The sequence below is a fragment of the Paracoccus limosus genome, assembly GCF_009711185.1.
In the GTDB taxonomy this organism is placed as follows: domain Bacteria; phylum Pseudomonadota; class Alphaproteobacteria; order Rhodobacterales; family Rhodobacteraceae; genus Paracoccus; species Paracoccus limosus.
Genome location: NZ_WMIF01000029.1, coordinates 1 through 44,973 on the forward strand (window position 1 = coordinate 1; position 44,973 = coordinate 44,973).

General features: G+C 67.2%; 39 protein-coding genes, 1 tRNA gene and 1 pseudogene. 26 read left to right on the forward strand and 15 right to left on the reverse strand.

Going from position 1 to position 44,973, the window contains the following annotated elements:
• Nucleotides 1-374 (reverse strand): annotated as a pseudogene (locus GL279_RS16060) (IS5 family transposase); the annotation flags it as partial.
• 743 nt (nt 375-1,117) lie between these two features.
• Here GL279_RS16060 and GL279_RS16065 point away from each other — a divergent pair.
• From GL279_RS16065 to GL279_RS16080, 4 genes are all read left to right on the forward strand, one after another.
• Complete coding sequence (locus tag GL279_RS16065) at nt 1,118-2,518, forward strand: sucrose-specific PTS transporter subunit IIBC (RefSeq protein ID WP_343039834.1); 1,401 nt, start codon at nt 1,118-1,120, stop codon at nt 2,516-2,518.
• Nucleotides 2,519-2,615: 97 nt separating this feature from the next.
• Nucleotides 2,616-4,064 (forward strand): glycoside hydrolase family 32 protein, encoded by a 1,449-nt coding sequence (locus GL279_RS16070; protein WP_155065629.1) that lies wholly within the window; start codon nt 2,616-2,618, stop codon nt 4,062-4,064.
• Nucleotides 4,061-6,670, forward strand: coding sequence for a phosphoenolpyruvate--protein phosphotransferase (ptsP, locus tag GL279_RS16075; RefSeq protein ID WP_211371344.1), 2,610 nt, complete (start codon nt 4,061-4,063; stop codon nt 6,668-6,670). The genes GL279_RS16070 and ptsP overlap by 4 nt, the downstream gene beginning before the upstream one ends.
• Before the next feature lie 52 nt (nt 6,671-6,722).
• Nucleotides 6,723-7,742: a LacI family DNA-binding transcriptional regulator gene (locus GL279_RS16080; RefSeq protein WP_155065630.1), complete on the forward strand. Its 1,020-nt coding sequence runs from the start codon at nt 6,723-6,725 to the stop codon at nt 7,740-7,742.
• A gap of 28 nt (nt 7,743-7,770) precedes the next feature.
• Here the strand turns inward: GL279_RS16080 and argE are convergent, their stop codons facing one another.
• A complete protein-coding gene (gene argE, locus GL279_RS16085) occupies nt 7,771-8,904 on the reverse strand; it encodes an acetylornithine deacetylase (RefSeq protein ID WP_155065631.1) in 1,134 nt (377 codons plus the stop codon).
• 222 nt (nt 8,905-9,126) lie between these two features.
• Here argE and GL279_RS16090 point away from each other — a divergent pair, with 222 nt between their 5' ends.
• From GL279_RS16090 to GL279_RS16100, 3 genes are read left to right on the forward strand one after another with little or no spacing between them, the layout of a single operon-like run.
• A complete protein-coding gene (locus GL279_RS16090) occupies nt 9,127-10,590 on the forward strand; it encodes an aldehyde dehydrogenase family protein (protein ID WP_155065632.1) in 1,464 nt (487 codons plus the stop codon).
• Between the two features lie 7 nt (nt 10,591-10,597).
• The gene (locus GL279_RS16095) at nt 10,598-11,632 is read left to right on the forward strand and encodes a tartrate dehydrogenase (RefSeq protein WP_155065633.1); all 1,035 of its coding nucleotides are present in this window, start codon (nt 10,598-10,600) and stop codon (nt 11,630-11,632) included.
• Nucleotides 11,633-11,642: 10 nt separating this feature from the next.
• The gene (locus GL279_RS16100; RefSeq protein WP_155065665.1) at nt 11,643-13,103 is read left to right on the forward strand and encodes an NAD-dependent succinate-semialdehyde dehydrogenase; all 1,461 of its coding nucleotides are present in this window, start codon (nt 11,643-11,645) and stop codon (nt 13,101-13,103) included.
• A gap of 99 nt (nt 13,104-13,202) precedes the next feature.
• Here the strand turns inward: GL279_RS16100 and GL279_RS16105 are convergent, their stop codons facing one another.
• Genes GL279_RS16105 through GL279_RS16115 form a run of 3 tightly spaced genes read right to left on the reverse strand, consistent with a single transcriptional unit; the run spans nt 13,203 to nt 15,507 of the window.
• Entirely contained in the window at nt 13,203-13,559 is a 357-nt protein-coding gene (locus GL279_RS16105) for a cupin domain-containing protein (RefSeq protein ID WP_155065634.1), read from the reverse strand.
• Nucleotides 13,556-14,833 carry an NAD(P)/FAD-dependent oxidoreductase gene (locus GL279_RS16110; protein ID WP_155065635.1) on the reverse strand — a complete coding sequence of 426 codons (1,278 nt, stop codon included), beginning with the start codon at nt 14,831-14,833 and terminating at the stop codon, nt 13,556-13,558. The genes GL279_RS16105 and GL279_RS16110 overlap by 4 nt, the downstream gene beginning before the upstream one ends.
• 5 nt (nt 14,834-14,838) lie before the next feature.
• Complete coding sequence (locus GL279_RS16115) at nt 14,839-15,507, reverse strand: haloacid dehalogenase type II (protein WP_155065636.1); 669 nt, start codon at nt 15,505-15,507, stop codon at nt 14,839-14,841.
• A 292-nt stretch (nt 15,508-15,799) separates the two neighbouring features.
• Here GL279_RS16115 and GL279_RS16120 point away from each other — a divergent pair, with 292 nt between their 5' ends.
• The 9 genes from GL279_RS16120 (at nt 15,800) to GL279_RS16160 (ending at nt 27,235) form a co-directional block, all read left to right on the forward strand.
• Nucleotides 15,800-16,627 carry a GNAT family N-acetyltransferase gene (locus tag GL279_RS16120; RefSeq protein WP_155065637.1) on the forward strand — a complete coding sequence of 276 codons (828 nt, stop codon included), beginning with the start codon at nt 15,800-15,802 and terminating at the stop codon, nt 16,625-16,627.
• Nucleotides 16,628-16,642: 15 nt separating this feature from the next.
• Nucleotides 16,643-18,016: an aspartate aminotransferase family protein gene (locus GL279_RS16125; RefSeq protein ID WP_155065638.1), complete on the forward strand. Its 1,374-nt coding sequence runs from the start codon at nt 16,643-16,645 to the stop codon at nt 18,014-18,016.
• On the forward strand, nt 18,016-18,930 hold the full coding sequence (locus GL279_RS16130; protein WP_155065639.1) for a 2-hydroxyacid dehydrogenase: 915 nt from the start codon (nt 18,016-18,018) through the stop codon (nt 18,928-18,930). Before GL279_RS16125 ends, GL279_RS16130 begins: the two co-directional genes overlap by 1 nt.
• Nucleotides 18,931-19,260: 330 nt before the next feature.
• Nucleotides 19,261-20,871, forward strand: coding sequence for an ABC transporter substrate-binding protein (locus GL279_RS16135; protein WP_155065640.1), 1,611 nt, complete (start codon nt 19,261-19,263; stop codon nt 20,869-20,871).
• 56 nt (nt 20,872-20,927) lie between these two features.
• A complete protein-coding gene (locus tag GL279_RS16140) occupies nt 20,928-21,881 on the forward strand; it encodes an ABC transporter permease (RefSeq protein WP_155065641.1) in 954 nt (317 codons plus the stop codon).
• Entirely contained in the window at nt 21,881-22,723 is an 843-nt protein-coding gene (locus GL279_RS16145; RefSeq protein WP_155065642.1) for an ABC transporter permease, read from the forward strand. Before GL279_RS16140 ends, GL279_RS16145 begins: the two co-directional genes overlap by 1 nt.
• Entirely contained in the window at nt 22,723-24,360 is a 1,638-nt protein-coding gene (locus GL279_RS16150; RefSeq protein ID WP_155065643.1) for an ABC transporter ATP-binding protein, read from the forward strand. Before GL279_RS16145 ends, GL279_RS16150 begins: the two co-directional genes overlap by 1 nt.
• 294 nt (nt 24,361-24,654) lie before the next feature.
• Complete coding sequence (locus GL279_RS16155) at nt 24,655-25,674, forward strand: LLM class flavin-dependent oxidoreductase (protein ID WP_155065644.1); 1,020 nt, start codon at nt 24,655-24,657, stop codon at nt 25,672-25,674.
• A 241-nt stretch (nt 25,675-25,915) separates the two neighbouring features.
• Nucleotides 25,916-27,235 (forward strand): NAD(P)/FAD-dependent oxidoreductase, encoded by a 1,320-nt coding sequence (locus GL279_RS16160; protein ID WP_155065645.1) that lies wholly within the window; start codon nt 25,916-25,918, stop codon nt 27,233-27,235.
• Between the two features lie 9 nt (nt 27,236-27,244).
• Here GL279_RS16160 and GL279_RS16165 read toward each other — a convergent pair whose 3' ends face one another.
• The 3 genes from GL279_RS16165 to GL279_RS16175 form a co-directional block, all read right to left on the reverse strand.
• Nucleotides 27,245-28,111, reverse strand: a complete 867-nt coding sequence (locus GL279_RS16165; protein WP_155065646.1) for a GNAT family N-acetyltransferase — start codon at nt 28,109-28,111, stop codon at nt 27,245-27,247.
• A gap of 155 nt (nt 28,112-28,266) precedes the next feature.
• On the reverse strand, nt 28,267-28,647 hold the full coding sequence (locus GL279_RS16170; protein WP_155065647.1) for a DUF6180 family protein: 381 nt from the start codon (nt 28,645-28,647) through the stop codon (nt 28,267-28,269).
• A gap of 122 nt (nt 28,648-28,769) precedes the next feature.
• Nucleotides 28,770-29,795 (reverse strand): LacI family DNA-binding transcriptional regulator, encoded by a 1,026-nt coding sequence (locus GL279_RS16175; RefSeq protein ID WP_211371345.1) that lies wholly within the window; start codon nt 29,793-29,795, stop codon nt 28,770-28,772.
• A gap of 169 nt (nt 29,796-29,964) precedes the next feature.
• Here GL279_RS16175 and GL279_RS16180 point away from each other — a divergent pair, with 169 nt between their 5' ends.
• From GL279_RS16180 to bioD, 8 genes are all read left to right on the forward strand, one after another.
• The gene (locus GL279_RS16180; RefSeq protein WP_155065649.1) at nt 29,965-30,537 is read left to right on the forward strand and encodes a TRAP transporter small permease; all 573 of its coding nucleotides are present in this window, start codon (nt 29,965-29,967) and stop codon (nt 30,535-30,537) included.
• A complete protein-coding gene (locus GL279_RS16185; protein WP_155065650.1) occupies nt 30,534-31,814 on the forward strand; it encodes a TRAP transporter large permease subunit in 1,281 nt (426 codons plus the stop codon). Before GL279_RS16180 ends, GL279_RS16185 begins: the two co-directional genes overlap by 4 nt.
• 44 nt (nt 31,815-31,858) lie before the next feature.
• Nucleotides 31,859-32,866, forward strand: coding sequence for a TRAP transporter substrate-binding protein (locus GL279_RS16190; RefSeq protein WP_211371346.1), 1,008 nt, complete (start codon nt 31,859-31,861; stop codon nt 32,864-32,866).
• A gap of 66 nt (nt 32,867-32,932) precedes the next feature.
• Nucleotides 32,933-33,733, forward strand: coding sequence for an HpcH/HpaI aldolase family protein (locus GL279_RS16195; RefSeq protein ID WP_155065652.1), 801 nt, complete (start codon nt 32,933-32,935; stop codon nt 33,731-33,733).
• Nucleotides 33,734-33,835: 102 nt separating this feature from the next.
• Nucleotides 33,836-34,504 carry a GntR family transcriptional regulator gene (locus GL279_RS16200; RefSeq protein ID WP_155065653.1) on the forward strand — a complete coding sequence of 223 codons (669 nt, stop codon included), beginning with the start codon at nt 33,836-33,838 and terminating at the stop codon, nt 34,502-34,504.
• Nucleotides 34,505-34,592: 88 nt separating this feature from the next.
• Nucleotides 34,593-35,159 (forward strand): biotin transporter BioY, encoded by a 567-nt coding sequence (locus GL279_RS16205; protein WP_155065654.1) that lies wholly within the window; start codon nt 34,593-34,595, stop codon nt 35,157-35,159.
• A complete protein-coding gene (gene bioB / locus GL279_RS16210) occupies nt 35,156-36,160 on the forward strand; it encodes a biotin synthase BioB (protein WP_155065655.1) in 1,005 nt (334 codons plus the stop codon). Before GL279_RS16205 ends, bioB begins: the two co-directional genes overlap by 4 nt.
• Nucleotides 36,157-36,807, forward strand: a complete 651-nt coding sequence (gene bioD, locus GL279_RS16215) for a dethiobiotin synthase (protein WP_155065656.1) — start codon at nt 36,157-36,159, stop codon at nt 36,805-36,807. The genes bioB and bioD overlap by 4 nt, the downstream gene beginning before the upstream one ends.
• Before the next feature lie 108 nt (nt 36,808-36,915).
• Here the strand turns inward: bioD and GL279_RS16220 are convergent, their stop codons facing one another.
• The 6 genes from GL279_RS16220 to rpmH form a co-directional block, all read right to left on the reverse strand.
• Complete coding sequence (locus GL279_RS16220) at nt 36,916-38,229, reverse strand: MFS transporter (protein ID WP_211371347.1); 1,314 nt, start codon at nt 38,227-38,229, stop codon at nt 36,916-36,918.
• 736 nt (nt 38,230-38,965) lie between these two features.
• Nucleotides 38,966-40,228: an EAL domain-containing protein gene (locus GL279_RS16225; RefSeq protein ID WP_246175353.1), complete on the reverse strand. Its 1,263-nt coding sequence runs from the start codon at nt 40,226-40,228 to the stop codon at nt 38,966-38,968.
• A 94-nt stretch (nt 40,229-40,322) separates the two neighbouring features.
• Nucleotides 40,323-41,216 (reverse strand): tRNA 2-thiocytidine(32) synthetase TtcA, encoded by an 894-nt coding sequence (gene ttcA / locus GL279_RS16230; protein ID WP_155065658.1) that lies wholly within the window; start codon nt 41,214-41,216, stop codon nt 40,323-40,325.
• Nucleotides 41,217-41,263: 47 nt separating this feature from the next.
• Nucleotides 41,264-41,494, reverse strand: coding sequence for a membrane protein insertion efficiency factor YidD (gene yidD, locus GL279_RS16235; protein WP_155065659.1), 231 nt, complete (start codon nt 41,492-41,494; stop codon nt 41,264-41,266).
• Nucleotides 41,491-41,946 carry a ribonuclease P protein component gene (rnpA, locus tag GL279_RS16240; protein WP_155065660.1) on the reverse strand — a complete coding sequence of 152 codons (456 nt, stop codon included), beginning with the start codon at nt 41,944-41,946 and terminating at the stop codon, nt 41,491-41,493. The genes yidD and rnpA overlap by 4 nt, the downstream gene beginning before the upstream one ends.
• Before the next feature lie 35 nt (nt 41,947-41,981).
• A complete protein-coding gene (gene rpmH, locus GL279_RS16245; protein ID WP_017998233.1) occupies nt 41,982-42,119 on the reverse strand; it encodes a 50S ribosomal protein L34 in 138 nt (45 codons plus the stop codon).
• 264 nt (nt 42,120-42,383) lie between these two features.
• Between rpmH and GL279_RS16250 the strand changes: the two genes are divergently transcribed.
• Entirely contained in the window at nt 42,384-43,814 is a 1,431-nt protein-coding gene (locus tag GL279_RS16250; RefSeq protein ID WP_155065661.1) for a sensor histidine kinase, read from the forward strand.
• Between the two features lie 102 nt (nt 43,815-43,916).
• Nucleotides 43,917-43,993, forward strand: a tRNA-Arg gene (locus GL279_RS16255).
• Between the two features lie 26 nt (nt 43,994-44,019).
• Here GL279_RS16255 and GL279_RS16260 read toward each other — a convergent pair.
• Nucleotides 44,020-44,853, reverse strand: a complete 834-nt coding sequence (locus GL279_RS16260; RefSeq protein ID WP_155065662.1) for a tyrosine-type recombinase/integrase — start codon at nt 44,851-44,853, stop codon at nt 44,020-44,022.
• Nucleotides 44,854-44,973 lie beyond the last annotated feature (120 nt).

Here is a 44,973-nt window from a genome sequence, read left to right on the forward strand (position 1 = left end):
TGTTCATGCCGCCTTTGGTTCGCCCGATCTGGCGCGCACGCCCCCTTTTTGACCCGCAGGCTCGACGCCGTGCGGTGTGCCTTGAGGTAGGTTGCGTCGATCATGATGGTCTTGTGTTCGGCGTGCTCGGCGGCCAGGCCCACCATGATCCTGGCGAAGACCCCGTTATCGCTCCAGCGCTTCCACCGGTTGTAGAAGGTCTTCGGCGGGCCGTATTCTTTCGGCGCATCACACCAGCGCAAGCCATTGCGATTGATGAAGATTATACCGCTCAGGACGCGGCGGTCATCGACGCAGGGCTTGCCATGGCTCGTCGGAAAGAAAGGCTTGAGGCGCTCCATCTGGGCCTCGGAAAGCCAGTAAAGATTGCTCATCGGTCAGTCTCCTTGCAGAGCCTGAATCACGCCAAAAACCTGAAATCAATGGGTCTGGAACCTAGGCGACGTTACGGTGGCGCGGCGTCGTTGCCTATCGGCTGACCGTCACACCGCAGCGGTGGGCGGCAATGCCTTGAGTCCCGTCATTCCGGGCAAACGTGGGGGCAGGACTCGCAACGCAGATTATCGCAGACCAACCCCTGCGATGAAATTCCGCCGCCAAGCCCGAAGTATGGGTCACAGATGCGACACGCCGTCCTCTGCTGCCAACACCTCCCTGCAGCATAGCGGCCAGATCCTGCTGCCGGACCTGAGCCAGTTGGGCAACCGTCCCGCTCAACCCGTCATCAGCGGTAAGCCGCCCAGCCGGGACCAGAGGTCCACCTCGCCCCAGTGCCCTTTGCGCTTGTCGGCAAGGGCGTCGCTTTGCCCGCAACCGCTTCCCTCCCAGCCCCAAGTCCGGTGCAGCCCTGCGCATCGCGATTCGCTGCTCGGGCCGGACGCGTGCCGCCCCTCGCCCCGACCATCGCAGCACGCCACATCCCGCCGAACAACAACACGCTGCAAAATATGAAACCGTTACCATTACTTGCTCAGAAACTCACACACCCACACGCCAACCCAACCGCTCTGCGCATGGCTGCTTTGCAAATTACGCTTGAAAACTCACCCACCTTCAGGTTATCTGCCGACATGAAACCGATACCACATCGGCCATCTTCAAGCTCTGGGAGGAGCACGTGAGCACCGACAATACCGCCCAACGGATTCTGCCCCTGCTTGGGAGCGCCGGAAACATCACCAGCGCCGCGCATTGCGCCACCCGGCTGCGCCTTGTGATCAAGGACATGACCAAGGTCGACAAGCCGGCTCTGGACGCGCTTGAGGCGGTGAAGGGCACCTTCCAGAGCGGCGGCCAGTTCCAGATCGTCATCGGCCAGGGCGCGGTCAATCGCGTCCACGCCGACCTGATCGCGCTGGGGGTCAATGCCGTTTCGACCGAGCAGGCCAAGGCCGACGCCAGCACCAACCTGAACCCGCTGCAACGCTTTGCCCGGTTGCTGTCCAACATCTTCGTGCCGATCATCCCGGTGATCGTCGCCTGCGGCCTGCTGATGGGGCTACTGGGCACGGCGCGCACGCTGAACTGGCTGCCTGCCGACAGCGCGCTGTTGCAGATGCTGGACATGATCTCGAACACGGCCTTCGTGTTCCTGCCGATCCTCGTTGCGTTCTCGGCAGCGCGCGAATTCAAGGTCAACCCGTTCATGGCGGCAGCACTTGGCGGCATCATGATCCACCCGGCGCTGCAAAACGCCTGGACCGTGGGTCAGGGCATCCAGGAATACTGGGATCTCTTTGGCATCCCGGTCGCCAAGCTGGGCTATCAGGGCACCGTGCTGCCGATCCTGATCGCCGTCTGGGTGATGAGCCATATCGAGCGGCTGATGAAGCGCATCGTGCCCGATATGCTGGACATCGTGCTGACGCCCTTCCTGACGCTGCTGATCTCGGCCTTCTTCACGCTGGTGGTGCTAGGTCCGGCGGGCCGCGCGCTGGGCGATGGCATCTCGATGGGGCTGCAATGGCTTTATGCCTTTGGCGGGCCGGTTGCGGGTCTGGTCTTTGGCGGGCTCTATTCGGCCATCGTCATCACCGGCGTGCACCACAGCTTTCACGCGATCGAGGCCGGCCTGCTGGCCAATCCGGCCATCGGCGTGAACTTCCTGCTGCCGATCTGGGCCATGGCGAACGTGGCGCAGGGCGGCGCGGCGCTGGCGGTGTTCTTTCGCACCGATGACCAGAAACTGCGCCAGATCGCGCTGCCGGCGGCGCTGTCCTGCCTGCTGGGCATCACCGAGGCGGCGCTGTTCGGCGTCAACCTGCGGCTGGTGCGGCCCTTCTTTGCGGCGGCGCTTGGCGGGGCGGTCGGCGGTGCATGGGTGGTGGCGACCAAGGTCGGCATGACCGCCGTCGGCGTGACCGGCCTGCCCGGCCTTGCGATCGTGGTGCCGGCGACGATGGTGAATTACATCATCGGCATGGCGCTGGCCTTTGGCGTGGCCTTCGTCGGCGCATGGCTGTTTGGCCTGGGCGGCAAGCAAGGCCGCGAGACTGCGACGCAAGCCCTCCGCGCCTGATCGCGACGGGGCGGCGCCCGGCCGCCCCGCCTTTGCCCCCCTTTGTGCACCCGGCCACAAGGCCGCTGACCGCGCGCGCCCGAACAGGACATCAGCCATGACCGCCCCCCGTCCCGACGCCGATCCCTGGCGCCTTGCGTTCCACATCTCGGCCCCGCGCGGGCTGGTGAACGATCCCAATGGTTTGATCCACTGGCGCGGGCGCACGCATGTGTTCTTTCAGCTGAACCCGCAGGGCTGCACCCATGCCAACAAGGCCTGGGGCCATGTCGCCAGCGCCGATCTGGCGCATTGGCAGCGCCTGCCGGTGGCGATCTCGCCCACCGACTGGTTCGACCGCAACGGCTGCTATTCCGGCTCGGCCGTCGAGGACGAGAACGGCGACATGCTGCTGGTCTATACCGGTAATGTCCGCAATGCCGCCGGCGAACGCGAGACCTATCAATGTCTTGCCCGCTCACAGGACGGGGTGCATTTCGACAAGCTGGGCCCGGTCATCGACTGCCCCCTGCCCGGCCATACCGCGCATTTCCGCGATCCCAAGGTCTGGCGTCAGGACGGCGCGTGGTGGATGGTGCTGGGCGCACAGACCAAGGCGCTGCTGGGCACGGTATTGCTGCTGCGCTCGGGCGACCTGCGCGACTGGCAGCTGGTGGCGCCGATCCTGGGCGCCGGCGCGCATGGCTATATGTGCGAATGCCCCGACCTATTCCAGCTGGACGGCCAGAGCGTGCTGTTGTTCAGCGAACAGCGCGCGGCACAGGACGGGCGGCCGGCCAGCAATACCGCAGGCTGGGTCGCGGGCCAGATCGATCTGAACACCGGCGACTATAGCCACGGCCCGTTCCAGCGGCTGGACCATGGCCGCGACTTCTATGCGCCGCAGACCTTCCAGCACCCGGACGGGCGGCGCATCATGCTGGGCTGGATGGGCCTGCCCGAACAGGACAGCGCCCCCAGCGTGGCGCATGGCTGGTTCCATTGCCTGACCGTCCCGCGCGAGCTGCGGCTGATCAACGGCCAGCTTTGCCAGCAGCCGGTGGACGAGCTGTCCGCCCTGCGCGGGGCCGAGACCCGGCTGGAGTCCCTGCAGATCGAGGGCCGGATGCCCACCGATCTGCAGGGCGATTGCCACGAGCTGGAGTTGAGCGGTATTTCCGGCGCCCTGACGGTCGAGCTGCGCGCCGATGCCGAAAGCCGCGTCGCCCTGATGCTGGAACCCGGCCAGATACGGCTGGTCGCGCATGAGGCCACCGGCCGCGAGACCCTGCTGGGCGCCGCCGCCCTGCCCCCCGGCGCGGGCCGGGTGCTGCGCATCCTGACCGACCGCAGCAGCATCGAGGTCTTTGTCGATCAGGGCGAAATCACGCTGGGCGCGCGGATCTATCCGGCGGCGCAGGCGCGGGGCATTGCCCTGACATCCAAGGCCGGCGCAAGAATCGCCGCGCTGTCCTTCTGGCCCATGCGCGCGGCCTGGGACGATCAAGACGACAGCATTGCAACGGGAGGCCCGGCCGAGGCCAGGATCGAGGAGGTAACGAAATGAAACTGTTTTCCAGGCTGCGCGGCAAATCCCCCGCCGAGACCACCGCACCGGCCGATCCGGCACCGGCGGTCGATCTGACCCCGCTTGCCGGCCCGGTCGCCCTGATGGCGCCGAGCTCGGGCCGGCTGGTTGATCTGGCCGAGGTGCCCGACCCGGTCTTTGCCGAGCGCATCCTTGGCGACGGTTTTGCCATTGACCCGGCCGAGGGGCTGCTGTGCGCGCCCTTCGATGGCCGCGTGATCGGGCTGCACGATTCCGGCCATGCCGTCACCCTGCGCGCCCGCAACGGCGCCGAGGTCTTGATGCATGTCGGCATCGACACCGTCGGCCTGAACGGGCAGGGCTTTCAACCGCAGGTCCGCGACGGCGATGCCGTGCGTCAGGGGCAGGTGCTGATCCGCTTTGACCGGGCGCGGATTGCGGCTCAGGTGCCCTCGATGATGATCCCGGTGATCCTGACCAATGGCGATGATTTCACCCTGACCGGCCGCGCCGCCCCCGGCACGGTGCAGACGGGCGATGCGGCGGCGCAGCTTGCGCCCTCCGGCGCCGAGGCCGAAGCCGCCGCGCCCGTTGCTGCGGCCCCCGCCGGCCTGACGCGGCAGGCGGTGCTGGCCGACCCCTTTGGCCTGCATGCCCGCCCCGCCGGCGTCATCGCGCAGCATGCGAAATCGGCAGGCGTCCCGGTGCAGATCGCACTGAACGGCAAGACGGTGGATGCCCGCAGCCCGACCGCGCTGATGACGCTGGGCGCGAAGCAGGGCGATGCGCTGACCATCCTTGCCGCCCCCGAGGCGCAGGCGGCGGTCGAGGCCATCGCGGCCTTCGTCGAAACCCATGCCGCAGGCGGCGCGGCCAAGCCCGCAGCCCCGGCACCCGCAGCGGCACCCGTTCAGGCGCTGCCGCCGCATACCGCCGGCCACAGCCTTGCCTTTTCCGGCGCCCCCGCCGTGCCCGGCATCGCCATCGGCCATTCGCTGGGCCTGCGCCCGGCCGAGTTGTCGGTCCCCGAGACCGGCGCCGATGCCGCGACCGAAACGGCCGCCCTTGACCGGGCGCTGGATCAGGCCCGCGCCGCCATCCGCGCCCAGATGCAGGGCCATGACCGCACGCAGGCCGAAATCCTCGAAGCGCATCTGAGCTTTCTCGACGACAGCGCCCTGGGGGACGAGGCGCGGGCGCTGATCGCGCGAGGCAAAAGCGCAGCCTATGGCTGGAAGACGGCGCTCGACGGCCAGATCTTGGCGCTGCGCGCGCTTGGCAACCCGGTCATGGCCGAACGCGCCAGCGATTTGCAGGATGTGCAGCGCCGCGTCGTGCGCCTGATCCTGGGTCAGGGCGACGAAGATATCGCACTGGACCGCCCGACGGTGATCTTTGCCGAGGATCTGCTGCCCTCGCAATTCGCGGCGCTGGACCATGACCGGCTGGCGGGGATCTGCCTGGCGGGCTCCGGCCCGACCGCGCATATCGCGATCCTTGCCGCCGCGCGCGGCGTGCCGATGGTCGTCGCCGCCGGGGCCGAGGTGCTGCGCGTGCCCGATGGCCAGCCGGTGATCCTGGAAGGCGAGCGTGGCACCATCCGCGTCAACCCGCCCGAGGCCGATCTGGCCGAGACCCGCGCCCGTCACGACGCCCGCCGCGCCCGCGCCCAGGCCGATCTGGCCCATGCCGGCGCCACCTGCCACATGGCCGATGGCACCCGCATCGAGGTGGTGGCGAACCTTGGCAACCTTGCCGATGTCGCCCCGGCGCTGGCCGCCGGCGCCGAGGGCTGCGGCCTGTTGCGCAGCGAATTCCTGTATCTGGACCGCGACAGCGCCCCGACCGAGGACGAACAGTTTCAGCAATATCAGGCCATCGCCGATGCGCTTCAGGGCCGGCCGCTGATCATCCGCACGCTGGATGCCGGCGCCGACAAGGATGTGCCCTATGTGCAGCTGCCGGCGGATGAAAACCCCGCCCTTGGCCTGCGCGGCATCCGCATGAGCCTGTTCCAGCCCGACCTGCTGCGCGACCAGATCCGCGCCATCCTGCGCGTGCGGCCCTGGGGTCAGGTCAAGCTGCTGTTGCCGATGATCGCCACGCTTGAGGATCTGCGCCGCGTGCGCGCCGTCGTCGATGCCGAAAGCGCGGCGCTTGGCCGCGACGTGCCGATCAAGCTGGGCGTGATGGTCGAGGTGCCCTCGGCCGCGCTGATGGCGGCGCGCTTTGCCGGCGAGGTCGATTTCTTCTCGGTCGGGACCAATGACCTGACGCAATATACGCTGGCCATGGACCGCTGCAACCCGCGCCTTGCGCCACAGCTGGACCCATTCCACCCCGCCGTGCTGCATCTGATCGCGCTGGCCTGTCAGGGTGCGGCGACGCGGGGCCGCTGGGTCGGGGTCTGCGGCAATCTCGCCGCCTCGGCGCTGGCCGCGCCGGTGCTGATCGGCCTTGGCGTAACCGAGCTTTCGGCCAGCGCCAAGGCCCTGCCCGAAATCAAGGCGCTGGTGCGCGGGCTGGACATGGCGCAATGCCGCGCCCTTGCCGCGCAGGCGCTGGAACTGGAGAACGCGGCCCAGGTCCGCGCGCTGCTTGATCGTGCCTTCCCGGGCCATTAACCTTGTCGCGCCGCCGGGGCCGACCCCGGGCGGCGCGCAACCCCGAACGGTCATGCCAAAACAACAGCTCAACATCCGCCAGCTGGCCGAAAAGGCCGGCGTCTCGACCTCGACCGTATCGCGGGTGCTGAACAATTCCGGCTATGTCCGGCAAGAGGTGCGCACCCATGTCGAGCGCATCATCGCCGAAACCGGCTATGTCCCCAGCGGCATCGCCAAGAACCTCAAGGCCAACCGCTCGGACACGGTGGGCATCGTGATCCCGAGAATCAATTCCTTTGCCTCCAGCGAAATCACCGCCGGCATCTCGACCGCACTGGCCGAGGCGGGGCTGTTTCCGCTGCTGGGCAACTCGGCCAATACGCCCGAGCAGGAATTGCGCTATCTGGACATCTTTCGCGGCCATCGGGTCAGCGGTGTCGTCATGCTGGCGACGATGATCACGCCTGCGCATCTGGAGGCGATGCGCGGCATCGGCGTGCCGGCGGTGGTGGTGGGTCAGGATGCCAGCACGCAGGGCTTCGTTTCGGTCATTCAGAACGAGCGGCGGGCGACGCGGCAGATGACGGATTATCTGATCCGCTGCGGCCATCGCCGCATCGGGCTGATCGGTGTCGCTGATTGGGACGTGCAGGTCGGCTGCGAACGCAAGGGCGGCTATCTGGACGCGCTGCAGGCCGCCGGCATCGCCCCCGACCCCGATCATATGGTGACTGGCGGGTTCGATCTAACCGATGGCGCGGCGGGCATCGACCGGCTGGTGCCCTTTGCCAATGACGCCAGCCCCAGCGCGGTGCTGGCGGTGACCGACCGGCTGGCCATCGGCGCGATCAGCCGTCTGGCCGAGCGCCGGATCACCGTGCCGGATGAGGTCTCGATCGCCGGCGTCGGCGATATCGACGTGGCGCAGGTCTATCGCCCCAAGCTGACCACGGTGCATTTCGACTATTACGCCACCGGCCGCACCGCCGCGCGCCTGCTGATCGACGCGCTTGGCGACCGCCCGCCCGCGGCGCTGCGTCAGGTCATGCCCTTCGAGCTGCGGGTGCGCGACAGCGTGGCGGTGATCTGACCGCCCCTCCCGCTGCCCCTGCCCGGCCTCAGCCCGCCAGCTCTGCCGCCAGCCCGCGCAGCATGGCCATGCAGGCGGCCAGCTCGCCCGGCAGGATATATTCGTCGGGGCGATGGGCGCGGTCGATGCTGCCCGGCCCGCAGATGATCGCGGGGATGCCGGCGGCATGGAACAGTCCGGCCTCGGTGCCATAGCTGACCGAGCCCAGCGCCTGCTGCTCGGTCAGGCGCTGCAACAGCCCGGCCAGCGCCGCATCCTCGGCCGGCGGCAGGGCGGGATAGGCGCTCAGCTCCTCATGCGCGACCGACAGCGCGGCGCCTGCCGGCACCAGCGCCGCCAGCCGCCGCAAGACCCGCGCCGTGACCTCCGCCGCCGCCTGCCCGGGAATGCTGCGCACCTCCATCTGGATCTCGCAGCGGTCGGGGATGATGTTGACGGCGGTGCCACCACGCACCACCCCCGCCACCACCGTCGAATGCGGCGGATCGAAACGCGGATCGAACGGCCCCTCGGCCGCCAGCGCCGCGTTCAGGTCGCGGATGGCCAGCAGCATCTCGGCCCCGGCGTAATTGGCGTTCACCCCGGCCTCGGGGCGCGAGCTGTGCGCGGCACGCCCGGTCATCACCAGCCGCGTCGATTGCTTGCCCTTGTGCGACAGCACCGGCCGCATGTCCGAAGGCTCGCCGACGATGCAGCCCATCGGTGGTGCGACCAGCCCCGGCAGGGCCGCGATCATGTGACCGACGCCCCGGCAGCCGATCTCCTCGTCATAGGAAAACGCCAGATGCACCGGGCGCGCCAGCCCGGCGGACTGGAAATCGGGGACGGCGGCCAGCATGCAGGCCAGAAAACCCTTCATGTCGGCGGTGCCGCGCCCCTGCAACCGCCCCTCGCGCGCGGTCAGGCGAAAGGGATCGCTGGACCAGACCTGCCCCTCGGTCGGGACCACGTCCATATGGCCCGACAGGATCATGCCCGGCAGATCGCGCGGGCCGATGCTGGCCAGAATGTTGACGCGGTCGCCCTCGGGTCCGGGCAACACCACCGGGTCCAGCCCGGCGCGGCGCAAATGGCCCAGCACGCAATCGGCGATGCGGGCATTGCTGGCGCCCGGCAGGTCGGCGCAGGCGACAAGATCGGCAAGGATGGCTTCGGGGGTCATGGGCTTCTCCGCTTTGTGGTCATCCTGCGCCAGCCGCCGCGCCAGATGCTGCCGAATGTCCGGGGCGGGGCGGAATCCCCTGCCGGGCGCGCCGGCTGGCCGCACGGCATAAAATTCGGCGCATGCCGGGCGGAACGGCAAGATCCCCCGCCGGCCGGCAGGCTGCGACAGCTCATGCGCAGCCCCGCCCGCTATCCTGCGCCCAGAGAAAAGGAGCGCGAGATGAGCCTGTCCTTCGACCCCGCCCGCCTGAACCTGCCCCGCGGGCATTTCATCGGCGGCGCCTATGTCGCCGGCGCCGATGCGCTGGAGCTGACCCGGCCCTCGGACAGCCAGCCGCTGGCCGCGATTCCGGTGGCCGATGCCGCGACCGTCGATCATGCGGTGAACGTCGCCACCAAGGCGCAGCGCGACTCGGGCTGGGGCAGCGGCACGCCGCGCGACCGCACCCGCGCCTTGCAGAAATGGGCCGATCTGATCGAGGCGCATGCGACCGAGCTGTCGCAGCTTGAAGCCGTCGCCTCGACCCGGCTCATCAGCCAGTTGCCCGGCATCGACGTGGCGGTGACCGCCGAACAGATCCGGTTTTTCGCCGAGATGGCCGATAAAGAGGGCGGCGCGCTGGTCCCCACCCGCGACGCCTCGCTGGGCATGGTGATGGATGAACCTTACGGCGTGGTCGGCGCGATCACGCCCTGGAACTTTCCGATCTCGATGGCGGGCTGGAAGCTCGGGCCTGCATTGGCGGCAGGAAACGCTGTGGTGCTGAAACCCAGCGAGATGACGCCCTTTGCCACCCTGCGTATGGCCGAGTTGTCGGTGCAGGCGGGCATCCCTGCCGGGCTGGTGAACGTGGTGCTGGGCGATGGCCGCACCACCGGCAATGCGCTGACCGGGCATCCCGGCGTGGGCAAGGTCAGCTTCACCGGCTCGACCGCCGCGGGCAGCGCGATCATGGAAAACATCGCCCGCCACGGTGTCAAGCCGATGACGCTGGAACTGGGCGGCAAAAGCCCGCAGATCGTCTTTGCCGATGCCGATCTGGATCTGGCAGCCCGGCTGATCGCCGGCAGCATCATGTTCAACGGCGGGCAGGCCTGCGTCGCGGGCAGCCGGGTCGTCGTCGCCGCCGAAGTGGCCGATGAGCTGGCAGCCAGGCTGGTGGCGCTGATGCGCCCGGTCAATCCCGGCCCAAGCTGGCTGGCCGAGACCGGCTATTCCCCCGCCATTTCCGAAACCCAGCGCGGCCGTATCGACAGCATCGTGCAAGCCGGCATCGCGGCCGGCGCGCAGGCGCTGATCGGCGGCGCGCCGATGGACCGGCCCGGCTATTTCTACCAGCCGACGCTGCTGGTCGATGTGGATGCAAACAACCCCGCCGTCACCGAGGAAATCTTTGGCCCGGTCCTGACCTTGCAGACCTTCACGGATGAGGCTCAGGCGCTGGCTCTGGCCGATCACCCGACCTATGGCCTCTGCGCCGGGATCTACACCCGCGATCTGTCGCGCGCGATCCGTGTGACGCGCGCCGTTCAGGCGGGCACGGTCTGGGTCAACCGCTATGGCCGCTCGCGCGATCACATCCTGCCGACAGGGGGTTACAAATCCTCGGGTCTGGGCAAGGATCTGGGCCGCGAGGCCTATCACGCCAACCGCCGCTCGAAATCCGTCCTGATCGACCTCTGAGGCCCCCATGACCCATAAAATCGCCCTGATCCCCGGAGACGGCATCGGCACAGCCGTTGTCGATGCCGCCATGCAGGTGGCCGACAAGGCCGCCCCCGGCCTGTTGGTGCCGACCCGCTTTGACTGGTCCTGCGACACTTACCTCAAGACCGGCCGCATGATGCCCGAAGACGGGATCGAGACCCTGCGCGGCTTTGACGCCATCTTCCTTGGTGCCGTCGGCTGGCCTGCCAAGGTGCCCGATGCCGTGTCGCTGCACGGGCTTTTGCTTCCGATCCGCAAGGCCTTCGTGCAATATGCCAACATCCGCCCGCACCGCCTGCTGCCCGGCGTTCAGGGCCCGCTGCGCAAGGAGGGTTTCGACATCCTCTGCATCCGCGAGAACACCGAGGGCGAATATTCCGGCGCCGGTGGCCGCGTGCATCAGGGCACCGCCAACGAGGTCGCCGTCGAGACCGCGATCTTCACCCGCGCCGGGGTCGAGCGCATCCTGCGTTTCGGCTTTGAACAGGCGATGCGTCGCTCGAAACGCCTCGCCTCAGTCACGAAATCCAACGCGCAGAAATATTCCATGGTGTTCTGGGATGAGGTGACCGACCAGCTCGCCGCCGAATACCTCGAGGTGCAGGTCAGCCACTACCATGTCGACGCCATCGCCGCGCGCATGGTGATGGCGCCCGAGACGCTGGATGTGATCGTAGCCTCGAACCTCTTTGGCGACATCCTGACCGATCTGGGTGCGGCCATTCAGGGGGGCTTGGGCTTTGCGGCATCCGCCAATATCGACCCGACCCGCGCAAACCCCTCGATGTTCGAGCCGGTGCATGGCTCGGCCCCCGATATCGCGCATCTGGGCATCGCCAACCCGATCGCCGCGATCTGGTCTTTGTGCATGATGCTGGACCATCTGAACGAATCCGCCATCGCCGCCCGGATCATGCGCGCGCTCGAGGCCACGACCGCACAGGGCTTCGGCACCGTGCCGGGCCGGGACAAGACCGAAACCATTACCGCCGCCATTCTTGGCGCGCTGGAGGACTGAGATGAACGAGATGACCAAGATTGCCGGGCTGAAGGATGCCGACCTGTTCCGCGAGGCCGCGCTGATCGGCGGCGCATGGGTGCAGGCCGATGACGGCGCGACCGTCGATGTGACCGACCCCGCCACCGGCGAGGTGCTGGGTCGGGTGCCCGATGTCTCGGGCGCGCAGACCCGCGCCGCCGTTGAGGCCGCCGACCGTGCTTTCCAGTCGTGGCGCAAGGTGCCCCATGCCGAGCGTGCCGCCGCGCTGGAACGCTGGTTCGCGCTGATGAACGAGCATGCCGAGGATCTGGCGCTGATCCTGACACTGGAACAGGGCAAGCCGCTGGCCGAGGCCAAGGGCGAGATCACCTATGGCGCGAGCTTCGTGAAATGGTTCGCCGAAGAGGCCCGCCGCATCGATGGCTCACTGATCCCCGCGCCCGCAGGCGACCGCCAGATCGTGGTGATGAAGGAACCTGTCGGCGTCTCGGCCATCGTCACGCCGTGGAATTTCCCGAATGCGATGATCACCCGCAAGGTGGCACCCGCGCTGGCCGCCGGTTGCACCGTGGTGATCAAACCCTCGGAATTCACGCCGTTCTCGGCGCTGGCGTTGGGTGTTCTGGCCGAGCGCGCCGGCATCCCGGCCGGCGTCATCAATATCGTCACGGGCATGCCCGCCGCCATCGGCGCCGAGCTGACCGGCAATCCGACCGTGCGCAAGCTGTCGTTCACCGGCTCGACCCGGGTCGGATCGCTGCTGATGGCGCAGTGTGCGCCGACGGTCAAACGGCTGTCGCTGGAACTGGGCGGCAATGCGCCCTTCATCATCTTTGACGATGCCGATCTGGATGCGGCGGTCGAAGGCGCCATCGCCTCGAAATTCCGCAACGGCGGCCAGACCTGCGTCTGCTCGAACCGGATCCTCGTGCAGGCCGGGGTTTATGACGCATTCGCCGAAAAGCTGGCCGCGCGGGTCAGGGCGATGAAGGTCGGGCCCGGCACGGTGGCGGGCAATGACATCGGCCCGATGATCAACGCGCCCGCCATCGACAAGATCAACCGCCATGTCGCGGATGCGGTGGCCAAGGGCGCCACAATCCTGGCCCGGGCCGAAGTGCCCGAGGGCGGGCAATATGCAGCGCCGGTCGTGCTGGGCAATGCCTCGGCCGCGATGGAACTGGCGGGCGAAGAGACCTTCGGCCCGGTCGCGCCACTGTTCCGCTTTGAGACCGAGGACGAGGCCGTGACTTTCGCCAATGCCACGCCCTACGGTCTGGCCGCCTATTTCTACACCGAAAGCCACAAACGCGCTTGGCGCGTCGGGCAGGCGCTGGAATTCGGCATGGTCGGGCTGAACACCGGCATGGTCTCGACCGCCGTTTCGCCCTTTGGCGGGGTCAAGCAATCGGGTCTGGGCCGCGAGGGCGCGCGGATCGGGATCGAGGAATATCTGGAGAGCAAGGCCTTTCACATGGCCGGGCTTTGATCCGGCGGCGGGGCTGGGCCCGGGGGTATTTGGCAAATGATGAAAAGGGGCGCACGGGTTGACCGGCGCCCCTGTCTCATGCCCGTGTGGTAGTCCGTGCTATTCGATCACGACATAGATCTTGCGCACGGTTTCGATCGTCTTCCAGACGCCGACGAAGCCGGGTTTCATCACGAAGCTGTCGCCCTTGGCATAGGTCACCGGTGGCTGGCCGTTTTCGGTGATTTCGACCAGACCTTCGAGGATGTGGCAGAACTCATAGATCTCGCCCTTGATCGAATGCGTCTCGCCGGGGGTCGCCTGCCAGATGCCGGTCTTGACGCGGCCGCCCTTGGCCTCGTCGAAGGCCCAGGTGGTGAATTCCGGGCTGCCCGAGATCAGCCGCTCGGGCGCAGGCGTCGCGAATTTGGGTTGCGGCAGGTTGTCGGGGTCGATCTTGATCAGCAGTTCGCTCATTGCAGCATGTCCTTGGCTTTGTAATAGAGACCGACCAGCGGCAGAAACCACGGCTTGCCGGTATGGAACGGCACCGCAGCCCAGGGCAGGTCGGCAAAGGGGTTGCCATCGTCGCGGCCCATGATCCGGTCGGCCATGATCTGACCCAGATGGGTGGCGATCTGGGCGCCGTGGCCGGAATAGCCCATCGCATACCAGAGCCCGTCGGCCTGACCGGCGCGCGGATAGCGGTCCTGCGTCATGTCCACGAGTCCGCCCCAGCAGTAATCGACCTCGACCTCGGCCAGATGCGGAAAGATCCCGGCCATGGCGCGGCGCAGGATCTGGCCGCTTTTCGCATCCGATTGCTGGTCCGAGCGCGCCGAGAACCGCGCCCGCCCGCCAAAGATCAGCCGGTTGTCCGGCGCCAGCCGGAAATAATTGCCGATGTTGAGCGAGGTGACGCAGGTGCGGTTGCCGGGCAGGGTGGCCGCGACCTCGGACGGGGTCAGCGGGCGGGTGGCCAGCAGGAAGCTGCCCACCGGCACCAGCCGGCGGCGGAAATAGCCGAAGGCTTCGGTCGTATAGGCCCCGGTCGCGAGCAGCACCTGATCCGCGGTGACCGCGCCCTTGGGCGTCTCCAGCCGCCAGCCCCTGCCCTGCCGCGTGCACGCCGTCACCGCCGCGTCCTCGTGCAGGGTGGCGCCGCGCCGCACCGCCGCCTCGGCCAGGCCGGTGACGAAGCGCCCCATATGCATCATCGCGCTTTTCTTTTGCAGCATGGCGCCGTGAAATGCGTCCGAGCCAATCTCGGCCCGCAGATCGTCGCGCGTCAGCAGTGCGGTGTCGGGATCGACCTCGGCATGGATCGCCTGGTAATTGCGGGCGATCCCGGCCATATGCGCAGGCTTTGAGGCCAGCTTGAGCTTGCCGGCGCGGCGAAAGTCGCAGTCGATGCCCTCCTCGGCGATGATGGTCTGGATCGTGTCGATGCCGGCATCGAAGGCGCGGTAGAGCGCGCGGGCCTTGTCCGGGCCGAATTCGGCCCGCGCCGCCAGATAGCTGTGCGCGATGCCATTGTTGAGATGGCCGCCATTGCGCCCCGAGGCGCCAAAGCCGACCGAGCGTGCCTCAAGCACGACCACGCTGCGGCCCGCCATGGCCAGACGCCGCGCGGCGCCCAGCCCGGTAAAGCCCGCGCCGATCACGGCGACGTCGTAATGACCCTGCACCGGCCCCCGCGCCCCACCCGAGAAGGCGGGCGAGCTGTCGTGCCAGTAAGAGATGAATTTCATCGCGATCAGATCCCGAAGACGCCCGGCAGGCCGCCGATATCCTTGATTTCGGTATATTCGTAGAACGGGTTCGCGGGCTCGTGCTGGCGGTTCACCCAGACCTTGGACTTGATGCCCAGATCATAGGCCGTCATCAGGTCATAGCGGAAGGACGAGGAGACATGGGTGATGTCCTCGGGGCCGCAACCCAGCACATCCAGCATATATTCAAAGCCGCGCATCTGCGGCTTGTAGGCGCCGGTCTCCTCGGCGGTGATGACCTTGTGGAACGGCGCGCCCAGTTTTTCGACGTTATGCGGGATCTGCGCCTTCATCGCGTTCGACAGGATCACCAGCGGGATTTCCTTGGCGAGCTTGGCCAGACCGGCGGGCACGTCCGGGTGCGGGCCCCAGGTCGGGACCTCGTTATAGACCTGCAGCGCGTCTTCGTCGCGGAAGGTGACGCCATTGGCCTTGCAGGTGCGTTCCAGCGAATTGTGCACGATCTCGGCATAGGGTTTCCACGCGCCCAGCACCTCGTCCAGACGATAGGCGGCAAAGTTCTTGATGAACCTGGTCATCGCGGCCTCGGACAATTGCTCGCCATAGATACGGCGGGCGGCGCCGGCCATGTCGAAATGGGTAAGCGTGCCGTAGCAGTCGAAGGTGACGTATTTGGGGCGAAAGGCGGCCATGATGTCCTCGTGCGGAAAGGTTGCCCCGATCCTACGCCCGGCGGCAGACCAGTCTGCCCGCAATTGGCGCCCGCCATAGCAGATATGACCGTTTGCCACCCCCCGGGCGGCAGAGAGTTGCGCAAGCCCGCCGCCGGCGGTCGCGGACAGGGGCCGCGCCGGACCCGTTCGCAGCATTTCATGCCGCGCGGTCACGGCTCAACGGCCAAAGATTGCTGTCAGGGCGCCGCAAGCCGCTACCCATGGTTCGGAATCGCCGCATGATATGCGGCAGACGATCCGAGAGGCACGCATGACCCAGACAATGACTTTCCGCCCGTTCGGGGCCGAGCATCTCGACGCCGCCCTGCGCCTGTCGCGCGCCGCCGGCTGGCCACATCGGCGCGAAGACTGGGCATTGATCGCCGGGCTTAGCAAGGGCGTGGTGGCACTGGATGGCGACAGCGTGGTGGCGACCGCGCTGACCACCGCCTTTGGCGATGCCGCCATGGCCAATATGATCATCGTCGACGAGGCGATGCGCGGCCGTGGCCTTGGGCGCGAGATCATGCAGCGCGCGCTGGCGCTGGCCGAGCCGCTGGAATGGCGGCTGGTCGCCACCGCCTCGGGCCTGCCGCTGTATCAAAAGCTGGGTTTCGTCGAATGCGGGCGGGTGCATCAGCATCAGGCCGCCCTGCCCGCGCTGACCGCGCCCCGGGGCGTGCGCGCGGCGACCGCAGCCGACCTGCCCACGCTCATCGCAATGGACCGCGCCGCCACCGGCGCCGACCGCGCCGCGCTGCTGGCGCAGCTGGCCGGGTCGGGACAGATCGCGCTGGCCGAGGGCAAGGGCTTTGCCATGCTGCGCGACTTTGGCCGCGGCCAGCTGGCCGGCCCCGTGGTGGCCAGGGACGAGGGCGTGGCCCGCGACCTGCTGAGCCATCTGCTGGCCGGAAAGGCAGGACAGTTCATGCGCGTCGATACGGTGCAGGATTCGGGCAGCGCGCCCGGTCTTTCGCAATGGCTCGTCGACATCGGCCTGCCGCAGGTCGATACCGGCATCGCGATGCGGCGCGGCAGCTTGCCGCCGCAGGCCGGCGGCTTTCACCGCTTTGCCCTGGCCGCGCAGGCTCTTGGCTGACAAGAAAGGTATATCATGCTCAGCAATTCCACCATCGAACTGGACCGGGCGCATCTGGTCCATTCCGTCGCCTCGTGGCGCGGGCACGAAAAGGCGGGCGTGCGCCTGCTGTCGTCGGCCAAGGGCGCGACCGTCACAGATGCCGAGGGGCGCGAGCTGCTGGACGGCTTTGCCGGCCTGTGGTGCGTCAATGCCGGCTATGGCCAAGAGCATATCATCGAGGCGGCCACCCGGCAGCTGCGCGAGCTGCCCTATGCCACTGGCTATTTCGGCCTCGGCTCCGAGCCGGCGGCGCAGTTGGCGGCGCGGCTGGCCGATCATGCGCCCGGCGACCTGAACCACGTCTATTTCACGCTGGGCGGCTCGGACGCGGTGGACAGCACCGTGCGCTTTGCCCGCTATTACTGGCATTCCAAGGACCAACCGCAGCGCGATCAGTTCATCTCGGTGATGAATGGCTATCACGGCTCGTCGACCGTGGGCGCCGGGCTGACCGCCCTTCCGGCCTTCCATGCCGGTTTCGGCGTGCCGCTGGACTGGCAGCACAAGATTTCGTCGCATTACGCCTATCGCAACCCGGTCGGCAGCGATCCGGCAGCGATCATTGCGGCCTCGGTCGCCGAGCTGCGCGCCAAGATCGAGGCGATCGGCCCCGAGCGCGTCGCCGCCTTCTATGTCGAGCCGATTCAGGGCTCGGGCGGCGTGCTGGTGCCGCCGGCGGGCTGGGTCGCGGCCCTGCATGCGGTCTGCAAGGAACATGGCATCCTGTTCGTCGCTGATGAGGTCATCACCGGCTTTGGCCGCACCGGGCCGATGTTTGCCTGCACCGAGGAAGGCATCGTCCCCGACATGATGACCACCGCCAAGGGGCTGACCTCGGGCTATGTGCCGATGGGCGCGGTGTTCCTGTCGCAGCATGTCTATGACACCATCGCCGATGGCGCGGGTGCGGCGGCGGTCGGCCATGGCCAGACCTATTCCGCCCATCCGGTCAGCGCCGCCGTCGGGCTGGCGGTGCTGGATCTTTACGAAGGCGGGCTGCTGGAAAACGGCGTCAAGATGGGTGCGCGGCTGCTGGCCGGGCTGGAAAGCCTGTCGGATCACCCGCTGGTCGGCGAGGTGCGCGGGCGCGGCATGCTGGCCGCCGTCGAGCTGGTCACCGACAAGGCGAACAAGACGCCGCTGCCGGCCGCCGCCGCCCCTTCAAGCCGCATCTTCGACCGGGCGTGGCAGAACGGGCTGGTCATCCGCGCCTTTGCGCAGGGCGTGCTGGGCTATGCGCCGCCGCTGTGCTGCACCGAGGCCGAGATCGACCAGATCGTCGCCCGCACCCGGCTGACGCTGGACCAGACGCTGGCCGATCCCGACGTCCGCGCGGCCATGGCCTGATGGCGGTCCTGTTCCTGTCGACGCCGGAACGGGCGCAGGTGTTCCGCCGCGCCTTTGCCGAGGCGCTGCCCGATGTGGAGTTTCACGTCGGGCAGGCCCCGGACCCGGCGGCGGTGCGCTGGCTGATCACCTGGGCTGCACCCAGGGATCTGGCGCGGCGCTGGCCGAACCTGCGGCTGACCTTTTCGGTCGGGGCGGGCGTGGACCAGTTCGACCAAAGCGCGATCCCGGCCCATGTCGGTATCGTGCGCATGCTGGAGCCGGGCATCGCCGCGCAGATGGGCGAATATGCCAGCATGGCGGTTCTGGCCATGCATCGTGACCTGCCTGCCTATCTGGCCCGGCAGGCGCGCGGCGAATGGCAGGCGGGCACCAACCTGCCCGCCGCGCGCCGTCGCGTCGGCGTCATGGGGCTGGGCCGGCTGGGCCTGACGGTCATCGACCGGCTGCGCCCCTTTGGCTTTGATCTGGCCGGCTACAGCCGCAGCGAAAAGCGGATCGAGGGCGTGGCCTGCCATACCGACCTGCCCGCGTTTCTGGCCCGCACCGACATCCTGCTGTGCCTGATGCCGCTGACGCCCGAAACCACCGGCATGCTGGATGCGGCGCTGTTTGCGCAGCTGCCGCGCGGGGCGCGGCTGGTCCATGCCGGGCGCGGCGCGCAGCTGGTGACAGCGGACCTGCTGGCCGCGCTCGACAGCGGGCAGATCGCGGCGGCCATGCTGGACGTGACCGACCCCGAGCCGCTGCCGCCCAGCCATCCGCTGTGGCAGCGCCCCGAGGTGATCGTGACCCCGCATGTCGCCAGCCAGACCGACGCGGCCGAGGGCGCGGCCCATGTCATCGCCGGGATCAAGGCCGATCTGGCCGGCCACGCGCCCCCCGGCCTTGTCGATCGCGGCAAGGGCTATTGAGCGATTTCGCGAACGAGCCGCAATTCGGCATTTTATGCTGCACCCACGGCTTATTCGACGCAATGCGCGCCGGGTTCCGCCCGAAAGTAGTCGTCGATAGCAAGACTGGACGCGATCCCGGCAGCAGATCGGGACGAAAGAAAAAGCGGCATTTCATGCCGGAACACGGGGAAGACCGCAGCGCCTGAACAAGGCCGCGCCACCCTGCGAATCCCGGCGACATGAACATTTCCCGGCGGGCGCCTGGCCCGGCGGGAAGAGCTGGCCCGCAGGTCACCACCTGATCCGGGCGCCCATCAGCGCGGCACGCGCCTCAACAGGGAAGCAAGAATGACCAAGGACATCACCAACTGGACCGCTTCGGATGACTGCATGGTCGAAAGCGCCATGCGCCGGGGTGCCTCGCGCCGCGAATTGCTGCGCATGTTCATGGCGGGCGGCGTCGCCTTTGCCGCCGCCGGCACCGTGCTGGGCCGCGCCGGCGCCGCGCTGGCCGCCACCCCTGTCCGCGGCGGCCACCTGATCGGCGCCTCGGCCGCCGGCTCGACCGCCGATACGCTGGACCCGGCCAAGGCCTCGGCCCAGATCGACTATGTCCGCATCAGCTCGCTTTACAACCGCCTGACCTTCCTCAACGGCAAGGGTCAGATCGACATGGAACTGGCCGACAGCATCGAGACCAAGGATGCCAAGACCTGGACCATCAAGCTGAAAAAGGATGTGACCTTCCACGACGGCAAGACGCTGGACGCCGAGGATGTGGTGTTCTCGCTGCAGCGCCATCTGGACGAAAGCGTCGGCTCCAAGGTCAATGCCATGGCCAAGCAGATGACCGGCATCAAGGCGCTGGACGCCTCGACCGTCGAGATCACGCTGGCCGCCGCCAATGCCGACCTGCCCACGATCCTTGCGCTGCACCATTTCATGATCGTGGCCAGGGGCACCACCGATTTCAGCAAGGGCAACGGCACCGGCGCCTTCGTGCTGGAAAGCTTTGAGCCGGGCGTGAAATCGCTGATGAAGCGCAACGACAATTACTTCAAGCCCAATGCCCCCTATGTCGACAGCTTCGAATGTTTCGCCATTCCCGACGTGACCGCGCGCGTCAATGCGCTGATCTCGGGCGATGTGCATGTCGCGGCCTCGATCAAGCCGCAGGCGCTGCGTCTGGTCGAAGCTGCCGGCGGCATCGACGTGGTGCGCAACATCTCGGGCAATTACACCAACCTCAACATGCGGCTCGACATGGCGCCGGGCGACAAGGCCGCCTTTGTCGAGGGCATGAAATACCTGCTGAACCGCGAGCTGATCCAGAAATCCGTGGTGCGCGGTCTGGCCGAGATCGCCAATGACCAGCCGGTCTCGCCCTCGGACCGCTATTACAACCCCGAGGTCAAGCCGCGCGAATTCGACCCCGAGCGCGCCAAGGCGCTGTTCGAAAAGGCGGGGCTTCTGGGCCAGTCGATCCCGGTCGTCGCCTCGGACGCGGCCGATTACTCGGTCGAGATGGCCACCGTGCTGCAACAGGCCGGTTCGGCCATCGGCATGAAGCTGGACATCCAGCGCATGCCCGCCGACGGCTACTGGTCGAAATACTGGCTGGTGGCGCCGGTGCATTTCGGCAATATCAACCCGCGCCCGACGCCCGATATCCTGTTCTCGCTGCTCTATACCTCGGACGCGCCGTGGAACGAGAGCAAGTTCAGCGATCCCAAATTCGACGCCATGGTCGCCGAGGCCCGCGGCACGCTGGACGAGGCGCGCCGCAAGGAGATCTATGGCGAATGCCAGCAGATCGTCTCGGACCGGGCCGGCACCGCGATCCCGGTCTGGCTGTCGAACGTCGATGCCAAGACCAGCAAGCTGCAGGGGTTCGAAACCAACCCGCTGGGCGGCCAGATGGGCTATACCATGGCCGAACACGTCTGGTTCCAGGCCTGAGGGCACCAACCGATGCGGGCTGATCGGCCCGCATCCCTGCCGGGAAGGGATGGCGGATGAATTCACAGGTTCTCAGACTGGTCATGGGCCGGTTGGGCGTGGCGGCGGTGACGCTGCTGATCGTCTCGCTGGTGGTGTTCGGCGCGACCCAGATGCTGCCCGGCGACGTGGCCGAGATCCTGCTGGGGCAGGCCGCGACCCCCGAGGCCGTGGCCGGCCTGCGTCAGGCCATGCATCTGGACCAGCCGGCGCTGTGGCAATACGGCCATTGGCTGTGGGGGCTGGCGCAGGGCGATCTCGGCACCTCCTATGCCAATAACATGCCGGTGGCGCAGCTGATCGGCGGCCGGCTGGTCAACACGCTGCGGCTGGCCGCGGTGACGGCGGCGATCGCGGTGCCGCTGGCGCTGACGCTGGGCATCACCTGCGCCATGTATCGCGGCAGCCTTTACGACCGCGTGGTCAGCGCCGGCGTCATCGGCGTGATCTCGGTCCCGGAATTCATGATCGCGACGCTGGCGGTGCTGATCTTTGCCGTCTGGCTGAAATGGCTGCCGGCGCTGTCGCTGGGCAATGACATTTCCAGCATCGGCCAGATGCTCAGGGCCTTTGCCATGCCGGTGATCACCCTGCTGTGCGTCATCTGCGCGCAGATGATCCGCATGACGCGGGCGGCGATGATCTCGGTGCTTGACAGCCCCTATGTGGAAATGGCGCTGCTCAAGGGCGCCTCGCGCCCGCGCATGGTGCTGCACCACGCCCTGCCCAATGCCGTGGGTCCGATCGTCAACGCGGTGGCGCTGTCGCTGTCCTACCTGTTCGGCGGCGTCATCATCGTCGAGACCGTCTTCAACTATCCCGGCGTCGCCCGGCTGATGGTGGACAGCGTCGCCACCCGCGACCTGCCGCTGATCCAGGCCTGCGCCATGATCTTTTGCATCGGCTATCTGTCGCTGATCACCTTTGCCGATGTCATCGCCATCCTGTCCAACCCGAGGCTGCGCAAGTAATGGCTGTTTCTCCCCTCTCGATGCGCCGTCTGGGCTATCACGTCACCTGGACCGGCATTCTGGCGGCGCTGATCGTGCTGTTCTGGGCGGTCATCGCCATCATCGGCCCCTCGCTGATGCCGCATGATCCCGGCGAGATCGTCGATTTCGATTACTTTGGCCCGATGAGCAAGGCGCTGTGGTTCGGCTCGGACTATCTGGGGCGGGACATGGTGTCGCGCATCCTGATGGGCGCGCGCTATACGGTGGGTATCTCGCTGGCGGCGGTCTGTCTGGCCTGCGCCAGCGGGGCGCTGCTGGGCATGACGGCGGCGGTGACCGGCGGCTGGTTCGACACGCTGCTGTCGCGGTTTCTGGATGCGCTGAACTCGATCCCGTCGAAGCTGTTCGGTCTGGTCATGGTCGCGGCCGTGGGCTCGTCGATCCCGGTGCTGATCCTTGTGCTGGCGGTGATCTATACGCCGGGCAGCTATCGCTTCGCACGCGCGTTGGCCGTCAATATCAACACCATGGATTACGTCACCGTGGCGCGGGCGCGCGGCGAACGCACCCCCTATCTGATCCTGCACGAGATCCTGCCCAACATGACCGGCCCGGTGCTGGCCGATATCGGGCTGCGCTTTGTCTTTATCGTGCTGCTGCTGTCGGGGTTGTCGTTCCTTGGGCTTGGCGTGCAGCCGCCCTATGCCGACTGGGGCAGTCTGGTGCGGGAAAACATCGGCGGCCTGCCCTTTGGCGCCCCCGCCGTCATCATCCCCAGCCTTGCCATCGCCAGCCTGACGATCAGCGTCAACCTGCTGATCGACAACCTGCCCGTCAAGATCCGCGATCGGAGCGCCTGATGCCGAACCTCGTCGAAATCCGCGACCTGCGCATCGAGGCCACCTCGGACGCCGGCAACAAGCTGCAGATCATCAAGGGTGTCGATCTCGACATCGCCGCCGGCGAGATCGTCGCCCTGATCGGCGAAAGCGGCTCGGGCAAAACCACGATCGCGCTTAGCCTGATGGGCCATACCCGGCGCGGCTGCGCCATCACCGGCGGCGCCATCCGTCTGGACGGGCGCGACGTGGTCGGCATGACCGAACGCCAGCGCGCCGCCCTGCGCGGCACCGAGGTCGCCTATGTCCCGCAAAGCGCCGCCGCCGCCTTCAACCCGGCGGTGCGGCTGATCGACCAGGTGGTCGAGGTCACGCGCATCCACCGCCTGATGCCCATGGCCGAGGCCCGCAAGAAGGCCATCGAGCTGTTTCGCGCGTTGGCCCTGCCCGATCCCGACACCATCGGCCAGCGTTACCCGCATCAGGTCTCGGGCGGGCAATTGCAGCGGCTGTCGGCGGCGATGGCGTTGATCGGCGGGCCCAAGCTGGTGATCTTTGACGAGCCGACCACGGCGCTGGACGTGACCACCCAGATCGAGGTGCTGCGCGCCTTCAAATCGGTGATGAAGGCCGGCGGCATGGCCGGGGTCTATGTCAGCCATGATCTGGCCGTCGTCGCCCAGATCGCCGACCGCATCGTCGTGCTGAAGGGCGGCGAGGTGCAAGAGACCGGCACCACCGAACAGATCCTGCATGCCCCCGCCGATGCCTATACGCGCGAACTTCTGTCGGCCTTCGAGCCGGTGGCCTTTGCCCGCGCGCAGGACATTGCCCCCGCCAGGGTGCCGGTGCTGGAGATGTCGCATGTCTTCGCGGGCTACGGCCCGATCGGCCCCGACCGGATGCCGCACAAGCTGGTGCTGCGCGATGTCAGCTGCCGGCTGGATCGCGGCCGCAATCTGGGCGTGATCGGCGAAAGCGGCTCGGGCAAGTCCACCTTGGCGCGCGCCATGGCCGGGCTTTTGCCGCCGGCGGGCGGCAAGGTGCTGCTGGATGGCGCGCTGCTGGAACCCGCCGCCCATCAGCGCAGCAAGGAAGAACTGCGCCGGTTGCAGATCGTGTTCCAGCTGGCTGATACCGCGCTGAACCCGCAGCGGGCCATCGGCGACATCCTTGGCCGGCCGCTGGGCTTTTATCACGGGCTGCGCGGCGGGGCAAAACAGGCCCGCGTCGCCGAGCTTCTGGACATGGTGCGGCTGCCGCGCAGCATGATCCACCGCCTGCCGGGCGAGCTGTCGGGCGGCCAGAAACAGCGGGTGAACCTTGCCCGGGCGCTGGCGGCCAATCCCGAGGTGATCCTGTGCGACGAGGTCACCTCGGCGCTGGATACGGTGGTGGCGGCGGCGGTGATCGAACTGCTCAAGGAATTGCAGCGCGAGCTGGACCTGTCCTATGTCTTCATCAGCCACGACCTGTCGACCGTGCAGGCGATCTGCGACGAGGTCATGGTGATGAGCCAGGGCGAGGTGGTCGATACCTTGCGCGCCGACCAGTTGCCCGATGGCGCCCGCCACCCCTATTCGCGGCTGCTGTTCAGCTCGGTGCCGCAGCTCGATCCCGGCTGGCTGGACCGCGTGCCGCTGCGCGCCGGGGTTTAGGGCGCGGGCCGGGCGGCGGCCCTCGCGTTTCCCCCATCAGCGGCCCGCAGAACCTGGCGTTCTGTCTGGGCGAACGCCGCCGGCCTTTGCCGCGACGCCCCGCGCCCCTATCTTCGGTGCATGAGCAACCGGACCCAAGACCCCGCAGCCCCTTCGGGCCAGAATGCCGCCGCCGGTTTCGGTGGCGGCTTCTGTGCCTGCGGCTGCGCCCGGCATCGGGCCCAAGACTGCATCAACCATCGGCGCCGGGGCTGACACAGGCCGCCCCCATGGGCGCGAAACAAGGATCGAGAAATGAAGAAAATCGGCTTCCTGTCCTTTGGCCATTGGTCCAGTGATCGCGGCGCCGCCACCCGCAGCGCCCAGGACACCCTGCTGCAATCCATCGACCTCGCCGTCGCCGCCGAGGAACTGGGCGCGGATGGCGCCTATTTCCGCGTGCACCATTTCGCCCAGCAGCTTGCCTCACCCTTTCCGCTGCTGGCGGCAGCCGGCGCGCGCACCAAGACGATCGAGCTGGGCACCGCCGTCATCGACATGCGCTATGAAAAGCCGTTCTACATGGCCGAGGATGCCGGCGCCGCCGACCTGATCTCGCAGGGGCGGCTGCAACTGGGTATCTCGCGCGGCTCGCCCGAACAGGTGATCGACGGCTGGAAACACTTTGGCTATCGCCCGGCCGAGGGCGAAACCGACGCCGACATGGCGCGGCGCCATGCCGAGGTGTTTCTGGGCCTGCTGGAAGGCCGGGGCTTTGCCCAGCCGAACCCGCGCCCGATGTTCCCGAACCCGCCGGGCCTGCTGCGGCTGGAGCCGCATGCGCCGGGTCTGCGCGACCGCATCTGGTGGGGCGCTGGCTCGAACGCGACCGCGAAATGGGCGGCGCAGATGGGCATGCATCTGCAAAGCTCGACCCTGAAGGACGATGAGAACGGCAAGCCCTTCCACGTCCAGCAGGCCGAGCAGATCCGCTACTATCGCGAGGCGTGGAAAGAGGCCGGGCACGAAGGCACGCCGCGCGTCTCGGTCAGCCGCTCGATCTTTGCGCTGACCGACGACCGCGACCGGATGTATTTCGGCCGGGGCGGCAAGGAAGCGGACCAGATCGGGTTCATCAACGACACCCGCTCGATCTTTGGGCGCGGCTATGCCGGCGAGCCGGGGCAGCTGGTCAAGGAACTGGCCCGCGACGAGGCCATCGCCGAGGCCGATACGCTGCTGTTGACGGTGCCGAACACGCTGGGCGTGGAATACAACGCCCATGTGATCGAAAACATCCTGAAACACGTCGCGCCCGAACTGGGCTGGCGCTGACAGAACAGGCGGGCGGTCCCTTGGGCCGCCCTGTCCGCTTTCGCGTGCCCGCCCTGCGCAGGATATGCCGCCCGGACCGGCCTGCGGCGCCGTTGTCCGCGCCACAGGCGGGGCAAATCCCCTGCCTGACCTGCACTCTGCGCCTGCGGGACGAAACGGCACAAAATTTCGGCGTCGCGCGATTTGCGGCACATGCTCCTGCGGGTTCCGCCTAGCCTGAACGCGCAAGAAGGAGACGCTCATGCCCGCCCCGCTGCTCAGCATCGAGACCGCAACCGACATCCCCGTGCAGGCCGATGCCGTGGTGATCGGCGGCGGCATCGTCGGCACCTGTGCCGCCTATTATCTGGCGCAACGCGGCCTGTCGGTCGTGCTGCTGGAAAAGGGCCGGATCGGCGCCGAACAATCCAGCCGCAACTGGGGCTGGTGCCGCCAGCAGAACCGCGACGCGCGCGAGCTGCCGATCTCGACGAAAAGCCTTGCGCTCTGGGACCGGATGGCCGCCGATATCGGGCAGGATCCGGGCTTTCGCCGCTGCGGGCTGCTGTATCTGTCCAATGACGAGGCCGAGATCGCCGGCTGGGCGCGCTGGCGCGATTTCGCCCGTGGCGAAGGCGTCGTGACCCATATGCTGAACGCGCAAGAGGCGGCCGTCCGCGGCGCGGCCACCGGCCAAAGCTGGAAAGGCGGCGTGTTCTCGCCCAGCGACGGCATCGCCGATCCGGCCCGTGCGGCGCCGGTGGTGGCGCTGGGGGTGCAGAAATTCGGCGGCCGCGTCATCCAGTCCTGCGCCGCGCGCGGCATCGAGCTGGAGGGCGGCGCGGTCGCGGGCGTGGTGACCGAACGCGGCACCATCCGCACCCGCACCGTGGTCATGGCCGGCGGGGCATGGGCCTCGTCATTCTTGCGCCAGCAGGGGCTGGTGTTTCCGCAGGCCTCGGTGCGCTCGTCGATTCTGGCCGTCGGGCCGGGGGCCGAGTTGCCGGATGCGGTCCATACCAGCCGCGTGTCGATCACCCGGCGCGGCGACGGCGGCTATACGCTGGCCGTCTCGGGCGCGGCGCGCGTCGATGTGACGCCGCAGCAGGTCCGGCACTGGTCGAAATTCCTGCCGATGTTCTTCAAGCGGCGCAAGTCGCTGGCACCGGGCGGGTTGCAGGGCTGGCGCGCGGGGCATGAGACGCTGGCCCGCTGGCGGCTGGACCGGCCCACGCCGATGGAGCGGATGCGCGTGCTGGACCCGCGCCCCGACATAGCCCAGATCCAGCTGACCCTGACCCGGGCCCGCGAATTGTTCCCGGCCCTGCAAGCTCTGCCCATCAGCGCCGCATGGGCGGGCTATATCGACAGCACGCCCGACGGCGTGCCCGCCATCGGCGAGACGACGATCCCCGGCCTGATCCTTGCCGCCGGTTTCAGCGGCCATGGTTTCGGCATCGGCCCCGGCGCGGGCCATATGATCGCCGATCTGATCACCGGCCAAAGCCCGATCGTCGATCCCAAACCCTATCACCCGGCACGGCTGAACCGTTCGGTCTGGGGCAAGGTGGCCGAATTCTGATCCGGTGCTTCAACCCAGCGCCTGATTGACCAGACCAAAGGTCCGGGCCGGTCCCGCCGGCTCGGGCAGCGCCTCCAGCGCCATGCGCAGCACGGTGTCATAGCGCGTCATCCCGGCCGCCGTCAGGAAATCGCGATAGGCGCCCTGCGGTTCGCGGGTATCGACGCGCAGGAAGGCGCCGGGATGGGCGGCGACAAAGGGCCCGGTCAGGGCCAGCGCATCGGCTTCGTCCAGCGCCACGATCGGCCCGATCACCCTGCCGCGCCCAAAGGGGCGCATCAGCGAAAACCCCTCGATCCGGCCAGCGCGTTCGATCACCAGCCCTTCGGACAGGGCCAGCACCGTCTCGATCACCGCCCGGCGCGACAGGCCCATCGCCGCCTCGTCCAGCGCAAGGATGGCGGCGCGGTCTTCGGGGCGCATCGGGCGGGCGTGGCAGGGGAAGTCCGGGCAGGCGGTGATGATGCCGTTCATTTGACTGACCTCGGCCAGCGTCCTGAACCCCAGCGAGACATACAGGCGATAGGCCTCTTTCGTAGCGTTCAGCACCCGCGCCCGCCCCGCCGTTTCCGACAGGATCCGGCCCATCAGCCAGCGCCCGGTGCCGTTTTCCTGCAGTTTCGGCGAGGTGATGACCATGCCGACCGAGGCGACGTCTTCGGACAGCGGAAACCACATGGCCGAGCCCAGCACCCGCCCGATCGGATCGCGCGCGACCCAGCCCCGGCCCAAGGCCAGCGCCATCGCCCAGTCATCGGCGCGATGCGGCCAGCTGACCGAGACCGACAGCTCGTGCAGGCGCGGAATATCCGCGACCGTCATCGGACAGCATTCAAGCTGATAGCCGCCGATCTCGACCGTGGAAGAGATGTCCATGTCAGCCCCTGCGCAAGTGGATCCTGCCCCATCCTAGGGGTTGCGGGCCGGGGCGAAACTGCTGAATCCCGCCGCGAAACAGAATAGCCTGCCGTTTCGGCGCCTTTGCCCGGCCTGCGGCGGGTGGCGCAGGCCGGGCATTGGCCGGGGGCGCGCTATTCGACCGCCGACTTGATCGCGGCAAAGACCTGATCGGCGAATTCGCCCAGCGCGCCTTTTTGCGCACGATAGTCGATGCCCTGCACCACGCTGACCGTGGTGTCGCCGACGGCGATGCATTGCACGACAAAGGCCCCGCGCGGGGCCGCGCCACCGCTGACGGTCACCAGCTGGCCGGGATAGCTTTGCGTCACGCCTTGCAGCCCGGCGCTGGCGGCGGCATCGGCGACGGTCTTGCCGCAGGTCTCGATACTGAGCCGGGCGGCGGGGGTGCGCTCGACATGATAGGTCAGGCTGAAATCGGTGTCCTGCGCCAGCGCGGGAAGCGCGAGCCCGATTACGGCGGCGGCGGCGAGGGCGAAATGCGAATGCTGCATGGAAAATCTCCGTTACCTGAGAACAGGCGGGATGATAGCCCATCGGGTGACGCCGTCATCTTGCGGCATTCCGCATCGGCGGGAATGTTCCGACGACCGCTTGCGCCCGGCGCGGGCGGGCCTCAGCCCGGTGGCGGCGCGGTCGAGGTCCGCACCACCAGCCCGCCGCCGACCGCGCCCAGCACATCGGCCGCGCGCCCCTCCAGCCGCGCCAGCAGATATTCGGCCGCGCGCTGGCCGATAGCGGCGTAATCGACGGCATAGGTGGTCAACGGCGGCTCGGTCCATGCCGCGATCTCGCTGTCGTCAAAGCCGGTGATCGACAGATCGCGCGGCACGTTCAGCCCGCGCGCCCGCGCGGCATGCAGCGCCCCGATGGCCAGCGCGTCATTGCCGCAAATGATGGCGGTCGGCACCGGCCCTTCGGCCGCAAGGATGCGCTCCAGACCCGCCGCGCCGAACTCCAGCCGTGCCGGCCCCTCGACGACATGCCGGGGGCGCAGGCCCAACCCACGCTCGGCCAGCGCCTGACGGATGCCCAGCAACCGCTGGCCGACGCGTTCGTTGTTGTGCAGCGGCTGGTGGATGACGCCGAACCGTTCATGGCCCAGATCCAGCAGGTGACGGGTGATGCGGGCATAGGCGCAGGCATTGTCGAACCCGATGGCGGGATGGGCGATGTCGGGACGCCAGCCATAGGTCAGCACATAGGGGATGCCGCGGGCCTCGATCATCTGGAACAGCTCGGGCGGGTGCGATTCCCCGACGATGGCCAGCGCCTCGACCCCGCGCGCCAGCATGGTGCGCACATGCGCCAGCGACTGCTCGGGGTCATAGTTGAAACTGCCGATCAGCACGGTCATGCCCTCTTGCATGGCGCGGGCCTGCAAGGCCGCGACCTGCCGGGCAAAGACATCATTGTCCAGCGTCGGGATCACCGCGCCGATCAGCCAGCTGCGCCGTGAGGCCAGCGCCGCCCCGGCGGGATGGGGAAACCAGCCCAGCTGCTTGGCCACGCGCAGCACGCGGTCGCGCACATCGGCGGCCACCTTTTCGGGATTGTTGAAGGCGCGCGACACCGTGGCCGTCGAGACCTGCGCCGCGCGGGCAACATCGGCGGCGGTCGGACCTTTCCTGTGTGCGTTCACCCTGCTCCCCCGGTCGCTGTGTCCCTGACCTGTATTCGCATACATAAGCAAACAGCCCGCCCCGGCAAGATGATTAGCACAGTTGACAGGAATCTCGGCGATGTGATGTAAGCGCATACATACCCCGTCAGGAGGCCGGCGAATCGCCGGGACGGGAAAGGAGGACCCAATGGAAAAGTCGATCGGCTGGATCAGGAAGCCCATCGAAGCCGCCATCGCGCTGTGCATGGCGGTGATGCTGGTTCTGGTCTTTGGCAATGTCGTTCTGCGCTATGCCTTCAATTCCGGCCTGACGGTCTCGGACGAGCTGTCGCGGCTGCTGTTCGTCTGGATGGTCTTTCTGGGCGCGCTGGCCGCGCTGTTCGAGCGCCGGCATCTGGGCGTGGACACGCTGGTCGCGCATCTGTCGCGGCGCGGGCGGCTGGTCTGTTTCCTGCTGTCGAACGGGCTGATGCTTTACGCGACATGGCTGGTGTTTCTGGGCGGCTGGCAGCAGGCGCTGATCACGCTGGACGCCACCACCCCGGTGCTGGGCGTCAGTCAGGCGTGGTTCTATGCGCCGGTGCTGCTGTTCTCGCTGGCCTCGGCGCTGTGGTTCGTCGTGCAGCTGCTGCGCGCGGCTCTGGGCCGGATCGGCGACGATGAACTGGTCGAGATCCGCGAAAGCGAGGAGGACATCGACGCCGCCATGCAGAAATCCATCCCCACCGGGGACGACGAGGCGACCGGAGGCCGCAAATGACCATTCTCGTCTTTATCGCCTCGTTGCTCGCGGCCATGGCCATTGGCATGCCCATCGCCTATGCGCTGATCCTGTGCGGCGTGGCGCTGATGGTGCAACTGGATGTTTTTGACGCGCAGATCCTGACCCAGAACGTCGTCAGCGGCACCGACAGTTTCACGCTGCTGGCGGTGCCCTTCTTCATGCTGGCGGGCGAGGTCATGAATGCCGGCGGCCTGTCCAAGCGCATCGTGAACCTGGCGCTGGCGCTGTGCGGCCATGTGCGTGGGGGCCTCGGCTATGTGGCGATCATCGCGGCCTGCATCCTGTCGGCGCTGTCGGGCTCGGCCGCGGCGGATGCGGCGGCGCTGGGGGCGCTTCTGGTGCCGATGATGGTGCGGGCCGGCCATGACAAGGCGCGCTCGGTCGGGCTGGTCGCCTCGGCCTCGATCATCGGGCCGATCATCCCGCCCTCGATCGCCTTCATCCTGCTTGGGGTCACCACCAACCTGTCGATCTCGAAACTGTTCATGGCCGGGATCGCGCCGGGGCTGATGATCGGTCTGGCGCTGGCGGTGGCGTGGTGGATCGTCGTGCGCGGCGAGGACATCGAGCGGCGCCCGCGCGCCAGCCGCGCCGAACGCCTGCGGGCGCTGCGCGAAAGCCTCTGGGCGCTCGGCTTGCCGGTCATCATCATCTTTGGCCTGAAATTCGGCCTGTTCACGCCCACCGAGGCCGCCGTGGTCGCCGCGACCTATGCGCTGTTCGTGTCGATCGTGATCTATCGCGAACTGCGCCCGGCCGAGCTTTACGCCGTCTTCGTCAACGCGGCCAAGGTGACCAGCGTGGTGATCTTCATGGTGGCGGCGGCGCTGGTCTCGGCCTGGCTCATCACCATCGCCGACCTGCCCGGACAGGTTGTGCAGCTGCTGGAGCCGTTCATGGACAGCCCCAAGCTGCTGATGCTGATGATCATGCTGCTGATCGTCGTGGTCGGCACCGCGATGGACATGGCGCCGACCATCCTGATCCTTGGGCCGGTGCTGGTGCCGGTGGTGCAGGCGGCGGGGATCGACCCGATCTATTTCGGCGTGCTGTTCATCATCAACAACTCGATCGGCCTGATCACGCCGCCGGTCGGCACGGTGCTGAACGTGACCGCAGGCGTCACCGGCACCAGCATGGCGACGGTGATCCGGGGCGTGACGCCCTTTATGCTGGCGCAGCTGATCATCCTTGGCCTGATGATCCTGTTCCCCGGTCTGGTCACCGTGCCGGCGGCGTGGTTCTCGCGCTGAGCCAGCGGAAATTTCGTCCATCAGAGGAGGATATGGACATGCGAATGAAACTGAAGTCGATGCTGGCGGGCCTGATGCTGACCGCGGTGATGCCGCTGGCCGTGCAGGCCGAGATCCGCGAGCAAACGATCCGCTTTGCCAGCGCCGGCGCCGACGGCTCGCCCATCGTGCTGGGCATGCACAAATTCGCCGAGATCGTGAAAGAGAAAAGCGGCGGCAAGATCGAGGTCAAGGTGTTCCCCGCAGGCATGCTGGGCGGCGACATGCAGACGATCACCTCATTGCAGGGGGGCGTCCTGCAGATGACGACGATGAACGCCGGCCTGCTGTCGGGGATCGCGCCCGATTTCGCGCTGCTGGACCTGCCCTTCCTGTTCAGCGCCCCCGCCGAGGTCGATGCCGTCATGAGCGGCGAGGTCGGCCAGAAACTGGCCGCCGAGCTGGACCCCAAGGGGCTGGTCGCCCTGTCCTATTGGGAGCTGGGCTTTCGCAACCTGACCAACAACCGCCACCCGGTCGCCAAGCTCGAAGATCTCTCGGGCCTGAAGATCCGCGTGGTGCAATCGCCGATCTATCTGGACATGTTCGGGGCGCTGGGGGCCAACCCGGTGCCGATGCCCTTCCCCGAGGTCTATACCGCGCTTGAAACCGGCACGGTCGACGGGCAGGAAAACCCGGCTGCCTCGATCCTGACGGCCAAGCTGAACGAAGTTCAGAAATACATGACCATCACGCGGCACACCTATAACCCGCAGGTGGTGATGTTCTCGAAGAAACAATGGGAAAAGCTGGGCCCCGAGGAACAGAAGCTGCTGCAGGACGCCGCAGCCGAGGCCGGCACCTACCAGCGCCAGCTGGCCCGCGATGCCGATGCCAAGGCGGTCGCCGATCTCAAGGCCGCCGGCATGGAGGTCACCGAACTTTCCCCCGAAGAGCTGCAACGCTTCCGCGACAAGACCGCGCCGGTCGCCGAGAAATTCTCGGCCAGCGCCAACCCCGAACTGGTCAAACTGCTCAACGACACCATCGCCAGAACGCGCGGCGGCAACTGAGCGGCTGATCGCCCAAAGCCGCGCGGCGTGGTGTCGCGCGGTTCCCCTTCGACCCGGATGACAAAGATGTTTAGCAAGAACCGCCTCAAGGAACGCCTGCTTGCCGGCCAGCCCGCCTATGGGTGCTGGGTGGGCGGCGGCTCGCCCACCACTGCCGAGATCCTAGGCCATATCGGCTTTGATTTCCTGTTGGCGGATCATGAGCATGGCATCGGCGAAACGCGCGAGATCCTTGAGACGCTGCGCGCCATCGAGACCACGCCGACCCCGGCCATGGTCCGGGTGCCGTGGAACGACCACGTCTTCCTGAAACGCGTGCTGGATGCGGGCGTGCAATCGGTGATGATCCCTTCGGTCGAGACGGCCGAGGCGGCGCGCGCGGCCGTCGCCGCCTGCCTTTACCCGCCGCAGGGCATTCGCGGCTATGCCGCCGGCGTGGTGCGCGCCTCGACCTTTGGGCTGGAACCCGATTACATCCACAAGGCCAACCAGCAAATGCTGATCGCGCTGCAGGTGGAATCGCATGTCGCCGTCGCCAATATCGCCGAGATCGCGGCGACGCCGGGGGCCGACATCATCTTTATCGGCGTGAACGATCTGGCGGGCTCGATCGGCCGGCTGGAACAGACCGATCATGCCGATGTGCAGGAACTGGTGCGCCGGGCCGAGACCGCGATCCGTGCCGCCGGCAAGATCTTGGGCACGGTGCCCCATGCCGGGGCCAGCGCCCGCGACCTTTTCGCCCGCGGCCATCGTGTCGTTGCCGGGCCGCATGATGTCGCGCTGCTGCGCGATGCCGCCCGCGCCGTGCTCGACGATCATCGCAAGGCGACCGGCGCCGCGCAGGATCTGGCCCGCGCCTATTGACCCCAAGGCCCGGCGCCCGACGGCGCCGGGCATCCCTGCGCCCCGCTTCGTCGCGCGCAAACAGGCATCGACAATCGTCGCCCCACAAATTATCTATAAAACATGAGCACGAAATCCGAAGAGACCTTGGCCGCGCGCATCAGCCGCAGCCTCGCCGACCGCATCATCGCGGGCGAGATCGCGCCGGGCGCCCGGCTGCGGCAAGATCACATCGCCGAGGAATTCGGCGCCAGCCACGTCCCCGTGCGCGAGGCCTTCCGGCGTCTTGAGGCGCAGGGGCTGGCGGTCAGCGAACCGCGCCGGGGTGTCCGGGTCGCCGCCTTTGACCTGTCCGAGGTGAAGGAGGTCGCCGAGATGCGCGCCGCGCTGGAGGTGCTGGCCCTGCGCCACGCTGCGCCGCATCTGACCCCGGCCATTCTGGATGCCGCCGAAGAAGCGACCAAGGCCGGCGACGATTCCCATGACGTGCGCTCGTGGGAGGAAGCCAACCGGCGCTTTCACCGGCTGATCATCGAACCCTGCCGGATGCCGCGCCTGCTGGCCGCCATCGACGACCTGCACGCGGCCAGCGCGCGATTCCTGTTCTCGGCCTGGCAATCGGATTGGGAAACCCGCACCGACCACGACCACCGCGCCATCCTCGTCGCGCTGCGCAAGGGCGACATCGACACCGCCTGCGCGACGCTGGCGCGCCATGTGCAATGGGTCGGACATCGCCCGGTTCCCGTGGCGGGCGGGCGCAAGCGCGATGCTTTCGCGATAGTCGGCTAGAATTATCTATTACACCACTTGCGGACCTGCCGGGTTTCTGGATTCATTATAGATATCACTACAGATTATCTATAATATGAGAGAGACCATGAGCCAGACAAGCACCCTCGCCCGGCCGAATGTCCGCGCCCTGACCCGGATCGTGGCGACGATCATTCCCGGCGTCGCGCTGATCACACTTTGCGCCAAGCTGCATGTGCCGTCCTGGCCGGTGCCGATGACGCTGCACACGCTGGCGGTCATGGGGCTGGCCATCGCGCTGGGGCCGCGCATGGCCACGGCGACCTTCCTGACCTATCTGGCGGCGGGCGCCGCCGGACTGCCGGTGTTTTCCGGCACGCCCGAGCGTGGCATCGGTCTGACCTATATGGTCGGCCCGACCGGCGGCTATCTGCTGGGCTATCTGGTGGCCAGCTGGGTCACGGGCACGCTGGCGCGTGGTCGGGGCATGATTGGCAAGGTGCTGGCGATGCTGGCGGGGCTTGCTGTCACCTACGGGTTCGGCCTGCCCTGGCTGGGCCTTTACGTCCCCGCCGGACAGGTCGTCGCCTTTGGCTTTTCGCCCTTCATCCTGGGCGATCTGATCAATATCGCCATGGTGGCACTAGGCGCCGCGCTGATGCCCGCGCGGCTGGCGGCGAGGTTCGGTCGATGAGCGCCGCGACCGACACCCCGCGCCACGACTGGACCGAGGCCGAGGCGCGGGCACTTTACGACCTGCCCTTTCCCGAGCTGTTGTTCCGCGCCCAGACCGTGCACCGGCGGAATTTCGACCCCGCCGAGATCGAGACGGCGACGCTTTTGTCGATCAAGACCGGCGGCTGCCCCGAGGATTGCGGCTATTGCGCGCAAAGCGCCAAATGGGAGGGCGGCGTCAAGGCGGGCAAGCTGATGCAGGTCGACGCCGTGCTGGCTGAGGCCCGCCGCGCCCGCGACGGCGGCGCCACCCGCTTTTGCATGGGGGCGGCATGGCGCAGCCCCAAAGACCGCGACATGGATGCCGTCTGCGCCATGATCGCCGGGGTCAAGGCGCTGGGGCTGGAAACCTGCGTCACGCTGGGCATGCTGACCCCGCCGCAAGTCGAACAGCTGGCCGGGGCCGGGCTGGATTACTACAACCACAACATCGACAGCTCGCGCGAGTTCTACCCCCGGATCATCACCACGCGCAGCATGGACGACCGGCTGCAGACGCTGGCCCATGTCCGGGCGGGCGGCATCAAGGTCTGCTGCGGCGGCATCGTCGGCATGGGCGAAACGGTCGCGGACCGCATCTCGATGCTGGTCATGCTGGCCGGGCTGGAGCATCACCCCGAAAGCGTGCCGCTGAACATGTGGCAAAGGATCGAGGGTACGCCGGTCATGGCCATGGCGGAACCGGCGGGGGCGATCGCCTATGCGCGGCTGGTGGCGCTGGCCCGCCTGCTGATGCCGCAAAGCGTGCTGCGGCTTTCGGCCGGGCGCAACGCCATGAGCGACGAGGCGCAGGTGCTGTGTTTTCTGGCCGGGGCGAACTCGATCTTTACCGGCGACGTGCTGCTGACCACCGAAAACCCGGGCCGTGACCGCGATGCGATGATGCTGGCCGAACTGGGAATGCGCGCGGCGCGGCCGCAGCCGGCCCCCGCCTGCCCCAGCTGCGCCACCGCCACATGAGCGCCATTGTCGTCACCGGGACAGACACCGGCATCGGCAAAACCGTGTTCAGCGCCGGCCTCGCCGCATGGCTGGGGGCCAGCTATTGGAAACCTGTTCAGGCCGGGCTCGATGACGAAACCGACAGCGCAGCGGTGATGCGACTGGGCGGGCTAGGCGCCGACCGCATCCTGCCCGAAAGCTATCGGCTGCGCAGCCCCGTCTCGCCACAGCGGGCGGCCGAGATCGAGGGCATCGCCATCGCGCCCATGGCAATGGCGGTGCCGCGCCTGCCCGGCCCCTTGGTGATCGAAGGTGCCGGCGGGGTGATGGTGCCGCTGACGCGGCAGATCACCTTTCTGGACCTGTTCGCGCACTGGCGCCGGCCGGTGGTGCTGTGCGCGCGCACCGGGCTGGGCACCATCAACCACACGCTGCTGTCGCTCAGGGCGTTGCGCGACCGCCATGTCCCGGTGCTGGGCGTCGCCCTGATCGGCGCGGCCGAAGAGGCGACAGCGCGGATCATCGCCGAGCTCGGCAATGTCCGCATCCTTGGCCGCCTGCCCTGGATCGAGCCTTTGGACCGGGCGACGCTGAGCGCGGCTTTTGCCGCAGGCTTTGCCGATGCCCGGTTCGGATCGAGTGGGACGCGCCCAACCGATTCATGAGCGGCCGCCTGTTCAGGGCCTGTCCTTGTGCCCGATAAAGAACTGTCTCCGTTTCGGAAAAAGGAAAAGGCCCCGCGTGGCGGGGCCCTTCCAGTCCTTATAGCCGGATCAGCGGTTGGCCAGAGCCTCGGCGCGCAGGTGCTCGTAGGTCTGCGGGTCCAGCGGCACGGCGTCGGGCTTGCCCAGATCCTCCATGCGCACCCGGAAGGTCTCGCGCGCCGAGAAGGCCGCCGCTGCCGCGATGCAGGTGATGGCAAAGGCGATCGAGCCCACCATCATCGGCACATTGGTCGAACCCGGAGGCGCCACGGTGGCAAACAGGGCCGGCAGCAGCGCGGTGATCGTGGTGCCGATGTTTTGCGAGATCGCCATCGACGACACACGGGTCCGGGTCGGGAACAGCTCGGGATAGAAGCTGGGGAAGGTCGCGTTGTAGCCTTGGTAGACCACGCCCCACATCAGCAGCGACATCAGGATCGCCAGAGGCACCGAATGGATCGAGATGGCATAGAGATAGCCAAAGGCCAGCAGGCCCGAACCCAGCGCACCGACGATGATCGGCAGACGGCGCCCGATCTTGTCCGACAGGTTGCCCACCATCGGGATGATGACGCAGGCGAGGATATTGCCCATCACCGGGATCCACAGATAGACGTCCTTGGGGAAACCGATGCCATAGGCTGCCTGCACCGCATAGGCGGCACCAAAGACGGTGGCGACGACCGGGATCGTGTTCATCAGCGCCATGCAGATGACGCGGATCATGTCGGGCCAGCTGGTCTGGATCGCCTCGATCACCGGCGAGCGCGGCACCGATTGCCGGGCCTCTTCCTTTTGGAAGGCCGGGGTTTCCTCGACCTCGCGGCGGATGATCCAGCCGGCGACGATGACCACGAAGCTCAGCAGGAACGGCACCCGCCAGCCCCAGCTGTTGAAGGCGTCGTCGGGCATGAAATGCGCCAGCGGCAGAAAGACGGCGGCGGCAAGGATCTGGCCGGCCTGCACGCCTTGCAGCGTGAAGCTGGCGAAAAAGCCGCGGCGGCCGATCGGCGCGTGCTCAAGCACCATCGAGCTGGCGCCCGAGATCTCGCCGGCAACGGCAAAGCCCTGGATCAGGCGCAGCACGACCAGAAGGATCGGGGCAAGGATGCCGACCTGCGAATAGGTCGGAAGCAAGCCGACCAGCAGGGTCGAGATGCCCATCAGGAACATGCACAGGATCAGCACGTTCTTGCGGCCATGGGTGTCACCCCAATGGCCCAGAACGAAGGCACCGATCGGGCGTGCGATATAGCCCACGCCATAGGTCGCCAGCGAGGCGATGATCGCCGTGCGCGGGTTCTCCGAAGGAAAGAACACCTGCGGGAACACCAGCGAGGCCGCAGTCGATGAAGAAATCGTAATATTCCAGCGCAGAGCCAATCCAGCCGCTGGCCGCGGCCTTGCTTGATTGACTCCGACCCTTCGACACGCCGGTCGATGAAGCGCTCATAAGCATTCCTCCCCTGATGGCGCCATTTCCCCCGCGCCACATGTGATGGCTCATAACTCGCAGGCAGTGGACCTTACGTCAAATATCCTTTGGCACCGATACGTAACATGATGTTAATTTGCCGCCAGCGCGGGTGGGGATACCGCGATCAGCCGTTGTCGGGTCTGGAGCGGGTTCCCGCCTATAACAACATGAGATCATTTAAAGACCACGGCCCGCGCATAGGCGGTGGTTACTGCGCCAAGGCGGCAGGCCTGAGTTAAGCAGCAGTCGAGAATCCGGGGCTTAGAACGACGTCGGGCCTATGCGCATCGGCGATTGTCAGGGGCATTCGGGCCTGCGCATCCTCGTCGCCGTGCCTCGCGATGTGCGAGTCTGCGCTGCTATCAATGCGCCGAACGGACGCCCCTTTCCTGCTCCCGGGGGCACCGTTTCAGTTCGGAGCGCGTCCATAGGTCGCTTTGAGAGTTGAGATAGCGGCCAAGCACCAGCCCAAGCTACGAAGGGCACCAGGACCACGCCGGCTCAGCCGCGAGCGCAATGTGTCATAACCGCCCGGAGCGCCCGCCCGCGCGGCCCGGAAATCCGGGACGGCATGATCCCTCGCCGGCGGGGGGCAAAACCCGCAGCGCGTCTCCCACGCCCCGGCCCGCCCCACGCCTAGTGTCAGGCTTTCCGCTTCAGGATGAAGGGCCGCGGCAACTCATCATCGTGGCGTAGCAGCAGATCGTCGGTTTCGCTGGCCGTCAGCGGCGGCGAGACCGCCCTGCCCTGCACGGCGTTGAAGCCGATCTGCGACAGGAAGGATTTCTCCTCAAGGTTCAGCACGCCATCGGCCAGCGTCTTGAGCCGCAGATGTTCGGCCAGCGCCAGAATGGCAAGGATCATCCGCTGCTGGTCGGCGCGATGGTCGCAGCCGGCGACGAAACTGCGGCCGATCCGCACCCGGCCGACGCAAAAGCTGCGCAGATCGTCCAGCCCGGCGCTGGCCTGACCGAAATTCCCGACGGCGATGCGGCAACCGGCGGCGGCCAGCCGCTGCAGCGTCGATGTGACCGGCACCCGGCCACCGACCCGGCCCAAAGGCTCGGTCACCTCGATCTCGATGCGGTCGGGGGCCATGTCCAGCCGGTCCAGCTCCCACAGGAGGGCATCGGCAAGGCCGGGATCGGCCAGCTCGCGGTCGCTCAGCGAAACCGAAACAAAGGGCACGCTGCGGCCCAGCCTGTCCCAGCCCGCCAGCGCGGCCAGTGCCTGACGCAGGATCAGGCGCGCGCAATCGGCCAGTGCCTCGCGGCCAAGGCGGGGGGCGACATCCTCGAAATCCAGCCGGCCCAGTTCGGGATGCATCACCTCGGCCACCACGGCCAAAGCCACCAGCGCCCCGGTGTCGCAGCAGATCTGCGGCTGATAGCGCAGCGCGATCTGATCGGCGGCAAACAGCGGCTCGGCCCCGCCCAGCGGCAGGCCGTCGCCATCGGGATATTCGACGAAACGGATCTGACCGGTGGGGGTCAGCGGGCTGCAAGCCGCCAAGGCTTCGCGGCCAAAGCGGTAGAGCGCCTGCAATTCGGCCTCGCCACGCTCATCACCGACGATCACCGCATTGACCACCGGCGTGACCCGGATATCGCCAAGGTCGAAATCCGACCGGCAGATCACCCCCAGCTGCGCCAGCAGACCCGGCAAGGCGCCGGTGCGCCGACGCAACATCGGCCCGCACAGTTCGGCCTGACCGGGAAAGCGGTCCTGCGGCAGAAAGCGCAGCTCGCTGGTCAGGCGCAGCGCCATCATCTCCATCATCCGGTCCAGCAGCGCCGAGCCAAGGCTGGTGCAGAGCAGGTCGCGGTTTTCCACCCTGAGCACCAGCACCGCGCGCGAGCGGTCCCGCCCCGGCTGCCCGGTCGCGCCGCCCTTGACGATCTGCATCAATCTGGATGCCGCAGATGCGATTGCGTTGGCCATCATTCGTCCCGAATCAAGTTTCCTGACCCGAGCCTAGACCGATCCGCTTTTCGTTCCGTTAAAGTTCGCGCAGCACCGGCACGTCTCCGGCCGGTTTTTCCTTAAAATCCGACGGATCCAGCGCGCTGAAATCGAACAGTTTCGGATCGGGCAGATGCGAGGGGCGCACATTCATCAGCGCCCGGAACATCACCTGCCGGCGGCCGGGGCTGCGCGTTTCCCATTCGTCCAGCAGCCGTTTCACCTGCATGCGCTGCAAGCCTTCCTGACTGCCGCACAGATCGCAGGGAATCACCGGATAGTTCATCAGCCGCGAGAATTTCTCGCAATCGGCCTCGGCGATGAAGGCCAGCGGCCGCAGCACGTTCAGGTCACCCTCTTCGTTCAGAAGCTTCGGCGGCATCGAGGCCAGCCGGCCGCCGTGGAACAGGTTCATGAAGAAGGTTTCAAGGATATCGTCGCGGTGGTGGCCCAGAACGACGGCCTGACAGCCCTCTTCGCGCGCGATCCGGTAAAGGTTGCCACGGCGCAGGCGCGAGCAGAGCGCGCAATAGGTCCGGCCTTCGGGCACCTTTTCCTTCACGATGGAATAGGTGTCCTGATATTCGATGCGATGGGCGACCTGACGGTCGGTCAGGAATTCGGGCAGGACGGTGGCCGGGAACCCCGGCTGGCCCTGATCCAGATTGCAGGCCAAGAGTTCGACCGGCAGCAGGCCGCGCCATTTCAGCTCATGCAGGACGGCCAGCAGCGTATAGCTGTCCTTGCCGCCCGACAGGCAGACCAGCCAGCGGTCGCCGGGCCGGATCATGTCATAGGTTTCAATGGCCGCACGGGTTTCGCGCACCAGACGCTTGCGCAGTTTGCGGAATTCGGTCGAGGACGGCGCGCCGCGAAACAGCGGGTGAATCTCGTCCTGCGTCTCGTCCTGATCGTCGATCTCGTCGCGCATCGCTCCCGCTCCTTGTCGCGGCTTCATATCACGGATGACGCCGGGCGTCAGTCCTCGGATCCCGGCACCGGGTCATGGCCATGCCCGCCCCAAGGATGGCAGCGGGCGATGCGGCGCAGGGTCAGCCAGCCGCCCTTGAACGCACCATGCCGCTCCAGCGCCTCAAGCGCATAGGCCGAGCAGGTCGGCTGGAACCGGCAGCCATGGCCGACCCAAGGGCTGGCGACCAGCCGATAGGCGCGCACCGGCAAGGCCACGACCTGCGCCAGCGGGCTCATGCCCCGGCCCCCGGTCCGGGCCCCTGCCCGTGGATGCGGCGCAGCGCCTGTTCCAGATCCTGACGCAGTGCGGCGAAATCGCGTTCGATCGTGGCGCCGGGGCGACCGACCAACACATAGTCCCAGCCCGGCTGCCCGCCGACCGGCAGGATTTCGCGCGCCAAGGCCCGCAGCCGGCGCTTGGCGCGGTTGCGGGCAACGGCGTTGCCGATCTTTTTCGAGCAGGTAAAGCCGATGCGGATCAGCGCGGAATCATCGCCGCGCCGCCGGGCCTGCAGCAGAAAGCCGGCCGTCCCCTGCCGGCGGGCCGAGGCCGCGCGCAGGAAATCGGCCCGCTTGCGCAGGACCTCGGGCCGGACCGGACCGGGGCTGTCCGAAACGCTGGAAGCCGCCCCGACCGCATCCACGGGGGACGGCGATTCGGCGGCGGCATCTTTGTCAGGCCGGACCATCGGCAATTGCCCAGACGCCTCGCGGCGCTGCAGGCTTATGCGCTGAGCGACTTGCGGCCCTTGGCGCGGCGGGCGTTCAGAACGCGGCGGCCGCCTTTGGTCGCCATGCGCGCGCGGAAGCCGTGGCGACGGGCGCGAACCAGGTTCGACGGCTGGTAGGTGCGTTTCGACATCTTCAAACTCCGGGTCAGGGCGTGTCAGGGTATGGGCAAGAGGCCCACGCAAGACGCGCCGGTCTATTCGAGGCCCGCTGCATAGTCGCAGCCCGCCCGCGAGTCAACCACAACCGCCCCGTCCGGGGCAGAAATCAATGTCCAATTCCACATCGGAGCAGCGCTCAGGGAACCCATGGGCAGTCACGCAGGTTTGAACTGCGCCCGGCAAAGGCTTATGTGGAACCAGCGACACCAGGAACTGGGGTGGAATAGCAGATCGACATGTCCCTCAATACCCTCTCCGGGCGATTCGCGCTGCTGACCGGGATTTTCGTGCTTCTTGCCGAGCTGCTGATCCTGCTGCCGTCTTTGGCGAACTACCGGCTGGATTATCTGGAATCACGGCTGGAGCGCGCCCAGATCGCCAGTCTGGCGCAGCTCGCCACCGATGAAACGCTGGCCTCGGACGTGGAATCCGAGCTGTTGGAGAATGCCGGCGTGTTCAACGTAGTGCTGCGGCGCAACGATGTGCGCCAGCTGGTGCTGTCCTCGCCGATTCCGCATCCGATCTCGGCCACCTACGACCTGCGCGCCCAGCCCTTCTGGACCTCGGCCCGCGATGCGCTGGCGCAATTGCTGGAACCGCAGAATCGCGTGATCCGCGTTATCGGCGCCCCGGTCAATCAGGCCGGCCAACTGATCGAGATCACCATGGACACCGCCCGGCTGCGCACCGAGATGATCGACTATGGGCTGCGCCTGCTGGCGATTTCGGCCGCATTCTCGATCCTGACGGCGCTTTTGCTGAACGTGGCGGCGCAGCGGCTGCTGCTGGTGCCGATTCGGCGCGTCATCAGCCATATGACCGCCTATGCCAATGCCCCCGAGGACGCGCGCTCGATCATCACGCCCACTGCCCGGCTTTCGGAACTGAACGAGGCCGAGACCGCGCTGGCGGCGATGCAGCGCACGGTGACCTCGGCCCTGAAGCAAAAGGAACGGCTGGCCCAGTTGGGTCAGGCCGTCGCCCGCATCAGCCATGACCTGCGCAATATCCTGACCACCTCGCAGATCTTTGCCGACCGGCTGGAGACCAGCGAGGATCCCGCCGTGCGCCGTGCCGCGCCGAAACTGGTGAACTCGATCAGCCGCGCCGTGAACCTGTGCGAGACCACGCTGGCCTTTGGCAAGGCCAAAGAGCCGGCACCGTCGCTGTCGCGGTTCAACCTTGCCTCGCTTGTAACCGAGGTGACCGAGGCCGAGGCCCTGGCTTCGGACAGGGTGGATGGCGCGGGCAGCATCGAGTTCCTGACCGACGTGCCGGCGGGCCTGATGATCCGCGCCGATCGCGACCAGCTGTTCCGCGTGCTGTCCAATCTGGTGCGCAACGCCCGTCAGGCCATCGAGGCCACGCGCCAGCCCGGCACCATCGAGATCGGCGCCGGCGAGGACGAATCGGGCTGGTTCATCCGCGTCGGTGACACCGGGCCCGGCCTGCCGCAAAAAGCGCGCGATTACCTGTTCCAGCCGTTCTCAGGCGGCTCGCGCAAGGGCGGCACCGGGTTGGGTCTGGCCATTGCCGCCGATCTGGTGCGCAACCACGGCGGCAAACTCGAGCTGCTGCGCAGCGATTCCGAGGGCACGCAGTTCTGCCTGACCCTGCCGCGCGAGCTGGCCGGCCTGTCGCTGCGCGAAGATGGCAGTGATTCCTAAGCAATTTCAGTATTTTCCGCGGGCGCGAAAACTTTTCTGCGCCGCGATGCATTTTCGGCCTTGCACCCCCCCGGACCTATCTCTAGATAACCGCCTCACAGCGGACCCATAGCTCAGCTGGATAGAGCACCAGACTACGAATCTGGGGGTCGGGCGTTCGAATCGCTCTGGGTCCGCCATTTATCTCATTGAAGATACTAGGCAATTAGATCGCCTCCCTACCCGGAGTTGCGGTAGTTTGCAGCCGGTTTGCAAATGCTGTTGCCGGGCTGTTCTCAAATGCCAAGATTGCCGCCCTGGAAAGCGCCGGGGTCATGGCGAGATATTTCTCCAAGATCCGGGTGGCCGATTGCAGCGTGTGGCCGGTAACGGCGCAGATCTGCGGGATGCCATTTTCAGCCTCGGCCAGCAGCGTGACAGCCGTGCCGCGCACATCATTGAAGCGCAGATACTCGGCCTTCTTCGCCTTCGGCAACTCGGCATAGCCCTCCGGCCGCAGACCGCAGGCAACCATATGGGCCGACCATTGCTTGCCCAGCTCCTTGTCGTTGCCTTCGGTAAACCACGGGCGCCCATCGGCGCGGGTCAGGATGTAAGGCCCTGCCCGGCCCATACTGTCCAGCATCCACCGCAGAGCCTGCGAGACATGGATTGTCACGCGCGCCTTGGTCTTGTTCTGGCGCAGGCTGATCGTCTCACCTTGGAAGTCGGCCCACCGCAGGCGGATCAAGTCGCCATACCTCTGGCCGGTGTGCAGCGCCAGAATCAGCGCCTGCTGCAGCTCCAATGGCGCGTCCTGCATGAAGGTCGCGATATCGGCAGCAGTCCAGATCATCTCGGAGCGGTCGCCGGAATAGATGCGCTCGAAGCCCGCCAGCGGGTTGTCCTTGAGCCGGCCCTTGCGCGCCGCATAGGTAAACACCGCCGACAGAACAGACAGCCGGTTGTCAGCTTCGCGCGGCCGGTCGCGGCCGATTTCTTCCTGATATTCCAGGAACACGCCCCGGACCCGGGGGCTTTCCAAGGCCTTGATTGTCAATCGGCATCCAAACGGCCCCCCCGATCGGCGCCCAAAAGTGACCCCTTTGGCGCGCGGTTGAGCAGGCCCGTGGCGGCGTAGCTTTCCAGCTGGCGCAGCCGACGCGGGCCTGCGTTTCGG

What these genes read in the sequence shown, in the direction of transcription:
- GL279_RS16070 (WP_155065629.1), top strand. Translation starts at nt 2,616, where the DNA reads ATGACCGCCCCCCGTCCCGACGCCGATCCCTGGCGCCTTGCGTTCCAC.
- ptsP (WP_211371344.1), top strand. Translation starts at nt 4,061, where the DNA reads ATGAAACTGTTTTCCAGGCTGCGCGGCAAATCCCCCGCCGAGACCACC.
- GL279_RS16080 (WP_155065630.1), top strand. Translation starts at nt 6,723, where the DNA reads ATGCCAAAACAACAGCTCAACATCCGCCAGCTGGCCGAAAAGGCCGGC.
- argE (WP_155065631.1), bottom strand. Translation starts at nt 8,904, where the DNA reads ATGACCCCCGAAGCCATCCTTGCCGATCTTGTCGCCTGCGCCGACCTG.
- GL279_RS16090 (WP_155065632.1), top strand. Translation starts at nt 9,127, where the DNA reads ATGAGCCTGTCCTTCGACCCCGCCCGCCTGAACCTGCCCCGCGGGCAT.
- GL279_RS16095 (WP_155065633.1), top strand. Translation starts at nt 10,598, where the DNA reads ATGACCCATAAAATCGCCCTGATCCCCGGAGACGGCATCGGCACAGCC.
- GL279_RS16100 (WP_155065665.1), top strand. Translation starts at nt 11,643, where the DNA reads ATGACCAAGATTGCCGGGCTGAAGGATGCCGACCTGTTCCGCGAGGCC.
- GL279_RS16105 (WP_155065634.1), bottom strand. Translation starts at nt 13,559, where the DNA reads ATGAGCGAACTGCTGATCAAGATCGACCCCGACAACCTGCCGCAACCC.
- GL279_RS16110 (WP_155065635.1), bottom strand. Translation starts at nt 14,833, where the DNA reads ATGAAATTCATCTCTTACTGGCACGACAGCTCGCCCGCCTTCTCGGGT.
- GL279_RS16115 (WP_155065636.1), bottom strand. Translation starts at nt 15,507, where the DNA reads ATGGCCGCCTTTCGCCCCAAATACGTCACCTTCGACTGCTACGGCACG.
- GL279_RS16120 (WP_155065637.1), top strand. Translation starts at nt 15,800, where the DNA reads ATGACCCAGACAATGACTTTCCGCCCGTTCGGGGCCGAGCATCTCGAC.
- GL279_RS16125 (WP_155065638.1), top strand. Translation starts at nt 16,643, where the DNA reads ATGCTCAGCAATTCCACCATCGAACTGGACCGGGCGCATCTGGTCCAT.
- GL279_RS16130 (WP_155065639.1), top strand. Translation starts at nt 18,016, where the DNA reads ATGGCGGTCCTGTTCCTGTCGACGCCGGAACGGGCGCAGGTGTTCCGC.
- GL279_RS16135 (WP_155065640.1), top strand. Translation starts at nt 19,261, where the DNA reads ATGACCAAGGACATCACCAACTGGACCGCTTCGGATGACTGCATGGTC.
- GL279_RS16140 (WP_155065641.1), top strand. Translation starts at nt 20,928, where the DNA reads ATGAATTCACAGGTTCTCAGACTGGTCATGGGCCGGTTGGGCGTGGCG.
- GL279_RS16145 (WP_155065642.1), top strand. Translation starts at nt 21,881, where the DNA reads ATGGCTGTTTCTCCCCTCTCGATGCGCCGTCTGGGCTATCACGTCACC.
- GL279_RS16150 (WP_155065643.1), top strand. Translation starts at nt 22,723, where the DNA reads ATGCCGAACCTCGTCGAAATCCGCGACCTGCGCATCGAGGCCACCTCG.
- GL279_RS16155 (WP_155065644.1), top strand. Translation starts at nt 24,655, where the DNA reads ATGAAGAAAATCGGCTTCCTGTCCTTTGGCCATTGGTCCAGTGATCGC.
- GL279_RS16160 (WP_155065645.1), top strand. Translation starts at nt 25,916, where the DNA reads ATGCCCGCCCCGCTGCTCAGCATCGAGACCGCAACCGACATCCCCGTG.
- GL279_RS16165 (WP_155065646.1), bottom strand. Translation starts at nt 28,111, where the DNA reads ATGGACATCTCTTCCACGGTCGAGATCGGCGGCTATCAGCTTGAATGC.
- GL279_RS16170 (WP_155065647.1), bottom strand. Translation starts at nt 28,647, where the DNA reads ATGCAGCATTCGCATTTCGCCCTCGCCGCCGCCGCCGTAATCGGGCTC.
- GL279_RS16180 (WP_155065649.1), top strand. Translation starts at nt 29,965, where the DNA reads ATGGAAAAGTCGATCGGCTGGATCAGGAAGCCCATCGAAGCCGCCATC.
- GL279_RS16185 (WP_155065650.1), top strand. Translation starts at nt 30,534, where the DNA reads ATGACCATTCTCGTCTTTATCGCCTCGTTGCTCGCGGCCATGGCCATT.
- GL279_RS16190 (WP_211371346.1), top strand. Translation starts at nt 31,859, where the DNA reads ATGAAACTGAAGTCGATGCTGGCGGGCCTGATGCTGACCGCGGTGATG.
- GL279_RS16195 (WP_155065652.1), top strand. Translation starts at nt 32,933, where the DNA reads ATGTTTAGCAAGAACCGCCTCAAGGAACGCCTGCTTGCCGGCCAGCCC.
- GL279_RS16200 (WP_155065653.1), top strand. Translation starts at nt 33,836, where the DNA reads ATGAGCACGAAATCCGAAGAGACCTTGGCCGCGCGCATCAGCCGCAGC.
- GL279_RS16205 (WP_155065654.1), top strand. Translation starts at nt 34,593, where the DNA reads ATGAGCCAGACAAGCACCCTCGCCCGGCCGAATGTCCGCGCCCTGACC.
- bioB (WP_155065655.1), top strand. Translation starts at nt 35,156, where the DNA reads ATGAGCGCCGCGACCGACACCCCGCGCCACGACTGGACCGAGGCCGAG.
- bioD (WP_155065656.1), top strand. Translation starts at nt 36,157, where the DNA reads ATGAGCGCCATTGTCGTCACCGGGACAGACACCGGCATCGGCAAAACC.
- GL279_RS16225 (WP_246175353.1), bottom strand. Translation starts at nt 40,228, where the DNA reads ATGCAGATCGTCAAGGGCGGCGCGACCGGGCAGCCGGGGCGGGACCGC.
- ttcA (WP_155065658.1), bottom strand. Translation starts at nt 41,216, where the DNA reads ATGCGCGACGAGATCGACGATCAGGACGAGACGCAGGACGAGATTCAC.
- yidD (WP_155065659.1), bottom strand. Translation starts at nt 41,494, where the DNA reads ATGAGCCCGCTGGCGCAGGTCGTGGCCTTGCCGGTGCGCGCCTATCGG.
- rnpA (WP_155065660.1), bottom strand. Translation starts at nt 41,946, where the DNA reads ATGGTCCGGCCTGACAAAGATGCCGCCGCCGAATCGCCGTCCCCCGTG.
- rpmH (WP_017998233.1), bottom strand. Translation starts at nt 42,119, where the DNA reads ATGTCGAAACGCACCTACCAGCCGTCGAACCTGGTTCGCGCCCGTCGC.
- GL279_RS16250 (WP_155065661.1), top strand. Translation starts at nt 42,384, where the DNA reads ATGTCCCTCAATACCCTCTCCGGGCGATTCGCGCTGCTGACCGGGATT.